Consider the following 56813-nt stretch of genomic DNA (forward strand, 5'->3'; position numbering starts at 1 on the left):
GAGATCCATGCACGTGTAGCAGTCCTTAACAGATTTACGGAATTAGGTCGCCCACTTACCCAAGTTACGCCTTAAATTTGGCTCAATTAGGGGCGCTTTGCATTTCAAATCTTTGTGCAACAAAGCCCACCCGCAGCGTAATTGCTGAGGCAGTTACATATAAACGCTCAGCGGCCAGCTCAAAACTTCCGGTTTCTGCTACTGCCAGAAAAGCTTCACATTGTTTACTGTTCAACATATTCATTGAGAAAAATTAAGCTATCCCTATTTTTCCTTAATTTTACTTATTTAAAAATAAAAAAATAGATAATGGCTGCATTTCAGGTGGAGTAAAAAAGATGTTGGCCTATGTACAGGGAATGGCGGTTGGTTTGGGATTGATAGCAGCGATTGGTGCACAAAATGCCTTTATCTTGAAACAGGGATTAAAAGGGCAGCATATCTTTTGGATTTGTGTGTGCTGTGCCGTATCTGATTCCATTTTAATTATGGCCGGCGTATTCGGTTTGGGGGATGTCGTGCAGCAACATCCTCAAGTGCTTACTGTGATTAAATATTTGGGCGTCGCATTTTTATTTTTATATGGACTTCAGCACGTTTATCAGGCTTGGTGTGGACAAAAGTCGATGCAGCTTGCAGATACTGCGCCACCGACATTAAAAGCCTTATTGTTGCTGTGCTTGGCATTGACCTGGCTCAATCCGCATGTCTATTTAGATACCGTGTTGCTGTTGGGTTCTATTTCAAGCCAATTCGGTGCCGGGCAACTCGATTTTATGTGGGGTGCAATTACGGCATCGTGGCTGTTCTTTTTTGCTTTGGGCTATGGCGCAAAGTGGTTATTGCCGCTGTTTCAAAACCCGAGCGCCTGGCAAATTTTAGATTGCATCATTGCCTTGATGATGTGGAGTATTGCCTGGTCTTTACTGACATTATCCTGATCACAAGCCCGAGCTTACCTCAGGCTTTTTTCCGATCCAGCAATTGTTTAACTGTTGGCTTGTAAGGTTTTTAAATCTTCCAGTACCTGCTCGGCATGTCCTGCAGCCTTGACTTTACGGTATTCCTTGACCAGCTGGCCGTTATGGAAAATAAAGGTAGAGCGCTCAATTCCCATGACTTTTTTGCCATACATATTTTTTTCTTTAATCACATCAAAATGCTGGCACAGCACTTCTTCCTTATCACTGATCAGATCAATCGTCAGGTTCTGTTTGGCAGTAAAGTTCTGATGTGCTTTCACCGAATCACGCGACACGCCAAGAATGGTCGCACCCAATGCCTCAAACTGATCTTTCAGGCCAGAAAAATCTACTGCCTGCGTGGTACAGCCTGGAGTGGAATCCTTTGGATAAAAATACACAATTAACCATTCCGCCTGTAGTTCAGCCAGATTGATTTCCGCCGTGGTGGTCGGAAAAGTCTGATTCGGTAAGTTCAAGTCGCTCATGATATCGTCCTTTTAGATTGTGTCAGTTTTTAAATTGCCTCTATCATACCGAATTTCCTGCGTTTTCTCACAAATTACCGGTAGAGAAAAATGAACGCAGCAAACTGGGTAAAAAAAAGCCTGCAATGGATGCAGGCCTCTGGAGGAACTATATGATTATTTCTTTTGCTGCGCTTGCGCGGCTTTCATGGCTTCTTCAGTTAAGGTTTTTAATTTACCGGTTAACTGAGGACCAAAACATGCCTGTAAGTCTTTGTTTTGTTTTTGGACAAAAGCAAGGGTACTTGGGCTTTTCTTCTGGTTAATGGTACTTTGGATTTCCCATTTTTGTGCATTGGTCAGCTTGCCATCGGCTTCAACTGCACAGGTACAGTATTTGCTGACTTCAGCAGCGCTTAACTTTTTACCTTTTGCAGTTTCTTCTTTACAAACATTAATCAGCGCCGATTTTACATTGGTGCTTTTATATGCCTGTTGCAATTTGTCTGTGTTGGCCTGAGCAGATGTTGCAAATACGGCTACAGTAGACACAATCGCAGAAAGGATAATGTTTGATTTTAAATTCTTCATAGATTCTACCTTGTCATTACGGTATATAACGTGTCGGATCAGCCACACCTGCGTCTAGGAAACCCTGTTTACGTAAACGACAGCTATCGCATTTTCCACAAGCACGTCCTTGGTCATCTGCCTGGTAGCAAGACACCGTTTGACTATAGTCTACGCCATGATCAAGACCTAAGCGAATGATATTTGCTTTGGATAAATGTAACAAAGGTGTTTCAAATTTGAGTGGTTTTCCTTCTACGCCCACTTTGGTGGCCAGACGCGCCATATTGGCAAAAGCCTCAATAAACTCAGGACGACAGTCCGGATAACCCGAATAATCCACCGCGTTAATACCAATAACAATGGCTTCTGCATCAAATACTTCCGCTGCTGCCAGTGCATAAGACAGGAAGATGGTGTTACGTGCTGGCACATAAGTCACCGGAATACCATCCTGTTCCTGCTCGGGTACCTCAATATTATGATCGGTCAGGGCAGAGCCACCTAAGTTACCTAAATCAATATTAATGACACGATGTTCTACACCTGCACGCTGGGTTAAGGCTTTGGCAGCGTCCAGTTCAGTGGTTGAACGCTGGCCATAACGAAAACTCAGGGCGATACATTCATAACGCGCTTGCGCCCACGCTAAACAGGTTGTTGAGTCTAAACCACCAGATAACAATACAATGGCACGAGGGCGCATCAGAATCTCCAAAATAATAAAAAGCAATTTGAGCTGTGTATAAAGCCTTGCGTTTCGCAGCTTAATTTTGCAAACAGAGCAATTATACAGCAGCCTGATTAACGACCAGTTTCGTCATTCCACAGCAGTTTGTGTAACTGTAGCTGAAAACGAACAGGGAGATGGTCTTCTAAAATCCATTGGGCCAAATCACGGGCCAGTTGTGGCATGCGTGCGGCACCATTTTCAACTTCAAAGGCAGGGGAAAACCAGACGGTACTGACTTTTTTATGCAGTTGATATAACTCTACTTGCTGCTTTGACCATTCATAATCTTCACGGTTACAAATCACAAACTTGATTTGATCGTGCGCAGTCAAATAGTCCAGATTCGAAAGCAAATTTCGTGCAACTTCCCCAGAGGTTGGGGTTTTTAAATCTAAAACTTTGGAAACACGCGGGTCTACCTTAGATACATCTAAAGCACCGCTGGTTTCCAGAGACACTTCACAGCCTAAATCTGCTAATCGCTGCATTAGAGGCAGGGCATTCGGCTGTGCCAGCGGTTCACCGCCCGTCACGCAGACATACGGTGTGTTAAAGTCCAGCGTGGTCTGAATAATTGCTTCAAGCGACTGACGCTCGCCACCTTCAAAAGAATAGGTAGTATCGCAATAAGTACAGCGCAGCGGACAACCGGTTAAACGGATAAATACAGTTGGCAGCCCTGAGGTATTGGCTTCGCCTTGTAATGAATAGAAGATCTCCGTAATGCGTAAACCCGCAGACGGATCAGAAACAGGAATAGCGGAAGATCGAAGCGTACTCATAACAAATTAACCACCGGGTAGAAAAACAAAAATCTCTACGATCATTGCTAACCGTAGAGATGAGGAGCGATAGCTCCGCTTAAACTAAAGAAAAATTAGTCTTCGCGTAATAAATCGTTCAGGCTGGTTTTCGCACGTGTTTGCGCGTCAACTTTTTTCACGATAATGGCAGCATATAAGTTGTATGTGCCACATTTAGATGGCAGGCTACCAGAAACAACTACAGAACCGGCAGGAACACGGCCGTAGTGGATTTCGCCAGTTTCACGGTCATAAATCTTGGTAGATTGACCAATGTAAACGCCCATTGAAATCACAGAACCTTCTTCAACAATCACGCCTTCCACGATTTCAGAACGTGCGCCGATGAAGCAGTTATCTTCAATAATGGTTGGATTGGCTTGTAGTGGCTCAAGTACACCACCAATACCGACACCACCAGACAAGTGTACATTTTTACCAATTTGTGCACATGAACCGACAGTGGCCCAAGTGTCTACCATAGTGCCTTCATCTACATATGCACCAATGTTGACATAAGATGGCATCAGCACCACATTTTTCGCCTGGAACGAACCTTTACGTGCAACTGCAGGGGGTACTACACGTACGCCAGCCGCTTTAAACTGTTCTTCAGTCCAGCCTTTGAATTTGGTATCGACTTTGTCATAGAAACGAAGATCACATGACTCAATTGGTTTATTGTCGTTTAGTTTAAAAGATAACAAAACGGCTTTTTTCAACCATTGGTGTACAACCCATTCACCGTCAATTTTTTCCGCTACACGCAGTGTACCGTTATCTAAGCCAGCAATAGCTTCCTCTACTGCCTGACGGATTTCAGCCGGGCAGTCTGCCGCGGTGAAATTAGCACGATCTTCAAACGCTTGTTCAATAATCGTTGAAAGCTGAGACATGATCTTCCTTCCAAAAAAATTTTCAAGATTTTACACTAAATTGAACACGGGTTAGATGAAAATTGGCGCTAAGATCGAAATTAATAATAAAGAAAAATGTTTTCGCTCAATAGAAGAAACATCTGCTTAAACTTTCACCTCAAAAAAGAGTTATCTTTCAAAAAGAAACATAGATTTGTATCAAAAAATAACAAAAAATGAGCAAAATGTGCATAAAAACTGTGCGGGAACTTCTTTATATTTAAGCTTATCAACAATAGTACGAAACATGAAAAATAAGTTTTTATTTTGAGGAGCATATTACGATGAAATCTTTACATAAAATTTTAGCCATTTCAGTGCTTGCTACAGCAGCAGGTTCAGCAATGGCAGATACAGCAGTAATACATGATAGTTATGCCTTTGATCGTAACCAACTCATTCCAACAGGTGTCCGTGCTGAAGTCGGTACAACAGGTTATGGCGGCGCTTTATTGTGGACAGCTAACCCATATGTGGGTTTAGCGCTGGGTTACAACGGTGGTGACATTTCTTGGTCGGATGACTTATCTATTAATGGTACTAAGTACGATATGGATATGGACAATAACTTGACCTATTTAAATGCTGAGATCCGTCCTTGGGGTGCAAGTCCAAGTAAGTGGGCACAAGGTGTTTATGTAGCTGCTGGTGTTGGTTATATTGACAATGAATACGGCTTAGATAAGCGAAATAAAAATGCTCAAGGAACTATTCATGTAAATGATGTTGCTTATATTGGTGAGGGTGGTGTAAAGGGCAAACTCGCTTATGAAAATGACATTGCGCCATATCTAGGTTTAGGTTTTGCTCCAAAGATTAACAATAATTGGGGCGTATTTGGTGAAGTTGGTGCTTACTACACTGGAAATCCGACAGTTGAGTTAGAGGAGTATGGTAACCTTGTTGGTGGAGAACCAATTGCAGAATCTGTACGTGCCGAAGCACAAAAAATCCGTAATGATGACAAATACGAATGGATGCCAGTTGCGAAACTAGGTGTAAGTTATCATTGGTAATATCTATTAGCTTGAGCTAAACCAAAAAACGAGCTTCGGCTCGTTTTTTTTATGCCTTTAGAAATGATGGCCAAATCTTAGTCCATATACCCAGGCATGATTGTCCCGATTGAGCGAGGCTAGACTGGAAATTTGAGTACCGGCAAAATCACTGGGTTGAATATGTGGTTGTTTAAACTTTAAATAATAGACCCCTGCAGCAATAAAACTGTCAGGTTGAAAATAAAAGAGCTGGCCTGCGCCGAGGCTATAGTGCCCATCTGCCGGATTTAGGGTCGAGGCCGGATTACCAATCCCGGAGTCCCAGCCCAGTTCTAACTGACTGATCCAGCGTGCATTCCAGCGATGTAACCCGCCCAGTTTGGCCGACCATTGATCTTTCTGATAATGAATTAATTTAAAGTCTTTAATTTCAGGAACGAATGTTGCGTAAGCATCAATCACGGCGCCAAATTGAGTCGGTTGTATATAAAAATCTTTCCAGTTAACCCAGCGTATACCTGCATAGAGCAGGTTATTGGCACTGATGCCGGTGTGTAAATCCAGATTCAGTGATTCGGGTGTGCGAACCGCGGTATTCTGGTCCGCCACAATCTGCAATTGGCCTTGTGGAGACTGTTCCTGTACCGCTAGCTGATGATGAATGGCCGAACGATAAGTGAACGCCGCACTCATGGCATATTCAGGAATCTGGTAGCGTACCCCGGCCAGCCAACCCCAGGCATCATCTTTAGGAAAATGGGCCTGATAGCCATGAAAAATATAATAATTTTGTCCCCAAAGCTCTAGATTCCCCTGAAAAGACTGATGACTGAGTCCTGCATAAAAAGTCCAGTGCGTATCCGGATGATACCCGACAAGCGCGCTAATATTTTCTGTTTTAAAGCGAATGTCGGCAGCTTCGACGTCTAATGGTTGACCATAAAAATCCGGGTTGTAGTTATAGTTGACCTTAACACCAAAGGGCTGATCATAAAGCAGGGCAAAGGAAAACTCTGGATTCAGCTGCAGTTTAAAACCACCGAGCACAAAATGCTGATCGGGTGCCAGGTTGCCGGTGGAATAGTCATAAATTCCTAACTCGGCCAGTGCAGCCTGATTTTCGACTTGTCCTGCAACATCGGCCTCTAAATGCACCAGGGAGATTTCGGCATAATGATCGGGCTGGAAAAAAATATGCATGGATTGTCCGGACTGCTCCAGCGCTGCTGCAGAAACAGCTTGAACCGGTAAAAGCAGGCTCATCGACACCCAGAAAAAATAGACCTTCATTGGCCGTCCTTTAATTTTTGGTTAAATTATAAATTTATAAAGTATTGATATTAAAAAATTATCTAGCTATTAAAACTGAATTTGATGAAAAAATAAACAATTTTAAGTGATCTTTATCCCATTTTTTAGGGGTGCTGTAATGTAGTGCAAAATGAGCGTTAGCATAAAATTTAAGAAGTGTGGATTGGACTAGTCTGATTAGTGGATCAACTTGAGAGATATAAAAAAAGAGGATGCTGATGCCATCCTCTCCATTTCCATTTTTTGTTGGGGTTAGTCTTCCGGATACGCGACTTTTTTCAGGGCTTTAATGTCGGCTTCAGGTGAGCACAGGGAAATAAACTCATAGCCATAACCACGTAGTAAATGTCCTTTACGCACCGCCAGCCAGGTGGTATTCAGGCCAAAAATATCGGTTTCTATCTGCTTTAAACGATAATCACGTTCCTGGTCATAGGCTACATTGTTGACTACACCGACGCCCATGCCTAATTCGACATAGGTTTTAATGACATCGGCATCTAGGGCAGACATCACGATATCAACATCAATACCGGCATCTTCAAAAGCTTTGTCAATTTTAGAACGGCCAGTAAAACCACCATGATAGGTAATAATCGGATATTCCGCCAAATCCTGAATGCTGATCTCGGCTTTATGGGCCAGCGGATGGTTTTGCGGGGTAATAATACTGTGCTGCCAAGTATAGTAAGGCACACTGGCCAGATTGCTTTCTGTGGTTAAGGATTCTGTTGCAATACCAATATCGGCTTCGCCTTGTAGCAGCATCTCGGTAATTTCAACCGGACTGGCCTGTTGCAGAATCAGATGCACCTTGGGAAATTCTTTTTTAAACTGGTTCACAATCGGCGGGAGTACATAACGTGCCTGAGTGTGGGTGGTGGCAATGGTTAGGGTGCCTTCATCCACTTTATTAAAATCATCGGCCAGACGTTTAATATTATCGGCATCCACCAACATGCGCTCAACAATACCGAGTAGGGCCTGACCAGGTTCAGTCAAACCGAGCAGGCGTTTGCCTTTACGGATAAACAGTTGCACACCCAGTTCATCTTCCAGGTCTTTAATATGCTTGCTCACCCCGGACTGGGAGGTGTACAGCGCCGCAGAGGCTTCGGTTAAATTGAAGTTCTGGCGCACAGTTTCTCGAATAATTCTGAGCTGTTGGAAGTTCATGTCCTTTTTTCCCTCAAAAAAGGATGGGGCTTGAAATGCCCCATCGGTGCGCGGTTAAGCGACTTGATTTTCAAATAAATGTAATTGACTTGCTGTCAGCCAGACGGTCTGGTTTGGACGGAACTGATGCAAGCGTGCTTCTTCTGGGGTGAGGGAAATTTCAATTAAGTTCCCTTGACGGTCGTTCAGTTCTGCCAGCACTTTACCGGCAATCCAGACTTCACGTAAGAAGGTGGCCTGAATGGCATTGTCCTGTGGCTGGGCATGAATGGTCAGCTCATCCGGGCGGGCAAAGGCAATGATCTCGCCCTGAGGCCCCTGTTGTGCGCTGGCCAGCTGAATACGGTCTTCACCCAGCTGAATCAGGCCATTGCTGTTCTGACCTTCAAAACGGTTGGCCTGACCCAGGAAGTCAAACACAAACGGCGTCGCCGGTTTTTCGTAGACTTCGCGTGGTGAACCAATCTGCTCGATGTTGCCTTTGTTCATCACCACGATCTGGTCCGCCACTTCTAAGGCTTCTTCCTGATCATGGGTAACAAAAATAGAGGTGATGTGCAATTCATCATGCAAGGTACGTAACCAGCGGCGCAGTTCTTTACGCACTTTGGCATCCAGCGCACCAAACGGTTCATCCAACAGCAAAACACGTGGTTCAACGGCTAAGGCACGCGCCAGGGCAATACGCTGACGCTGACCGCCAGACAATTGTGCCGGATAACGGTCGGCCAGAAAGCCGAGTTGCACCAGATCAAGCAAACGGGTCACGCGTTTTTTTATTTCAGCTTCCGATGGACGGGTGGCACGCGGACGCACACGTAAACCAAAGGCAATGTTGTCAAAAACAGTCATGTGACGGAACAGCGCATAATGCTGGAAGACGAAACCGACCTGACGTTCACGCACGTGAACATCGGTGGCATCCTGACCTTCCAGAATCACCTGACCGCCATCGGCAGATTCCAAACCGGCAATAATCCGCAGCAGGGTGGTTTTACCACAGCCCGATGGACCTAGGAGAGCCACCAGCTGGCCATCTGGAAAATCGAGGGAGATATTGTTCAGTGCATGGAATGCACCAAAGTGTTTTTCAATATTTTTAACTTGAATACTCATGAGGTCATTCCTTAAGAAACTGTTGAATCTTCATTACGTTTGTCCTGCTTTTCCTGACGGATTTCGACCCAGGTTTTCAGGATCAAGGTCACAATCGCCAGCAGGGCCAGCAGGGATGACACCGCAAACGCAGCACTGAAGGTATATTCGTTATAGAGAATCTCAACGTGTAAGGGCAAAGTATTGGTTTCACCGCGAATGTGTCCAGACACGACTGAGACCGCACCAAATTCACCCATCGCCCGGGCATTACACAGAATGACACCGTAAATCAGGCCCCATTTAATATTCGGCAAGGTGACTTTCCAGAAGGTCTGCCAGCCAGATGCACCCAGTACAATGGCCGCTTCTTCTTCTTCGGTGCCTTGCGCTTCCATGAGTGGAATCAGTTCACGTGCCACAAACGGTACGGTAATAAAGATGGTGGCAATGACAATCGCTGGCACGGCATACAAAATCTTGATGTCGTTGTCCATTAACCAGTTGCCCATCCAGCCCTGAGTACCAAAAATCAGTACCAGCATCATCCCGGCAATCACCGGAGAGACCGAGAACGGCAAATCAATGATGGTGGTCAGAATCGATTTACCCGGGAAGTTAAACTTGGCCACTGACCAGGCTGCGGCTACCCCAAACACCACATTGAGTGGAACGGCAATAGCCGCGGTGAGTAAGGTCAGTTTGACTGCAGATAAGGTATCTGGATGTACAAGCGCCTGGGTATACACGCCCACACCTTGTTTAAAGGCTTCAACGAACACCAGAATTAATGGCAGAATCAGGCAGCTCAGGAAGAAAATCAGGGCAATGGCCAGTAAGGTGTAGCGAACCCAGGTCGGTTCACGGGTGGCATCACGCGATTGCAGCTTGTCGGCCAAAGCATTGCTGTTGGTATTTAAACTCATCGGGCTGTTCTCCCTGTACGACGGCTGGCCCATGCTTGTAACAAGTTAATCAGGAACAGCATCACGAATGAAATCAGCAGCATCACCACCGCAATAGTGGTTGCACCGGCATAATCATATTCTTCTAAACGGGAGATAATCATCAGCGGGGCAATTTCAGTTTCAAAAGGCTGGTTCCCGGCAATGAAGATTACCGAACCATATTCACCCACGCCACGGGCAAAGGCCAGGGCAAAACCAGTAATTAATGCCGGCAGTAAAATCGGGAAAATCACTTTGGTAACAATCTGCAGACGATTTGCGCCCAGAGCAGATGCCGCTTCTTCCAGCTCGGTTTCCAAATCGCTGAGTACCGGTTGTACGGTACGCACCACAAATGGAATACCAATGAAGATCAGGGCCAAGGTAATCCCGATTGGGGTATAGGCCACCTGAATGCCTAAAGGTTCCAGATACTGACCAATCCAGCCGGTCGGTGCATATAAAGAGGTCAGGGCAATACCGGCCACGGCGGTTGGTAAGGCAAAAGGTAAATCGACCAGCGCATCAATCAGGCGTTTGCCCGGGAAGCGGTAACGCACCAGACACCAGGCCAGCAATAAACCAAAAACGACGTTCACCAGTGCTGCGATCAGCGCAGCACTAAAACTTAACTGCAAAGATTTTAAGATACGTTCAGAACTTAAAATTTCCCATAAACCTTCCCAGCCAATGTCTAGCGATTTTAAAAATACGGCAGACAAAGGAATCAGAACGATTAATGATAAATACGCTAGGGTAAAGCCTAGAGAAAGACCAAATCCTGGCAGCACTCGGGACCGCTGCGACATGATTACTCCTCAAAGAGAGAATGCGGGCTGAAATCAGCCAGCGAAAAATAAATAAATTTCGGCACAAGCATAATTTGCGAGGGTTAAATTGCAAATTTAAATAAATACTTGCTGTCATCAGTAATACTGATATGCTGCATAGCCTTTTCTGAAATCAGGTAGTTCCAGAGTTCAGGAAAAGGACCAAAACCAGAGGCGACATTAATATGCCCGACATGGCCCAAGCTCACTGGCTCTAATTGCCAGGACTGCGCCAGTTCCAGTGCATGTTCGGCATTTAACCAGGGATCATTTTCACTGATTAGCATGCTGGCCGGAACCTGCACTTGCAGCTGATGAAAATAATCCTGATAGTCATGCTGGCTGTCACGGGCAAAACCGGCTTCACCAAAACGGCCCGGGTTGGCCGGCGCCACCAGTACCAGATTCTTGACCTTGCGTTGCAGCGCCGGGTATTGCGCCAGAGCGGCTACGGTAGTCAGGCAGCCAAAGCTATGCGCCACAATTTGCAGCGGTGCATCAATAGCCGCCACGGTGCTTCGGAACTGTTCTACCCAAGTTTCGAGTACCGGGGCATTCCAGTCCTGCTGCTCGACGCGGGAGCAGGACATGAGTTGTCGTTGTAACCAGGATTGCCAGTGGCCATATTCACTGCCACCCACGCCCGGAACAATTACGGTATGAATCATGCCGATGCTCCTTTGCTTACCCTACAGTTGCTGATGCTATAGCTGAATTATTTCGCGCTATTGGCTTTTACGATCTGGTCGAAAATGCCGCCATTTTCAAAATGTGCAGACTGGACTTTGGCCCAACCCCCAAATTCCTGATCCACCGTGACCAGCTTTAATGGTTTAAACACCTGGCTGTATTTCTTTAATGCTGCTTCGCTACGAGGACGATAATAATGTTTGCCGGCTAAATCCTGTCCGAGTGGGGAATACAGGAAGTTTAAATAGCCTTGGGCCAAATATTTGTTGCCGTGTTTTTCGGCATTTTTCTCAACAATGGCCACCGGCGGTTCTGCCAGTACCGATAGGCTTGGGGTAATAATTTCAAATTTACCCGGCTGCTCACGAATGGCTAAGTGCGCTTCATTTTCCCAGGCCAGCAGTACATCACCAATGCCACGCTCGGCAAACGTGGTGGTTGAACCGCGGGCGCCTGAATCCAGAACTTTGGTGTTTTTATAAATTTTACGGACAAATTCCTGTGCAGTTTGATCATTGCCACCCGGCTGATGTTTAGCCCAAGCCCAGGCGGCCAGATAGTTCCAGCGTGCACCGCCTGAGGTTTTCGGGTTCGGGGTAATAATGCCCACACCCGGCTTGACCAGATCGCCCCAGTCCTGAATCCCTTTCGGATTACCTTTACGCACTAAAAATACAATGGTCGAGGTATAAGGCGTCGAGTTATGTGGTAATTTCTTTTGCCAGTCTGCCGGAAACAGTTTGGCTTTTTCCGCAATTACATCAATATCGGCAGCCAAAGCCAGCGTCACCACATCGGCAATCAGGCCATCAATTACGGCACGGGCCTGTTTGCCTGAACCGCCATGTGACTGTTTAAAATTAATTTTTTGTCCGGTCTGGCTTTCCCAGTATTTGCCAAACTGTTTATTCACATCATCATATAATTCACGGGTCGGGTCATACGACACGTTCAGAAAATCTTTTGCAGCAACACCAAAGGAGGATGCCGAAATTAATGCGGCCAGTACCCCAATTTTTAATTTTGTAAAACTCATGACTAACCTCAAATTTTTCGCTGTTTTGTAACATGAGGCAAGAATAGCGCTAGTCTTATTCCTAAAAAAATAATAAAAAATGAATTTTATATGAATAAAAAAGAAATATAAATAGATCTTCCATTCTTACACTAAAGCCAGCTCAAATGGATACTTGTTGTATGCAATGTTTTAAGAATGCTGAGGAAATATCGGCCGTTTCAGTGCTGGACCGTGCCTTTCATTATGGCGATGGCTGCTTTAGCACCGCGCGCATCCGCAATGGCCAGATTGAACTGGAGGCCTTACATCTGCTGCGGCTACAACGCGGCTGTGAGCGTTTGTATTTACATGCCAATCTGGCGTTTATCCAGCAGTCGATTCAACAGCTGCAGCAGCGCTATCCGCAGGTTAACGGCACCTTAAAAATCATCATTAGTCGGGGAGATGGACAGCGCGGTTATAGCCTGCCCGCACAAGAGGCTGATGTCTGGGTCTTTTTTTATCCTAAAGCAGTGGATGATTTCCACTATGAAAAAATCGCCAGTGGTGTGTTGAAACAAGCGATGGGACTGAGTATGCCGCAGCTGGTCGGTATTAAAAGCCTGAACCGTTTAGAACAGGTGATACTGAAAAAAGAAGCCGATGCGCAGGGCTGGCCAGAAGCTTTGGTGACTGATGTGCAAGGCTCGGTTGTTGAAGGGGTGAGCAGTAATTGTTTTATTCTTATAAACAATGAATGGATTACACCGGAACTTCGCTATAATGGCGTCCACGGCGTGATGCGGGCTGAAATTCTGGCCCGCATGCAGCAGCACGGCATTTCCTGTCGCCAGCGTTATGTCGATATGGAAGAAATCGCGCAGTTCCAGAGTCTGTTTTTCTGTAATGCGCTCAGTCCGATGAAAATCGTGACCCAGCTCGATGCGCGCCCTTTAGATGTTCAAGCCTGTATTGAACTGTTTAATCGTCTTCAATTGAATCAGATGCATTAATATGTCTTCATCCCGCTCTAAAACGAAAAAGAAAAACAAGCCTCGTTCCCCATTGCCGATTAAAGGCATTTTAACCCTGTTATTGAGCGCACTCCTCATTGTCGTGGTGATGCTCTGGTCCAGCCTGTTTAAAGACTATCCGGTAAAAGGCCAGAAAGAATTACTGGCCATTAGCGATGGCGATACCTATTCCGGTTTTATTGATCGTCTGGAAAGAAATGATCAGGTCAGTTTCCCGATTATTCTGAAGCTGTATCAGAAAATCATGATTCATGATTCGATGAAAGCCGGGGTTTATGAAATCCAGCAGGGCATGAGCATCCGTGAAGTCATGGAAATGATCTCCAATGCGGAAAATGCGCAGATGAACCGGATTCTGGTCATTGAAGGCACCACCTTTAAACAGTTGGTACAGCGTCTGCAAAAGGATGAACTGGTGACTAAAGAAGTCAGCCATCTTCCGACCGATCAATTATTAAAAGCGCTGAATATTCCGTTTGAGCATCCAGAAGGCCTGTTTGCGCCAGATACCTATTTCTTTGCCAAGGGCGAATCGGATCGTAAAATTCTGACCGATTTATATCAGCGTCAGATGAAAGCACTGGATGAAGCCTGGGCCAACCGTGCAGCAGATTTACCGTACAAGAATAAATATGAAGCGCTGGTGATGGCGTCGATTATTGAAAAAGAAACCCATGTCGATAGCGAACTGCGTCAGGTCTCTGGCGTATTTGTGCGCCGTTTAAAGATAGGCATGCGTTTACAAACTGACCCAACCGTCATTTATGGAATGGGCGACAAATATCAGGGCAATATTACCCGTAAGGATTTACGTACCCCAACCCCGTACAATACCTATACCATCTATGGTTTGCCGCCAACACCAATTGCACTGCCAAGCAAACGCGCGATTGAAGCAGCAATGCATCCGGATGATTCCGACAATCTTTATTTTGTCGCCACCGGTGATGGCGGACATAAATTCAGTACCAATCTGCAAGATCATAACCGCGCAGTTCAGGAATATCTGGCGGTCATTCGTGCGAAGAACAAGGAGTGAGCATGTTTATTAGCTTTGAAGGCACCGAAGGGGTAGGTAAAACCACGCTCATCCGTCGTATTTATGAACATTTGCAGGCTCAAGGCAGTGAAGTAGTGCTAACCCGTGAACCGGGTGGCACCCCGATGGCCGAGCAGATTCGCAGTCTGCTGCTTTCAGTCAATCATGACGAGCAGATGTGTAATGATACTGAATTACTGCTGATGTACGCAGCGCGCGCCCAGCATCTGGCGCAGGTGATTCTGCCTGCACTGGCAGCTGGCAAAACGGTACTCTGTGACCGCTTTACTGATGCCAGCTTTGCCTATCAGTGTGCTGGGCGTGGCCTAAGCCGGGAAAAGTTGCAATTGCTGAACCAGAATTTTGTTTCGCACATGCCGGCTCTGACTTTCTGGCTGGATGCACCGATTGAACTGGGCATGTCCCGTGCGCGTGAACGTGGTGCGCTGGACCGTTTTGAACAGGAAAAAGTCACCTTTTTTGAAAAGGTGCGTGCTGGTTATCAGGAGTTGTGGCAGGCAGAACCAGAACGGATTAAACGTTTAGATGCCACCCAAAGTCCGGATCTGGTCTTTGCCGAGGCGCTCAAATATTTACAGACAGTTGCTGCTTAAATTTGGGTCAAGACTAAAAATCTTCTATAGTAGCGTGATGATAGAGGATTTTTTGATCACAATGAAAAGTAACCGTGCTGAAATTATTGAATTTTTACAACAAGAATTTCCCCAGAGTCTGGAAAAATGCGAGATTGATGCGGTCACGCCAATGGGTGCCTGCTTGACCTATCGGGTTGGGGAAAGTGAATTACGTCCGGGCGGCACGATCTCTGGTCCGACCATGATGACGGCTGCAGATCTGGCTTTATATGTAGCCATTCTGGGCCAGATTGGGATTGTCGGGTTGGCGGTCACCACCAACCTGAATATCAATTTTTTACGCAAACCCGCTGGTGGAAAAAACCTGCGGGCGGAATGCCGGCTCATGAAACTGGGTAAAAGTCTGGCCGTGGGTGAAGTCTGGATTTATTCAGTCGGGCAGGAGGAACCGGTGGCGCATGTGACCGGAACCTATTCAATTCCACCCCAAGTGGCTTGATTCTCAGGTCACTTGTTCTTTTGATCTGGCTCGCTTGATTTTATCCTTTTCTTACTCGTCTTAATTTTGCTTGCTTCAGTTTCTTCGCCAATCTGATGCTTCCAGCTTTTTATTTTTTGAAGCCTATTTAATTCGCCGAAAAGCACCCTCCGAATTATTTAAAACTTATCCTTATATTTCAGCAAAATCGCTTTATTGATTTACATGATGTTACTTATTAATTACTCAAAGTTACATATCTTAAATCTTACTCCAATCAAGTGGTTAATTTTTAACCTTAAATATTTCATTCTTTGTCTAAGGTGTTGTTCCCTCAAAAATTGCTCTAGGCTCTAGGCCTGTTGAAAAATGATCAAATGAGGGGGGAAATGCTTAAATTTAAAAATAAAATGATCCAGGGCGCAATTTTCGATATGGATGGCACAATGTTTGATACTGAGCGTTTACGGTTTCAAACCTTGAAACAGGCATCTCGGGAATTGATTGGAGTCGAGTTCAGCGATGACTATTTAATGGGTTGTCTGGGCTTGAGTGCGCGGAGTGCCAAACAGCTGGCACAGGCTGAATATGGTGAAGATATTCCCTATACCGAAATTCGCCAGCGTGCCGATGAGCTGGAACTGGAAAGTGTGCGTCAGTTTGGCGTGCCGATTAAAACCGGTTTGCTACAGGTGCTGGAGCGCTTGCGTAAATCCGGGCTGCGCATGGCAGTGGCGACGTCCAGTCGCCGTGCCATTGCCGAAGAATATTTAATTAATGCCAATGTCTATAAATTTTTTGATGTACTGGTGTGCGGAGATGAAGTCCAACGTGGCAAACCGCATCCGGAAATTTTCCTGACCGCTGCGCAAAAGCTGAATCTCTCCGCCAGTGACTGTTTCATGTTTGAAGATTCAGACAATGGTGTGACCTCGGCCTATGCAGCGCAGGGCATTACCGTGCTGCTGCGGGACATTAAAGCACCAAATGAACAGATGCTGTCTAAGGCGCATTACTACTATGAAAGCATGGAAGATTATCTGGAAGATTTAAACCTGTATATTCCGGCCTTGGGGATGCCTAGTCTGCAGGAAGCTTTTCCACAAACCTTGAACCAGCTAACCGTCGGAATCCATGGCTTTGGTGCGATTGGCGGCGGTTATCTGGCACAGGTGTTATCGCATTGGGATGGTTATACCCGTCCGAAACGGATTTATGCCTCTACCCGTAACCAGCTGTATCGCTCTGCGGTGAATGCTTTTGGCACCTATTGCATTCGTTATGGACAAATGTCCTATGATGAGCGTATTGAAAACATGAGCATTATTGATGCAGATAACCTGCAGCACATGCAGGAGATGTATATCGAATCCAGCTTGATTGCCTTATGTCTGCCAGAAAAAGCGCTGAGCAGCGAAGCTGAGGTGATTGCGCAAGGCCTGTATGCACGTTATCTGGCCCATCAGGACCAGCCGGCTGCGCCTTTAACCGTGCTGATTATTTTAAATAAAGTCGGTGCCAAGCAGTTATTGCTGGAGCATATCCGTAAAGCCCTGGTGGCCTTAAGTGATGTGCAGACCGCACAAGCCATTTTAGCGCAGCATTATTTCTGCGATACCGTGGTCAACCGTATGGTATCCAAACTGACTGACCAGAACCTGTACCGCCAGCTACGGATTAAATACAACATCTTCAAGCAGTCGCAGACAGAAGATGAAGCCGAGCCGGTTGAAATTGAGGATAACACCCGTTTGCAGCCGGAGCAGGAACGTCAGGCCAGTCTGTATGTGGAAGATTTGCGCCGTAATTTCCAGCCGAGTCATATTCTACAGACCATGGATCTTATTCTGTTTAATGCAGAAATCGACATGCCGATTTATGTGGAAAATGCCAGTCCGTTACTGCAAAAAATGCGGCAGATGATTCTTGTCGAAGACATCAGTGAAATCCAGCTGATTAAAAACCGGCTCTGGAACGGGGTGCATGCCATGCTTGCCTGGTATGCCAGCCTGCGTGGTCATCAAACCATTGGTGTGGCTCTGGCCGACCCGCAGATTGAACAGTTCATGCAGCAGTTGTTACAGCAGGTTCAGCAGGGACTGGCGGTGGTGTTACCACACCGGCAACACGACCTGCATGCACTGGCACAAAGTTTTGCAAACTCCTGTGTCCATGCCTATAAAGACCCATGTGCACGGGTGGCGCGTGATCCGCTACGCAAGCTCAGTGCGTCCGAGCGGGTGTTAGGTTCAATTGCTAGCAATGCCCAGGCTGGGTTGCCGTATCAGTTTTTGGCACAAGGTGCTTTATTGGGCTATGTCTATGCGGTGCAAACCCATCAGCTGACCGAGGCGCAGGCTTTGGCACATTTACAGACACAATTGCAGCAGCCACATTTCTCGGCACAAGTGGCACTGACTTTACGTAATTATGTGCAGACCTATCTGCCGCAATTGCTGTCCGGAGTGCTAGAACCTGAGCAGTTGCCATTATTAAAGCCAACCTCGAGTGCAGCGCAATATGCTTCAACTTGAGGAACCATCCGGCTGAAACCATTTTTGGCTGATCCCAATAAAAAACCGAATCACATCCTGCGATTCGGTTTTTTATCTTTCAGAACTGAAGATGGCATAAGCGTTTTAAGCCGGCACATCCTCATTCACCAATGGCGTTTCTACCTGGAAGTTTGGCGGCGTGAGGACAGTTTTACGCAGCTCATCTGCCAGTTCTGGATAATCCAGGGTGTAATGCAGGCCACGCGATTCTTTACGCTGCATGGCACAGCGCACAATCATTTCTGAAACCAGCACCAGATTACGCAGTTCAATCAGGTTTTTACTGACTTTGTAGTCCTGATAATACTCGGTAATTTCACGTTTCAGCATTTCAATACGGTGCAGGGCACGTTGTAAACGCTTGGTGGTGCGGACAATCCCGACATAGTTCCACATGGTGGCGCGCAGTTCATCCCAGTTTTGTAGAATTACCACATCTTCATCGGGATGGGTCACTTGAGAATCATCCCAGGCCGGCACATTTGGTGATTGATAATCGGGCTTGAATTCAGCCTGAATGTGTTCAGCGGCACTCATGCCATATACAAAACATTCTAAAAGTGAGTTACTGGCCATACGATTCGCACCGTGCAGGCCGGTATAAGACGTTTCACCAATGGCATACAGGCCGGCAATATCGGTCTGGCTGTGTTCATCAACCACTACACCGCCACAGGTATAATGCGCCGCCGGGACCACCGGAATCATGTCTTTGGTGATGTCGATGCCCAGTTCCAGTAAACGCGCATACAGGGTCGGGAAGTGTTCTTTAACAAATTCGGCCGGTTTATGGGTGATGTCTAGCCAGACATGACGAATCCCCAGACGCTTGATTTCAAAGTCAATCGCACGTGCCACAATATCACGTGGCGCCAGTTCGGCACGCTCATCGAAACGTAGCATAAAGCGTTCCCCATCTGGCAGGCGTAAATAGGCGCCTTCGCCACGCATGGCTTCGGTAATCAAGAAGGAACGGGCTTGCGGATGGTATAAGCAGGTCGGATGGAACTGGTTAAATTCCATATTGGCGACGCGGCAACCGGCGCGGTAGGCCATGGCAATCCCGTCACCGGTGGCAATATCCGGGTTAGAGGTGTACAGATAGGCTTTCATGGCACCGCCGCAGGCTAGGGCGGTAAAGGGCGCCAGGAAGGTATCAATCTGGTCGGTGTTTTCATCCAGGGCATACAGGCCCAATGCACGATTGTCACCGGTTTGACCGAGTTTCTGTGTGGTAATCAGGTCAATGGCAACAAAGTTTTCAAAAATCTGGATATTCTGTTTTTCTCTGGCCCGCTGGACCAGTGTCGTTGAAATGGCACGTCCCGTGGCATCTGCCGCGTGAATGATCCGGCGCTGGGAGTGGCCGCCTTCACGGGTTAAATGCAGTTGTTCCTGTTCATCGAGGGTAAATTGAACGCCATGTTCAAGCAGGAAATCGACCGAAGGTTTACCGCCCTCTACAGTTTGCTGCACGGCATTCAGTTCACATAAATGCGCGCCTGCAATCATTGTATCATCTATATGCTGTTGAATAGAGTCGGTTTCATCCAGTACGGCTGCGACCCCACCTTGGGCATAAAAGGTGCTGGCATCAGTCAGGGCCGACTTGGCCAGCACGGCAATTTTAAAATGAGCTGGTAATGACAGTGCCAGACTTAAACCTGCGCCGCCACTACCCACAATGATCACATCAAAATGATGAGTTGCATGTAAATTAGACATGTCCATCAGCTAATTTGAAAAAAGTCTGGTAATGACAACGCTTTTTAAAACAAAAGGCAAGGGTCAAGATGCTTATTAATGATGAGAAAAAGCAATAAAACTCCATTTTATAAAAAATGGCATAAGCACTTGTATCCTGTTGAGGAATTGAACATATTATTACGAAATCTTAAAAAGCGTTATGTTAAAAACAGAACATCACATTTTTATAAACAAATTGAGTGAATGCTATATATGAATAATCGCTACTTACAGAAGGGTCTCTATGCAGCTGTGTTCACTATGGCATCTGTTCAAGCACAGGCCTCTACTTCAGTAGATTTTTCCAACCTGGTTGAACAGGTCAGCCCCGGTGTTGTCAGTGTCAATGTGGTCAAACGTTTAAGCCAGGAAGAGCTGTTACAACAACAGGTTCCGGAACTGTTACGCCGTTTCTTTGGCGATGGGGTGGTGATTCCGCAGCGTCAGGCACCACAAGAAAAAACCGGTTATGGCAGTGCCTTCTTTATTAGCAAAGATGGCTACCTGCTCACTAACCACCATGTGATTGAAAATGCCTCCAAAGTCACCATTGTCCTGAATGATCGCCGTGAAATTGATGCCACCGTGGTCGGCAGTGATGAACGGACTGATGTGGCCTTGCTGAAAGTATCTGGCAGCAATTTCCCTGAACTGCGTACCGGTAATGTTGATCGCCTGAAAGTTGGTGAGCCGGTGCTGGCGATTGGTTCACCATTCGGTTTTGACTATTCCGCCTCTGCCGGTATTGTCAGCGCCAAAATGCGTAACATGATGGGGGAAACCTCGGTACCGTTTATTCAGACTGACGTTGCCTTAAACCCGGGTAACTCGGGTGGACCGCTATTTAACCAGCGCGGTGAAGTGGTTGGGGTCAACTCGCGCATCTTTAGTGGAACGGGCGGCTATATGGGCCTGTCTTTCTCGATTCCGATTGATGTCGCCATGGAAGTGGCAGACCAGTTAAAACAGCATGGTAAAGTCACCCGTTCCTATTTAGGTGTGAGCCTGCAGGATATTGACCGGACGCTGGCAGAATCGTATCGACTGGATAAACCGGAAGGGTCCTTAATTACCCAGGTGGCACCGGATTCTCCAGCCTCCAAAGCCGGCTTGCGTGCCGGTGATGTGATCTTAAAATACAACGGTACCCCAATTTCGCGCACCAGCGAATTACTCAATTATCTGAACCGTACTGCACCTAAACAGACCATCCAGCTGGAAGTTTTACGCGATGACCGTCGCCGGAATATCTCGGCTACTTTAAGTACTGCACCGGATGACACCCCGGCCAAGAGCAATGTTACGCCAAGCCAGAATAAAGGCCCGGTACTTGGGGTCGCAATCCGGAACCTGTCAGCAGCAGAAATGCGTCAGCTGGAAATTAAAGGCGGCGTGCTGATTCAGGAAGTCCGTCCGGGCAGTATTGCAGCGCAGTCGCGAATTTTACCGGGTGATGTCATCGTACAGCTGAACAATAGCCCAGTCACCGACAGCAACAGCTTTGTTCAGGCGGTTTCGCAGCTGAAAAAGGGCAGCGTGGCGCGTGTGACCTTAATCCGTCAGGGACAACGTGCTATTGTCGGCATGCGAATTTCCTGATCTGAGCCAGTTAAAAACCACAGCCTGCTGTGGTTTTTTATTTTTCAATTTATCCGGGGCCAATTTACAGTAGACTAGGGGCCTAAATACCCGATGCACCAGTACAGTAACAGAGCATGAGCAGTACATTTTTTGATTTAAAACTTCAGGTTCAACCCGAGCATATTGACAGTCTGGGCCATGTCAACAACGTGGTTTATGTGCAGTGGATGCAGGATGTGGCCAGCGCCCATATTGAAACCTTAGGCCTGGGCATGGCGCAGTTTCTGGAAATGAAACATGCCATGGTGGCGGTAGAGCATCATGTGCAGTATCGCAAGGCAGCATTTGCCGGTGAAGAGCTGATTTTAAGAACCTGGCTCAGTGAAATTAATGCGCTGTACTTGTTTCGCCAGTATGTGTTTTATCGTCCGCAGGACCAGAGCGTGCTGTTTGTCGCGCAGACCAAATGGGCTTGTGTGGAAATAGACAGCGGCCGTCCAAAACGCATGTCGCCAAGTTTTTCCCAGGCGTATCAGCCTATTCCAGCCGATCTGAATCCGATGGATTTTAACCAGTATCCGCCACAGCCGGCATAAGCATCGTCACTGGCCGGTTTGTATCGGATGATCTAAAACCGGCCGGGCCGAAAAGCTTTGCATTATTTTGGATACTTTAAAAAATCCATCTGCTATAATCCTTCGCAATTTCTATTCGGCTTTTGCTGTGCACTGAATCTGGTTTGCATAGCGCGTTATTTTTTAAGGTAGCCCATGGCGCAAGCTAAAAAATCTGTTGATATTAAAAACATTCGTAACTTCTCGATCATTGCACATATCGATCATGGCAAGTCGACCCTTGCGGATCGTTTCATTCAGACCTGTGGCGGTTTGCAGGATCGCGAAATGCAGGCGCAAGTACTGGACTCAATGGAACTTGAGCGTGAACGTGGGATTACCATTAAAGCGACTTCGGTGACCTTGTACTATACCCATCCGAATGGTCAGGAATACCAGTTAAATTTCATTGACACCCCGGGACACGTTGACTTTTCTTATGAAGTTTCACGTTCACTGGCAGCGTGTGAAGGCGCACTACTGGTGGTTGATGCTGCCCAGGGCGTAGAAGCACAATCGGTTGCCAACTGCTATACCGCGATTGAGCAAGGGCTGGAAGTTTTACCAATTCTGAACAAGATTGACCTGCCGCAAGCAGAGCCTGAACGTGTGATTCAGGAAATTGAAGATATTATTGGTATTGAAGCAACCGATGCGCCGACCTGTTCAGCCAAAACTGGTCTGGGGATTGCGGGTGTGTTAGAGCGTCTGGTCGATGTCATTCCAGCACCAACCGGTGATCGTGATGCGCCATTGCAAGCTTTAATCGTCGACTCATGGTTTGATAACTATCTGGGCGTTGTGTCTCTGGTGCGTGTGAAGCAGGGACGTGTGCGTAAAGGCGACAAGATGTTGATGAAATCAACCGGTCAAACGCACATCATTACCTCGGTGGGTATTTTCAATCCGAAACATACTGAAACCGATATTCTGGAAGCGGGCGAAGTCGGCTTCGTGATTGCCGGCATTAAAGACATTTTTGGTGCACCAGTTGGTGATACCATTACTTTGGCAACCACGCCAGAAGTGGAAGTGTTACCGGGCTTCAAAAAAGTAAAACCGCAGGTCTATGCTGGTCTGTTCCCGATTGATGCCAGCGATTTTGAACCGTTCCGTGAAGCACTGCAAAAGCTGCAAATCAATGACTCAGCGCTATTCTTCGAACCGGAAAGTTCAGATGCGCTCGGTTTTGGTTTCCGCTGTGGCTTCCTTGGTATGCTGCACATGGAAATCGTTCAGGAACGTTTAGAACGTGAATACGATCTGGACCTGATTTCTTCTGCGCCTACGGTTATTTATGAAGCCGTAATGAAAAATGGCCAGACCGTATATATTGACAGTCCATCGAAAATGCCAGACGGTTCCACCGTTGAAGACTTACGTGAACCGATTGCCGAATGTCACATTCTGGTGCCGCAAGAATACTTGGGTAACGTCATGACCTTGTGTATCGAGCGTCGTGGTGTGCAAAAAGACATGAAATTCATGAGTAATCAGGTATCCATTACCTTTGAAATTCCAATGGCCGAAGTGGTGATGGATTTCTTTGATAAATTGAAATCCTGCTCACGTGGTTTTGCATCACTAGATTACAACTTCGTGCGTTTTGAAAGTTCATCGCTGGTGAAAGTCGATGTCTTGATTAACGGTGAAAAAGTCGATGCGCTGGCAATGATCTGTCACCGTCAGGATGCCCGTCATCGTGGTATTGCACTGGTTGAAAAAATGAAAGACCTGATTCCACGTCAGATGTTTGATGTCGCAATTCAGGCGGCCATTGGTGCGCAAATCATTGCCCGTTCAACGGTAAAAGCCATGCGTAAGAACGTATTGGCCAAATGTTATGGCGGTGACGTGTCGCGTAAGAAGAAACTGCTGGCCAAGCAGAAAGAAGGTAAGAAACGTATGAAGCAAGTGGGTAGCGTTGAAATCCCACAAGAAGCGTTCTTAGCTGTATTAAAAGTCGAACGCTAATAAGATTAGAAGGATAAACGCCCATGGATTTTGATTTTAATTTGATCCTCGTTCCTGCCACGCTGTTTTTTATTGCTGTGTGGTTGCTGGATAAATTTGTCTTCAAGCAAAGACAGACCAAAGGGCGGGGCAATGAAAATTTCATTATCACATGGGCGTATGACTTCTGGCCGGTACTGGCCGTTGTGCTGGTGCTGCGTTCGTTTTTATATGAGCCGTTTAATATCCCGTCAGATTCAATGGTGCCAACCCTGGAGACCGGGGATTTTATTCTGGTAAATAAATTTGACTATGGCGTGCGTTTGCCAATCGTCAACAGCAAAATTATTGATACCGGTTCGCCAGAACGCGGTGATGTGGCGGTGTTCCGTTATCCGCCACAACCAAGCATTAGCTACATTAAGCGGATTGTGGGTTTGCCGGGTGATCATATTGTTTATGATCATGGCCAATTTACCATTAACGGCGAAAAGGTGCAGAAAGTTGCACTGGAATTTAGCCGTGAAAAAGACAGCCTCGATACCCCCAACTCGATTTACCATCAGGAAACTTTAGGCAAGCATACTTTTACCATGCGTGAACTGGAAGGCGTAAACGTGGCGCGTCAGGCACCCTTTATTAATTATGTCGAAAATGGTAAATATGCTTCTACAAATGGTTTATATTGGGAAGTCAAAGTTCCAGAAGGTCATTACTTCGCGTTAGGGGATAACCGCGATCAGAGTGCTGACAGCCGTTTCTGGGGTTTTGTACCTGAAGAAAACCTGACCGGCCGTGCCGTCTATATCTGGATGCACAAAGAGCCTGGTTTTAAATTGCCGTCTTTTAGCCGAAACGGCAGCATAGATTAAAATCATCCATTAGGAAAATAACAAAATGCGTCATCAACAAGGGGCATCGTATATTGCAATTCTGGTTGCAATTATTGGTTTTGCTTTTATGGCAAAAATTGCAGTTGCGGTTTGGGGACCGTATTTCGATGATCGAATGCTGGATAACCAGATTAAAGAGCAGTTGATTCATGGACCCAAAAACCTGAGTCCGCAAAAATTCATTGGGGAAATGGATAAGCGTTTAAGTATGAACAACATTCGTGATATTAAATTTGCGGATGTTGCCCAGGTCACCAATGTAGATGGTCTACAGGTGAAGAAAGACTATGAGATAAGAAAACCGTTCTTATTGAATATTGATATTGTCATGAAATTCGAGAAAAGTTTTGATCAAAGCTCAGTCCAAGCTCAATGAAACGCGTTTGGCCAGCCGCATCGGATACCAGTTTAAACAGCCGGATCTGCTCAAGCTGGCGCTGACGCATCGTTCGGTCAGTCACAAACACAACTATGAACGCCTAGAATTTCTAGGCGATTCACTTTTAGGGATGATTATTGCCAATTATCTCTACACCGCCTATCCGCAGGAAAATGAAGGGCGGCTGACCCGTATGCGCGCAACACTGGTGCGTCAGGAAGCACTGGGTAAAATCGCCAATGATTTAAAACTCAGTCAAAATTTAATTCTCAGTACCGGTGAATTGAAATCAGGCGGTCATCATCGTGAGTCTATACTTGCAGATGCAGTCGAGGCGATTATTGGTGCGATTTATATCGACTGTGGGGATTTAAACCTGCTACAGACGATTGTGTTAAAATGGTACGTGCCTTATCTGGATCATATTGAGCCGACCGATCAGCTCAAAGATCCAAAATCACGCCTGCAAGAGTATTTACAAGCACGTAAAAAACCTCTCCCAGTTTACGAGGTTGTAGATATTCAGGGTGATGCCCCGAACCAGCATTTCAAGGTGGAATGCCGGGTCGATGCTTTGCCGGTAATGAAAGGTGAAGGTTCTAGCCGCCGCTTTGCCGAGCAGGCAGTTGCCGCGGAAATTTTAAAACTCTTGGAGCAAACGTCTCAATGACAATCCATTCCGATCACAACGATGCTGATCACGAGTCGCAAAGCGACAGCCACGATTTAATCAATCAATTCTTCAGTTCACAAGGTCAGGAAATTCCATCGGATTACCGTAGCGGATTTGTGGCCATTGTGGGCCGGCCAAACGTGGGTAAATCTACCCTGATGAACCACCTGTTGGGTCAAAAACTGTCTATTACCTCGCGTAAGCCACAAACCACCCGTCATAAAATTGTCGGGATTGATTCGCGTGAAAAATCTCAGGCAGTGTATGTTGATACTCCGGGGATGCACAAAAAAGAAGTGCGTGCCATCAACAAAATGATGAACCGTGCCGCGCACTCGGCGCTGCGAGATGTGAATCTGGTATTATTCGTCGTCGATGCACAAAAATGGACCCAGAACGATGAACTCGTACTGGAGAAATTGAAAAATGCAGACATGCCGGTCATTCTGGTGATCAATAAACTGGATACCTTCGAGAATAAAAATCAGGCGCTGCCGCTGATTCAGGAGCGTGCCAAGCTGATGAACTTTGCAGAAATTGTGCCAGTATCCGCGCTGCGTGGTGCCAATCTGGAACATCTGCGTGACACCATCGAGCAGTATCTGCCATTCCAGCCACCGTTATATTCATTTGATCAGGTCACCGACCGTTCCGAGCGCTTCCTGGCCTCTGAAATTATTCGTGAAAAAATCATGCGTCAGCTCGGTGAAGAGTTGCCATATGATTTAACCGTACAGATTGAATCATTTAAAACCGAAGAGCCGGCTTTAAATGAAAAAACCGGTCGTATGAAACCGGCCTGTACCTATATTGACGCCACCATCTTCGTAGACCGTCCGGGCCAAAAAGCCATTGTGATTGGTGAAAAAGGTGCTAAGCTGAAAAAAATCGGGATGGATGCCCGTGTCGATATGGAAAAAATGTTCGAACAGAAAATCATGCTCACGCTTTGGGTGAAAGTCAAAGGTGGCTGGTCAGATGATGAACGTGCATTAAAAAGCTTGGGATATAGCGATATCTAAGCCATGAAACGAGGAACTGTAATGACCAAAATTGCTGTGATTTTAGCCTGCATGTTCATGCTGCAGGGCTGTATTCATAAGGTGGTTACAGTTCCGGTTAAAGTGGCCTATAAAACCACCAAAGGCGTGGTCAAAGGCACGGCCGCTGTGGTCGGTGCAGTCATTCCCGATGGGGATGAAGAAGATGAAAGCAAAAAGAAAGATGATTAGGCTGATATCCTGCCCACATGCGTAATGAAGTCTTGCATGGCTACCTGATCCATCATCGTAAATACCGCGAGCGTAGTCATATTGTGCATCTGTTTACCCAGGAATATGGGCGGATTGATGGTATTTTAAGACAAACCCCGCCACCACAATATCAACCGATTAGCCTGCAGGCCTCGGGTAAATCTGAACTGAAAAATTTTACCAAACTGGAAATTATCAACCAGCCCGTATTTTTCTTTGGCGATGCCTTTTTCTCCGGTTTTTATCTGAATGAAATTTTGCTGCGTCTGTGTCCGCTCGAAGTCGAGATGCCCGAGACTTTTCTGCAATATGCCACGACTTTGCAGCAATTGCAGCAGCTGTCGAGCCATCCGCAGCCGAACAGCTTTTTAAGACAGATTCTGCGCCAGTTTGAGCATGTGTTGCTGCAAGAACTGGGTTATGCCATCGACTTTGAAGTGGATGCCAACCAGCAGCCGATTGGTGCAACGCAGCAGTACCAGTTTTTATTAAATGAAGGCTTTATGCCAACGGCGCAGGCTTCCCGTTCTGGTTTAAGTGGCACGCAGATTTTGAGTATGCGTGACCATGAAAAGGGTAGGGATTTTAATCCAAAACAGTTACAATTACTGTCTAAATTATATCGGCAGATGATCAGCTCCCTGCTGGGAGATCGGCCGTTAAAAAGTCGTCAATTGTGGATACAGAACTCCCAAACACAATCGTAATTAGGAAAAGAGTATGGCTGCATTACTTGGTGTAAATATTGACCATGTTGCAACATTGCGACAAGCACGTGGCACCACTTACCCAGATCCGGTCAATGCCGCACTGATTTGTGAACAGGCTGGTGCAGAGGGTATTACCTTGCATCTGCGTGAAGATCGTCGTCATATTCAGGATGATGATGTGCGTCGTATGCGTCCATTGCTGAAAACCCGCATGAATCTGGAAATGGCGGTGACTGATGAAATGGTCGAGTTCGCCAAAGAAATCAAACCGCATCATGTTTGCTTTGTCCCGGAAAAACGCCAAGAAGTCACCACTGAAGGTGGACTGGATGTGGTCGGTAATTTTGCGGCGGTAAAAGCGGCAACGCAGGCTCTCTCTGTTCTGGGTTGTGATGTATCCCTGTTTATTGATGCTGACTTTGCCCAGATTGATGCCGCAGTTGCTTGTGGTGCACCAACCATTGAAATTCATACCGGTGCCTACGCCGATGCTGAAACCGCAGAGACGCAGCAGGCTGAGCTGGAACGTATTGTGAAAGGTGCCGAATATGCCGCGGCCAAAGGTCTGGTGGTGAATGCCGGCCATGGCCTGAATTTAGATAACGTGACGCCGATTGCCGCAATTCCGCAAATTCACGAACTGAATATTGGTCACTCGCTCATTGCCGATGCGGTGTTTGTGGGTCTGGCCCAAGCTGTACAGCAAATGAAAGCAGCGATTAAAGCTGCACGATAATCCTGAAGTTTTTGTATGTCGACAATCAATTATGATGAACTCATGAAGCCGGTGATCGGCTTCCTGGGCTGTGAAACCCCGCAAGCCTGGCTGGATGAAGCGCTGAACAATCTGGAAATCCTGATGCAGGATCATGCCAACTGCGAGAAAAAAGCCGCCGGTACAGCCATGAACCTGATGTTCCGCTACAGCTTCTTTACTGATTTGCAGGTCAAACTGGCGCAACTGGTTCGTGAAGAAATGCTGCATTATGAACAGGTGCTGGAATTTATGAACAAACGCGGACAGGAGTGGAAAGGCTTGAGCGCAGGCCGTTATGCCGGCGGCTTACGCAAAGAAATCCGTACCTATGAGCCAGAAGCGTTAATTGATGTACTGGTGATTGGCGCCTTTGTAGAAGCGCGTTCCTGCGAGCGGTTTTATGCCTTGGCACCGCATGTTGATGAAGAGCTGGGGCGTTACTACCGCTATTTGCTGAAATCTGAATCGCGTCATTATGAAGATTATCTGGCACTGGCATTGGACGTTGCCAAAACTGCCAAGCTAAAAAATCCGGAAGAAGATATTCAGGGCCGGATTCAGCATATTCGTGAAGTGGAAAAAAATCTGATTTTAAGCCAGGATGATACTTTCCGTTTCCATAGCGGTGTGCCGGCGCAGGTAGCTTGAAACAGTCAATATTTTTTGAGAGAAAACGGGACTTCGGTTCCGTTTTTTTATGGCTGTGAGAAGGGGAATCAGGATTGATCTGCCTGTTTGAAGATAGAACTGATCTGCTGATGGACGTCTTGCTATTAGATCGCTCGGGAAGATGTCATCCTCTTTTGGCAGCCTTCAGATGTGAATCGCTGTGGGAATTAAAAAGATTGGAAGCTATAAATTTTGGCAATAAAAAAGCCCAAGTCTTAAATGCTTGGGCTTTTTTGAATTTGGCTCTCCCACCTGGGCTCGAACCAGGGACCTGCGGATTAACAGTCCGTCGCTCTACCGACTGAGCTATGGGAGAATCTGAATGCGATTATAGAGGGATTTTGGCAGGGGTCAAGCGAAAACTGTCATCTTTTTTACATTTAAAGTTTATATGCTTTTTATTTGTGCAAAATAAAATAAAACACGAAAAAATCTTGCAAAGCAAAAAATCTGTTGTTAGATTAAATCCAGAAAGTCGTTTGACCAAATGGTTAAACAGTGTGGATTTAAACCAACTTGCCAGCACAAAAATGGCTAAATCGGAGACAGCGAATGAATACGCTCAGCATCCCTGAAATTTTTGCAAACCTCAATTTTTACAAAGACAACTACCTTTCTCTTATCAGCAATCCAGAAGATTATTATACGCCTGTTGCTTCGGCCTATATCAACGTATGGCCAGTCGGGCATGTCGATCTGCATCTGGGCGATTTGCTGCAGCTGTGGTTTAGTGAAAAATGGCTGATCAATGGGCCATGTTTCCAGCTTTCAGAGCATCCGGATCATGCAACCCGCACGCCATTACAGCGCAGCCAGGATTTATACCTGTATCAGCTTGCCGGCAGTGCCTTGTCGGGTAGTAACCGCTGCCGGGTCTGGTCGGATTCTGAACAAAAAGAACTGCGGGTGAGTCTGGATAGTGCCTTTAAATATTACTGTATTTATAAAGGTACAGACCGTCCTGACATCTCACGAAGTCAGCTCATTCAGGCGCTGAAAAAGGCCATCTAACCGTTATCTATGGTCCGCTGAATTGAGCGTTTAGAGTTAAATCAGGCCATAAAAAACCGCGAACAGGTCGCGGTTTTTTTATTGCTCAGAAGAGATTATTGAGCAGCTTTTTCAGCTTCGATCGACGCAATCGCTTCATCAACGCCTTCGATTGAATCCGCCGCTTTCTTGATACGCGCTAACGCATCTACCAGCACTTCATCAGCCGTTGCATAAGAGATACGCATGAAACCGCCTAAACCGAATGCATCACCTGGAACCACGGCCACGCCAGTTTCTTCCAGTAACCATGCAGAGAATTCTGTGCAAGATTTTAAGCCTTTAGCACGAATCAGTGGTTTGATGTTGGCGTAAGCATAGAACGCACCATCTGCAGGTAAGCAAGAAATCCCTTTGATGTCGTTCAGGCCGTTTACCACCAGGTCATGACGGCGTTTGAACGCTTCAATCATTGGTTGTAGAACGTCTTGAGGACCGTTCAATGCAGCTTCTGCAGCCACTTGTGAAATAGACGTCGGGTTAGAGGTTGACTGAGACTGGATTTTTTTCATCGCACCGATCAGTTTAGCAGGGCCCGCTGCATAGCCGATACGCCAGCCAGTCATGGCATAGGCTTTAGACACACCATTTAACACGATAGTGCGGTCATACAGGTCTGGTGCAACAGTAGCGATGTTGTAGAACTCGTCATCCCAGCGGATTGGTTCGTACATGTCGTCAGATGCGATATACACTTCTGGGTATTTACGCAGTACTTCAGCCAGAGCTTCCAGTTCAGCTTTGGTGTAGATCATGCCTGTCGGGTTAGACGGGCTGTTCAGTACCACTAAACGGGTTTTGTCTGTGATGGCTGCTTCTAACTGAGCAGGGGTGATTTTGAAGCGTTGTTCTTCGCCACATTTCACAATCACTGGCACGCCTTCAGCGATGATCACCATATCTGGATAGCTTACCCAGAATGGTGCAGGGATGATCACTTCATCACCTTTGTTTAACAGTGCAAGTGCCAAGTTAAAGAATGATTGTTTACCACCGCAAGACACTAGAATCTGGTTGGCTTGGTAGTCAAGGTTATTGTCACGTTTTAGTTTCGCAATAATGGCTTTTTTCAGGCCTGGCGTACCGTCAACAGCGGTATATTTGGTAAAACCGTTGTTAATCGCTGCAATTGCTGCATCTTTGATGTGTTGTGGTGTATCGAAATCCGGTTCGCCTGCACCCAAGCCAATTACGTTATGACCAGCAGCTTTCAATTCGGCAGCTTTGTTTGTCACAGCAAGCGTTGGGGACGGTTTGATGGCATTTACACGATCAGAGAGACGTACGTCCACGGCAGTATTCCTTCTTATAGGGATTAAAAAATAAAAAGCACACTATCTTAGCTCAAAAATAGTCACTTCGTCGTTTAAAATCTCAACAAATTAATAAAAAATCACGAAATTTGTGCTTCTGCGCCTCAAAATAAGGCATTTTTGAGAATAAAAAGCCGGAGGCTCGCTTCTGACTGCAAAAAACCTTAAAATAGCGCTAATTTGATTTGAGTTATCGTCATGAGTAAGCAGCAGCCTACTTCAAAAAAACCTGTGGTAAAACTCCCATTCCCAATGCCATCTGCGGAAGAAAAAGCCCAGATCGATGCCTTGCATAATCAGGTTCGTCCTAAAGATGAAGGTTATGCCGACAAGCTGTTTCCACCACCACGTGGGACCCGTAAATCTATGGGTAAACGCTAAGAAAAATGCCACGTTCTGTGGCATTTTTTATGGGCGCTTGATGGGTTTAATCCTGGGTTTCACGCCGGTCAAACTGGACATAATAGGCGCGTTTTTGGGTGTACATGGCCTGATCGGCGCGTTTTTGGGTGTACATGGCCTGATCGGCGCGTTTTAGCATCTCTTCAATGCTTTCCTGCGGCAGTGTGGTCGCAGACCCAATCGACAGATTCAGCATCTGATTGCCATGAAACTGACTGTCAATTAACAGCAGTTCCTGCAAGCCCGCCAGACAGTTGTGCAGGGCAATCTCATCGGCACCTGGTAGCAAAACCACAAATTCATCACCGCCAATACGGCAGGCACTGTACTGGGTATTCTGGACAAGCTGATTCAGCAGTTCACCGGTGCGTCTGAGCAGATCATCACCGCTATCATGGCCAAAGGCATCATTCACGACTTTTAAGCCATTCATATCAATATAGATACTGGACACAGGCCGCAGACTGCTGCGCTCTAAACGATTCACTTCTTCAGTATAATGCGAGCGATTCAAAAGCTTGGTCAGCACATCATGCTTGCCCAGATATTCCAGATAGTTTTCGGCTTTTTTTACGTGCGGTAATATCGGTCAAGGCCACCTGAACTGTGCTCCAGTCCTCTTCATAGCCGGGAAATACGGTAAATTGCAGCAATACATGGCGGATGCTGCCATCCAGCGCATAATTGATGGCTTCACGCTGATGGTGAATATTGCCATTCCAGAGCTCGATCAGCTGTTCCCTGAACGTATGCTGCATTTCTCCGGCAAAAATTTTATGAATATTTTGCAGCAGGGTGTTTTTGTCCGGGGCGCCAAATAAATCCAGCGTGGCCTGATTGACATCAATAATCAGCACATCCCGGATACATTGCTGGATAAAATCCGGATGCACATCTAAAAAGGTATTGAAGTCATCTATGCCCAAATGGCGCAGCTGATCGAGCCGGCTTTTAATCCGGCTAAAATCTTCCACCCACAAGGAGGTGGGTGAATAGACAAAGCGCGATTCAGCCAGTAAACGCTGCTGATCTGCCTGCCGGCACGCCGCGGTATATGGGGTGATGTTTTCGGTACTGACCAGCACCAAAGACAGGTCATGCTCATGCGAGGGCACCACGGTGCCGCGTAACTGGATATCCAGCCGTTTCCCGTTCAGGCTGTAATTGACGGCCTGACTGGAAAATTCAGTTTGACCTTCCCACAAGCTGATCAGCTCATCAATATGGGTGCTGGCCATCTCACCTTTAAAAATCTGCTCCAGGTTGCTAATTAAATGCTGCAGATCTTGGGCTTCATACAGTTCCAGGGTTTTCTGGTTTACGCTCAGAATTTTAATTTTACGGGCACATTCAATGACACGGCTTAGATCTTCCAGTAAATAGCCACGTAAATCCTGAATGCCTTGTGCACGCCACAGCTCAAACTGCTTTTTAATTTCACTAAAGTCTTCCAGCCACAGGGCAATCGGCGCAAGGGTAAAAACAGGCGTGTCCAGTATTGTCATAGTCTGAAGCTCGATTATTCTAGTGAATGAAAAATAGAATTATAATCAAGTTTTTATTATGTGATAAAAATTGTGTTTATTTTTATAAATGTGATTTATGTCACCAAAATACAGAACGGCCGGCTCAATGGCCGGCTGCTCTGGTATTAAAAAGAGGGATTATTTTTTGGCCCGATGCGCCGGACGCGGTGGGGTAATTTCACGTTGACCATGCCAGACTTCGGCAAAATCCTGTTCATTAATACTATACAGTTCCAGTAAGGCTAGAATCACCCCGCCAAACAGCATGGAACCTTCAGAGTTGCTTTGCCATTCAAAGACCTTATCTTTCAGGCCATATAAAATATCTTCAATTTCAAAAATCCGGTCACGGCCATTGCTGTCGGTCGGGTACATCTGGGTATTCAGCAAAATTTTAGCCAGACTTTTTTCATTGTCATTTAAAGCCAGCACTTCAATCAGCTCATCCGGATTGCTGGCAAAAATTACCGGATCACGAAAAATGGTATGCAGAAAATGCTGATTCAGTTTCGGTAAAGATTTCTCGACAAAAGGCCGGAAGGAGGCCGGGAAAATCACATTGTGGGAAATGCCTTTAAACATCGGGGCAATTTCCTCGACTTTATAACCGGCAATACCACAGCCAATTGAAGTCAGAAAATACTTCATTTTCGGATGATTTTTGGTATAGGTTTTAAAGTCATCTATATAGTGCTGAATTTGCGATAGCGGCATTTGCTGCAAATGCTCGTTCATGGTTGGAATGGCAAAGCTTTGTCCGGCCCAGCCACGACCTACGCCGCGCACGGCGCCAAAGTGTTGCAGGGCAGTGCGCGCTGCACCGCCGGCATGATCACCTGCCAGATTACTGCCAAAGACAAAAATCGTATCTTCAGGCAAGCTTTTAATAATACTTTCATCATGATATCGGTAAGTCATTGTCATTAAATCTATGTGATCCCTTGTGTTCATGTTGCCCGTGAAGCGGGGCAGAATCAAGTGAAAAAGCACAAGACGAGGGTGTTTTTCTGTTTCACATGAAGATTTTGCTTTGATCTGGGTATGTCTGGTGAGAGTGTGCCAAACAGCAGCGGGTGAAGATTTTTATTTCAGTTGCACTGCGGACTAAAAACAGAACCTTGCCGATGCTGCCGGTGACAAGAAAGTGTACAAAAATTACAATCTGAAGCCAGATAATAGGCTGAATCTGTTAGACTATTTTTTTTCGATCTGTATGAGTACGCTATCCGTGAGTGATCATCAACCTTTTGAATTGGTTACCCATTATCAACCTGCTGGAGATCAGCCGCAGGCCATTGAAAAGCTGGTGCGGGGAATTCAAAAGGGCATGCATGATCAGTTGCTGCTGGGGGTAACCGGTTCCGGCAAGACCTATACCATGGCCAACGTGATTGCCCAGTTACAGCGGCCAACTATTGTGATGGCGCATAACAAGACTCTGGCGGCCCAGCTCTACGGCGAATTTAAAGCCTTTTTCCCGCATAACTCGGTTGAATATTTTGTCAGTTATTATGACTACTATCAGCCGGAAGCCTATGTGCCATCTTCCGATACCTTTATTGAAAAAGATGCCGCCATTAATGATCACATTGACCAGATGCGACTGTCGGCGACGCGGGCATTACTGGAACGTCGTGACTCGATTATTGTGGCATCGGTATCGGCTATTTACGGTCTGGGTGATCCGAATGCCTATATGAGCATGTTGTTGCATGTGGTGCAGGGCGACCGGATTCAACGTGAAGATATCATCCGCCGGCTGGTAGAAATGCAATATAGCCGCAATGAACTGGATTTTTTGCGCGGGACCTACCGGATTCGCGGTGAAATTATTGATATTTTCCCGGCAGAATCAGAGCAGAATGCCATCCGGATTGAATTGTTTGATGATGAAGTCGATTCGATCCGCTGGTTTGATCCGCTGACCGGCAAAATGATCCGCAAAGTGCCACGCGTCACCATCTACCCGAAAAGCCACTATGTGACGCCCAAAGACCATTTGCAGCGCGCCATTGAAACTATTCGTGAAGAACTGAAAGAACGTTTAGGCTTTTTCCGTGCACATGACAAGCTGCTGGAAGCACAGCGCATCGAGCAGCGTACCCGTTATGATCTGGAAATGATGCAGCAGCTCGGCTATACCAACGGCATTGAAAACTATTCCCGTCATTTATCCGGTCGTCCGGCCGGTGAAGCGCCACCAACCCTGTTTGATTATGTGCCGGATGATGCCTTGCTGATTATTGATGAGTCGCATGTTACCGTGCCGCAAATTGGTGCCATGTATAAAGGGGACCGTTCGCGTAAGGAAAACCTGGTCAATTATGGTTTCCGTTTACCAAGCGCGCTGGATAACCGGCCAATGAAATTTGAAGAATGGGAACGGATTATTCCAAGCACCATTTATGTCAGTGCCACACCGGCGCAGTATGAACTGGAAAAAGCCGAGCAGATTGTCGAGCAGGTGGTGCGTCCAACCGGTCTGATTGATCCGGAAATTGAAATCCGTCCGGTGCTGACCCAGGTCGATGATGTCCTGTCGGAAATTAACCTGCGTAAAGATAAAAACGAACGGGTTCTGGTCACGACCTTAACCAAGCGCATGGCCGAAGATTTAAGTTCCTATTTAAAAGAATACGGCATTAAAGTGGCCTATCTGCACTCCGATATTGATACGGTCGAGCGGGTCAAGATTATTCATGAGCTGCGCACCGGGATTTATGATGTGCTGGTGGGGATTAACCTGCTGCGTGAAGGTCTGGACATGCCTGAAGTCTCGCTGGTGGCGATTCTGGATGCCGACAAGGAAGGCTTCCTGCGTTCCGAACGTTCGCTGATTCAGACTATTGGTCGTGCTGCGCGGAATATTGCCGGTAAGGCGATTTTATATGCTGACCGGATAACCGATTCCATGCAAAAAGCCATTGATGAAACTGAACGTCGCCGAGCCAAGCAAATTGAATTTAACCAGTTGCATGGGATTACTCCGCGCAGTGCTGTGCGTCAGGTTATTAAAGAAATTGATACCGGCGAGGTGCTGGAAGAAGACGTAATTGATGAGCAGATGGCAGCACAAACCTTGGCATTAACCGCGGATGAACGGCATATCGTGTCGGACCCGAAACTGTTTGCCAAGCATGTGGCCAAGCTGGAAAAAGAGATGCTCAAAGCCTCAAAAGAATTGCAGTTTGAACAGGCCGCACGTCTGCGTGATGAAATTATTCGTTTGAAGGCACAAATGCTGCAGTAAAGAAAAGTGTGGGAACTGTTAAAAAACTCCTTACATAACACAACAGTAAATACCTGAATTTACCGTTAATTTAGCCAAGTATGCTGAGAACTCCAGAACAATATTGAAGCTATAAGGTGACCTGATGAAAACGAATAATCTCCCTAAAGCGAGTTATAAATTAGCAAAAATTGCCGTAGGCGGGGCAGTGCTGGTCGGTTTAGGGCTGGCCACCATGGCTTATGCCCAGAAAGAGCCACTACCCACCGTTGAAAAAGTGGAATTGGATCGTTACCTAGGGGTCTGGTATGAGGTGGCACGTAAACCGATGTCCTTCCAGAATAAATGTGATAGGGATGTCACGGCGACCTATACCTTAAATGAAAATGGCAATATCAAGGTCGATAATCGCTGTATTACCAAAAATGGCGAACAAACCGTCTCTATTGGTGAAGCCTTTGTACAAAATGCGCCGTTTAATACCAAACTGAAAGTCAGTTTCCTGCCAGAATTTATCCGCTGGATGCCAATTGGTCGCGGTGATTACTGGGTGCTAAAACTGGATGAAGATTATCAGACCGTGCTGGTCGGTGAGCCACATCGCAAATATATGTGGGTGTTGTCGCGTACCCCGCAGGCCAATCCCGAAGTGATCAATGAATATCTCGAATATGCCAAATCTTTAGGCTATAACCTGGATGATATTATTCACACCAAACAGACAGCCCGTTAAAGCAATCTCCTACTAAAAATACACCATGCTTCGGCATGGTTTTTTATTTTTCGGTCAATAATTCATGCACGAACAGAGTTTTCCGGAGATGAACTGAGTATAATCAGCGCTCGGCAAAGATCAGGAGTGAAAGATGTATAAAGGCGTTGCTTTGTCTGTATTGGCATCCATCACTTTTGGTGTGCTGTATTTCTATACCCAGTTTCTGCAACCTTTAGACAGTGAAGAAACTTTTGCCTGGCGCATGCTGTCCACCTTGCCTTTTATCACCCTGTTTATGTGGTGGAGTGGTGATTTAAAGCATGTGGCCGAGATTTTCAGGCGGGTGCTACAACAGCCGCTTTTATTGCTGTGGCTGCTGATCAGTTCGTTCTTATGTACCACGCAACTGTGGCTGTTTTTATGGGGGCCAATTAACGGCCGTGGTCTGGAAGTGTCGCTCGGTTATTTCCTGTTGCCACTGGTGATGGTGCTGGTTGGCTGTGTGCTGTATAAGGAAAAACTGTCCAGCTGGCAAATGCTGGCGGTGGCGCTAGCCGTACTGGGCGTCGGACATGAAATCTGGCGCATTGGCAGTGTGGCCTGGGAAACTGTGTACGTGGCGCTGGCTTATCCTTTGTATTTCTTTTTACGCCGTCAGTTTAAAACCGACAATTTAGGCGGTTTCTGGTGGGATCTGTTCCTGATTTTACCGGTCGCGTTTTATCTGGGCTTTGTTTATAGCGACAGCATGGCATTGCTGTTGAATTACTCGCATCTGATCTGGGCCGTGCTGGGACTAGGTTTTTTAAGTGCCTTAGGTTTGGGCAGTTATATTCTGGCCAGCCGTTATTTGCCTTTTGTAATTTTTGGTCTGCTTAGCTATCTGGAACCGGTGTTGCTGGCTTTCGCTTCAATGATGCTGGGCGAGCGTGTTGAAGCCGATGAATGGCTGACCTACATTCCAATCTGGCTGGCGGTATTGCTGCTGGTGATTGAAGGTGTACTGCATGTACTGAAACAGAAACGGCAGGAGCGGGCCTTGCAAAAAAATGTCCAGAACTATCAGGACCGGCTGGAATAGCAAAAAATATTGTTATCAGTCGGTAAAATTTGTCTGATAAAGCAACAAACAGATAACTTGCTCTTTTTTATATGAAAAATAGCGTTTTTTAAAGATTTAGGTGCGAAATCATAAAAATAATTACAACTATTTTGCAAATTTATACTGAATATATAGCAAAATAGAGCGGTCTTAGACAGCTTTTGATTCAATCTTGCCGCCAATTCCATTACAATTGTCGGGTTTTGAATTTTATGCCTAGATATACAATTAATTAGAGGACGTATCTGTGAGCAAAGAGACTATCATCGCCCTACACGCAGAGCACCAAGGTCGCTGGAAAAACCGTGAAGAAATCGCGGAACAAATGATCGCTTTGATCGGTAAGCTGTACCGTGAGAAAAATATTGTTGTTTCAGTATTTGGACGTTCTTTAGTTAACCGTTCAGTGATTCAGATTTTAAAAGCACACCGTTTCACGCGTATGATGGACGTTGAGCTTTCAGTTGTACACACTTTCCCGATTCTTGAAGCATTAGCAAAAGTTGAAAACATTGGTACTGCTGAAATCGACCTGGGTAAACTTGCGGTTGCCTTTAAAGAGCAAGGCGGCGATGCAGATGCATTTGTAGCAGCGGCAGTCAAAGCGGTTGAAGGTCGTCCAACTTCTGTAGAAGGCCGTGATGTTGTACTTTACGGTTTCGGTCGTATCGGTCGTATCCTGGCACGTTTAATGATTGGTCAGTCTGGTCTGGGCCGTGGCTTGAACTTAAAAGCCATCGTAGTGCGTAAATCTGCAGATGGTGATCTGGAAAAACGCGCGTCTTTATTACGTCGTGACTCGATCCATGGTCCATTCTCTGGCACCATTTCTGTTGATGAAGAAAACGAAGCAATCATTGCGAATGGTCAGTTCATTAAAGTGATCTATGCTTCTAACCCGTCTGAAGTAGATTACACTGCATATGGTATTAACAATGCACTGGTAATCGACAACACCGGTAAATGGCGTGATGCTGACGGTCTGGCTCAGCACCTGCAATGCCCAGGCGCAGCACGTGTCATTCTGACTGCACCTGGTAAAGGTGACATGAAGAACGTTGTTTATGGTGTAAACCAGGGCGACATTCTTGATGAAGATGCCATCATCTCTGCAGCAAGCTGTACTACAAACGCAATCACGCCAACCTTGAAAGTGTTAGACGACAAATACAAGGTGCTTAACGGTCACGTTGAAACAGTTCACTCGTTCACTAACGACCAGAACCTGATCGACAACTACCACAAAGCTGACCGTCGTGGCCGTGCTGCGACATTGAACATGGTAATTACTGAAACTGGCGCAGCGAAAGCAGTTGCGAAAGCACTTCCAGCGCTGAAAGGCAAGTTAACCGGTAACTCTGTACGTGTTCCAACACCAAACGTATCACTGGCGATTCTGAACCTGACGCTTGAGAAAGAAGTTGAGCGTGACGAAGTGAACGAATACATCCGTCAAATCTCAATCAGCTCGAACCTGCAAGGTCAGATCGGTTATACCAACTCGACTGAAGTGGTATCTTCTGACTTCATCGGTTCGCGTACTGCAGGTGTATTTGACGCGCAAGCAACCATCACTTCAGGTAACCGTTTAACGGCTTATGTATGGTACGACAACGAAGTGGGCTATAGCTGCCAGGTACTGCGTATCGCTGAACAGATGGGCGGCGTAAGCTATCCAAAAGTTCCTGCTGAAACAAATGCTTAATTTGTAATGCAGACCAGAAAGAGCCTCATTTGAGGCTCTTTTTTATCTTTCATTAAAATAATAAGCAAAGACGCTATACAAAAAATTGCAAACCGTATCACGGTTTTTGGGCACAATTTCTGTCGAGAAAAACAAAAATGACAGATAGGATAAACCGTTGCCAAACAGATTGATGCTCCGCGGCATAATCTTGATGGTGCTGGCAGCCATGGTAGGTGTAGCAATTGCCTTATGGATTTTTCGGCATTTTCAGATTTATATTCCGCTCGAAAACCAGCAGGTCAATATTGATTTGCAGGAAGCACTCCAAGTCGAAGTTAAAATTCATGATGCACTGGATGTCGATGTCAGTGGCCGGGTCAATGCGGTTATTCCCATTCAGGAAAATCTGGATATTCCGCTGACCCAAACCTTAAATCCACGGGTGTATTTTGATACGCATGTGCCAATCCGTACCACCATTCCGGTGCGGGAAACCTTAAAAATTAACCAGCCTTTGGCGGTTGATACCCAGGTCAAAGTCAGGTTGATGGGTAAAGACATCAGTTTGCCGCTCAAAGGCACCATTCCCATTGTGCTGGATGTCCCCATTCATATGGATGTGCCACTCGCGCAAAAAGTCCATTTGAAATTTAATGCGCCGGTAAAAACGGTATTAAAAGAAAACCTGAATATTCCATTAAAAACCACACTGAATACCCAGATTCCGGTACAAGGTCATTTAAATGTGCCAATTCAAACCGCGCTGAAGGCCTCGGTGGATGTAAAAAATACCTTGCCAATTAAGATTGAGCAGGGTGAGCTGAATATTCCTTTAAACAGTATTCGTCTGGCGACGGCCGAAACGGCGCAGCCACAGACTACTGTACAAATGGTCGAGTAGAGGAGCGTGCAAGATGTTTTCTTCACTTCGCCATCAGCTTGTGTTGGGCTTGATTGTGGCTGCGCTGGTCGCACTTCTGTTCTGGCTGTATTTAAATATTCAGGCCTCGATGTATGTGAATGCCCAAAAAGCACGGCTGTTGTTACCGGAAGATTTACCCACTCATATTGAGGTCGGCAATTATTTACAGGCGCATACCCAAGGCCATTTAGATACTGAAATTCAGCTGGATCAGCAGGTGCAATTGCCGTTAGAAGGCAAATATCCGGCCAATCTGCAATTTGTGGTCACCACACCGATTGATGTAAAAGTGGACTATAAAACCCATATTCAAATTGATCAGCTGATGCCATTACAGACCAGCACCGATTTAATCTATCAGAATCCGTTATTGCCCAAACTGCCGTTACAGCTGGATATTCCAATTAAAATGAGTGTGCCGTTTCATTTGCAGCGCACCTATCGGCTGCCGGTCAAGATTTTATTTAATGGCCCGGTCGGTCTGGAATTTCATGAGCTGTTAAAGGTCCGCTTACTGCATCAATTTGCGCCGCAATTAAATCTGAATGATCCAATGACCTTGCAGAAAGTTTCCGGTTTTAATGCCACGATGCGTAATGTTGAACGACGCACACAAGCCAATTTAGACATGACAATGGATCTGAAACTGAGCCAAATCCATCCATAAACTGAAGCTGACTTTAGATCAGTTTCTGCAAAATGCTTGTAATACTTGCCGTTGGACGTCCCAGTAACGTTTGCAAATCCTGACTTTGGCTATACATGACGCCATTTTGGGTTTGAGCATCGACATCCGCCAAGAAACTGGCAAAACCCTCATCTAAGCCCACCTGTAGCAACAGTTGCTCAAAGACTTCAGGGCTTAAGTTATTGTACTGCACTGGTTGTTGGCTCACTTCGGAGATGGCTTTAGCAAGATCAGCCTTGGTAAAGCTTTGGCTTGATGCTAACTCATAGGTTTTATTCAGATGGGTATCTGTGAGTAATACACGTGCAATTGCTTCAGCATATTCGTCACGAGACGCGGCACTAATTTGACCATCCCCACTTGCACCGTATATTGCGCCATGTTGGATCTCTTGGGTTAAGCCACCCAAATAGTTCTCGATATACCAGTTGTTGCGAAGCAGGGTATAGCTCAATCCACTTTCTTGAATCAATTTTTCAGTTTCACGATGTTCCTGTGCCAAGCCTAAACTGGAGTGATCTGCATTTAACAAACTGGTATAGGCAATATAAGGAACTTGACTTGCCTGGGCGGCTTCAATCACAGCCTGGTGTTGTGCCGTACGACGACCAATTTCATTGGCTGAAATTAAAAGTAACTTATCTACGCCCAATAATGTGGTACTTAAACTTTCAGGCTTGTCGTAGTCGAAATGGCGGATTTCGATGCCTTGCGGTAATTGTGCCTGGGCTTTTTCAATATTACGGACCAACGCAATAAGGTGATGTTCTGAACTTAAATTGAAAAGATGGTGGATCACCAATTGACCCAACTGACCGGTTGCACCTGTAATTGCAATATTCATATCTCACTCCAACATTGTTTGAAAAATAATCTTGATGGTTAAATACTAATCTGCTAACTTACTAAATGTAAGTACGTACCAAAAAGTAAGCCTATTACTCACAGGAAAGATTTTTATGTCAGCTTATGAAACCAGTAAATTGCTTGGTCAGGTTTTATCCACGGATTGTCCATCGCGTGAAATTTTGGAACACTTAACCAATAAATGGTCGGTATTGGTTCTGCGCTGTTTAAGTGATGGTGTACATCGTTTTAGCGAGTTAAAACAGCGCATTGAAGGGGTGAGCGAGAAAATGTTAGCGCAGACTTTAAAAATGCTGGAACAAGATGGTTTTATATTAAGAACGGTTTATCCCGTTGTGCCACCAAAAGTAGAATATCAGCTGACGATTTTGGGTTCGCAAGCGTCTGAAAAGTTAAATTACTTGATTGGATGGGTAGAGCGTAGTTTGCCTGAGATTTTAGAGAATAAAGCGCGCGTTTCAAAATAGATATTAAGTTGCGGGTGGGGAAGCAATAATGAAACCCTCTGAACCTCTGGTCGCGACGCTTTTGGCGGTCTATGCCATTATTTTGACTTTTATTTCATAGCCGAATTCCATAACTTAAGCACAAACATGTTGGGCTCATTTTCAATTTCTGGAAGACACGACTGGAGATCAAAGCTTAAAGGATAGGATTAAATAATTTAATCATAAAAGAATAGGATTATATTCAAGCTATTCGCGGAGGTTAACGTCGAAAAATATCGAGTTTATTGATTATCGAGTATCTAGGCTTGGAAAAGAAATGGGTCATACTTTTATCGCGTTAGGTCAGAAGTTAATGCGCTATGCAATTGATCAACAATAATGAAAAGAAATATTTTTATAAGCTAGTTTAAACTTCTCATTCAGCATAACAGCCCCTCATCCTAGCCTTCTCCCAAAGGGAGAAGGAACTTGCAGGATTTATCTTATGAATGAGTCATGAGCAGTGATGAATCAAAATATTTTAAGCCTGTTTCATCTTTTTAAAATCAAAACGGTCAATCACTAAAATGCCAAGCGCAAAGACTAGTCCAAGTGCCACACAGCCAATCCATTCAAAATGTTCCCAGGCATACACCGCACCGAGTGAACCAATGGCTGCCCCTGAAAAGTAAATGGTCATATATACCGCATTAATTCTTGAACGCGCTTTAATATCAATCCGATAGACCAGGTTCTGGTTTAATACGTGAAATGCGGTCAGGCCAAAATAGCTCATCAGTACCCCAATCGCGTAGACCACAATATTCTGCTGGGTAAAAAACAGCGGAATACAGGACAACAGCATCAGGGAAATACATAGCGTTGCAACCAGATTTTCCTTGCCTTGTCCCACGGTTTTCCCCGACCAGCTGGCCGAATAAATCCCGATCACGCCAAGTAAGCCAAACAGGCCAATTTCAAAATCACTAAAATGATAAGGCGCGCTGCCCAAGACAAAGGTCATTGAGGTAAAGACCATCGACAAAATACCGAAGCCCAAGGCACCGGCACAGGCGCGGCGAATTAAATGCGGATGATGCTGCGCCAGTTTAAATAAGGAACGGTAAATTCCCATCACCGTTAAACCGGATTGTGGCTCGGTATTCGGCAGTTTGTGCCACATCAGCAGGGCAAAGCCCAAGGTCAGTATTCCGCTAGATAAATACACACCTTCCCATGACCAGTAAGTCGATACAAAACCGGCAAAGGTGCGCGACAGAATAATCCCCATTACCAGACCACTCATCAGTTTACCGACAATGGCAGCACTCGATTCCGGCGGACTAATGGTCGAGGCAAACGGAATTAACACCTGCGCGGAAATCGCACCAAAAGTGGCACATAAGGTAAAGAAATACAGTCCAGACAGGCTGCTGCTCAAAGACAGCAGGATTTGTGAAATTGCCGCGAAGACCATCAGACTAACAATTAGCTTGCGTTTATTGAGTAAATCACCCAGTGGCACCAATAGCATAAGTCCTAAACCATAACCAATTTGCGCGACTACTACAGCAAAGCCGGCTTGACTGGTGCTAATGCCCAGACTTTTTTCAATTGAATAAATGAGTGGCTGGTTAAAATAGGCAGAACCGGCACAGAGGCCACAGGCCAGCGCCATCAGTAATACAAATTGAGGGGACAGCACTGGCGTGGCGGTTGGGGAGGACATAACAATTTCTCAAGTCAGCGAGTAGCACACTATAGGTGTTGTGGACTGAAAATAGAAATAAGAAAAAACAATCATTTGATTGCTGAATATCATGCTTGGAAAAAAATAAGCGCTGTCCGGTTTTAGCTAGATTGCGCTTTTTAGATGGCGACACACAAATTGTAAAAAGAATTGTGAGCACAATAGATTTGCTGCATAAATTATTCGAGAAATCCTTTAAAATATGGCAGAATAGGCGGTTTTAAAGTTTTTAGAGGATTGGCAAGATGCGCTTTGTTGATGAAGCAGTCATTACCGTAGAGGCTGGCGACGGTGGCAATGGCGTAGCCAGTTTTCGCCGTGAAAAATTCGTACCATTTGGTGGTCCAGATGGTGGTGATGGTGGTCGTGGCGGTAGCATTTATATTCAGGCCGATGACGACACCAGTACACTCGTAGATTATCGTTATACCCGTAAATTCCGTGCTGAGCGCGGTAAAAATGGTGCAGGCGCAAACTGTGCTGGCCGTGGTGGTGAATCTGTGGTGCTGAAAGTACCGGTAGGCACCACGATTGTAGATACAGATTCTGGTGACATTATTGCTGACTTGGTCGAAGACGGTCAGAAAGTACTGGTTGCCCAGGGCGGTGATGGTGGTTTGGGGAATACTCACTTCAAATCATCGACTAACCGTACCCCGCGTAAATTTACCACAGGTGTGAAAGGTGAATTCCGCGAAATCCGTTTAGAGCTGAAAGTGCTGGCAGATGTTGGCTTACTGGGTATGCCAAACGCCGGTAAATCAACCTTTATTCGTGCAGTATCGGCAGCAAAACCAAAAGTTGCAGACTATCCGTTTACCACCATGGTGCCAAACCTGGGTGTGGTCGATGCCGATCGTCATCGTTCTTTTGTGATGGCCGATATTCCAGGTCTGATTGAAGGTGCGGCAGAAGGGGCCGGTTTAGGGATTCGCTTCCTGAAACACCTGGCGCGTACCCGTATTCTGCTTCACATTGTCGATGTACAGCCAATTGATGGTTCAGATCCGGCACACAATGCCCGTGCCATTTTGAACGAGCTGGAAAAATTCTCGCCAACGCTGGCCAAATTGCCAGTAGTCTTGGTGCTGAACAAGCTCGACCAATTACCGGAAGATTCACGCGAAGAATGGTGTAAACATATTCTGGAAGAACTGCAATGGGATGGTCCGGTATTCCAGACCTCGGGCCTAATGTCTGAAGGTACCAAAGAAGTGGTGTACTACCTGATGGATCAGATTGAACAGCAACGCGAACGCGAAGTTGAAGATCCAGACTATGCAGCAGAAATGAAAGCCTTCCGTGACCAGCTTGAAGCTGAAACACGCGAGCAAACCATCGCCGCTAAAGAAGCTTATCGTGAAATGCGTCGTCAGCAACGTCTGGCGGGTCAGGGCGATGACTTCGATGATGACGATGAAGATGATGGCGAAATGGAAGTATATTACGTACGTTAAGCTCTTGATGAAGAGTAACTGAGGACAAGATGATAGAAGTGGTAGATGGGCAACGTCAGCTCCAGGGTTGTAAACGAATCGTTGTTAAAATCGGATCATCTTTACTCACAGCAAACGGGAAAGGCTTAGATCTGGATGCAATTTCGCATTGGGCGAATCAGATTGCAGATCTGCATAATGCAGGACACGAGATTATTCTGGTGTCCTCCGGTGCTGTGGCTGAAGGCATGGTTCGAATGAAACTAGAGAATCGACCCACTGATCTACCCAGTCTTCAGGCTTGTGCGGCCATTGGTCAAATGGGCCTGGTACAAACCTGGTCCAGCGTGCTGGAAAAACACGACATTAAAACTGCGCAAGTGTTATTAACTCATGATGACCTGGCAGATCGTCGCCGTTATCTCAATTCATGTGATGCCTTGCAGCACCTGATTGACTGGCGCGTGATTCCGGTGATTAATGAAAATGACACGGTTTCCACTGACGAAATCCGTTTTGGTGATAACGATACCCTGGCAGCTATGGTGGCCGGACAGGTACATGCGGATCTGTTGATTATCCTGACCGATCAGCAAGGCATGTTTGATTCTGATCCGCGCTCTAATCCGGATGCCAAACTGTTCCATACCGTACGTGCTTTAGATGAAAGCCTGTTCGATATGGCCGGTGGCGGTGGCAAGTTTGGTCGTGGCGGTATGTTAACTAAAGTCCGTGCTGCGCGTTTAGCGGCCAAATCGGGCTGTCCAACCTTAATTGCCAGCGGTGAAAGTGACAATGTACTGGCCCGTCTGATGGATGGCGAAATGCTCGGTACGCTATTTATTACCGACAATGATCGTATCACCGCACATCAGCAATGGCTAGCGGCGCATCTGCAAACCGCAGGCCGTCTGGTATTGGATGAAGGTGCGGTAAAAGCCATCAAGGAAAATCATCGCAGTCTGTTACCGGTGGGTGTACGCGCCGTGGAAGGGCATTTCGAACGTGGTGATGTGGTGGAATGTGTAGATCGCCAAGGCCATCGGGTGGCTGTGGGACGGGTGAACTTCAGTTCGCGTTCAGCAGATATTATTAAAGGTCTGGCCTCGGACAAAGTGCATCAGGTATTGGGTGAAGCGCGTTCGCTGGAAATGATCCATCGTAATCATATGGCTATTTACTAGCAAAAACATGCACTTACTTGCAGTGTTTAAAACGCTATGAAAGTGATTGAAAATCAATATTTTTATCTCACTTTGTACTGTTAAGCAATAACAAGTAATTTCATTGAAACACCGTACACATGGAGGTTAAACTGGAGGTTAAATCAGTCTAACCTCTTTTTTTATGTGGTTCTAACCTCCACAGGTGTGCAATGCTTACTAAACAACAGATTGAAGCTATAAAACCAAAAGAAAAGCTGTTTAAAATCAGTGATGGCGACATGCTTTATATATTCACCTCTCCAACTGGAAAGAAAGTCTGGAAGGTGCTTTATACGCTTGATGGAAAAAAAGGGACTGTCACAATAGGCGAGTATCCGCTTATCTCTATTAAAGAAGCACGATTGAAACGTGATGAAATAAAAATCATGCTGGCCAGTGGTATAAGTCCAGGTCAGAAAAAGAAAGAAGAAAAGCAAAAGCAGCTTGAAGGCATGAGCTTTAGAGAGTTGATTGAATCTTATAGGGATGTTGTATCCCCCACTCATAAAGGACATAGGCAGGAAGTTGCTTCTCTCAACTTATTTATCCGGTTATTTCCTAAACTTATGCAGAAGCCAGTTAGCCAGGTGGATCAGCTCGATATGATTGAGTTTAGAAATGAACGCCTGAAGATGGTTAAGGCTGCAACAGTTAAGAGAGATTTAGGCTTGCTGGGTAGTGTGTTCAAGTATGCACGACAGGAGCTTCGTATCATCACAGGTTCACCATTGGCTGATATTTCAAAGCCAAGCGAATCAGACCATAGGGACAGGCGCATATCTCAAGACGAAATAGATCAGATTCTAAAAGCATTCAGTTATCACCCAACATTCCAGCCAGTGAATAAAAAACAGCAGACCGCCTGGGCATTCTTATTTGCTATCGAAACAGCGATGAGAGCCAGCGAAATCGTTGGTATGAAATGGGCGAATATCACGGATGATTATGTGCTTTTGCCTGATACAAAAAACGGTACTTCGCGGAAGGTTCCACTCTCCATGAAAGCAAAAGAATTGCTGGAGTTGATGAAGGGAATCCATGAAGAAACAGTTTGCACTCTCACAAGCGCGAATACACTTTCACAGTATTTCTGGCAGGTCGTTACTGAAAAACTAAAAATTGAAGATTTAAATTTCCATGACACCAGGCATGAGGCCACCACAAGACTATCCCAAAAACTACCAGTTCAAGACTTGGCAAAAGTCACAGGACATAAAGATTTAAAAACGCTGATGAAGTATTACAACCCGACTGCGACAGAGCTGGCGAATAAAATTAATGGGGTGGGGTGATGGCTAGAAAAAGAGAAAAACAATGTGATGGCGGTTTTTTGAATACCTCTATATCTGAGCAGAGCTTATATTTATTTGATGGCCTGAATATTGATAGGCAATCTTTTTTAGATGATGCTGGCTTGATTCTGGGTAGGGCGAAACTAGATATTCAGGTCAGGGAAACAAGAAATTCAGCGCAGGAGGATGTTATCCACCTTGAGAAAATGGAGAGATTAATTAAAAATTTAGTTGATGAAATTAATCTAACATCATTAAATCAAAATGCTTATATGCTTGAAGCCTGGTACAAGATGGGGCTAAGTAGCTTACTTGATGAAGAATTAAAATCCTCATTAATTAAATATCAATGCTCAATTATTTATTCAAAAGAAGAAATCAAAAAATATTCTAATTTAAAGGGAAGAAATACAAATCATATTGAGGCTAATCTTATCTGCACAATAAATTTTCTTTTTGAAAAGTGTAAGACTGGCAAGGTTAAGGCCGAAGATAAATACAGTTTTATTAGTGATTTTTTGCGATTAAATCAAATACCAACAGTTCCAAAAGATATTGATAAGATTAGAAAAATTATAAGTAAAAATAAAAACAGGTAGTTATTCAACTTAAAGAGGGTGATTTTCTACCCTGATACACAAATCTTAGAAAAACGAAACTGCACCTATGCAATAACGCATAACGTAATAGAAAGGTGCAGTATGCAAACGCGCGAACAATTCTACCGAGCTAAACAAATCGCTTCAGCTCCAGCCACTCCAGAAAAAATCCACGTTTATAAAACTGGCGCAAATGCCGGAAAAACCCGAAAACTAAACGCCAAGCCAGCACGACAAGGTATTTTGCCAATCTCAGAAAAAACTCTATGGGCCTGGACACGTGAAGGTAAATTTCCGCAGCCGATCCGCATGGGTGGCAATGTCACTGTCTGGAGAGCTTCAGACGTTCAGAAGTGGATTGAGGAGCAGTCAGCATGAATAACACCCAATTAAAACAAGTCCTAGCACACCTCAAGCAAGGCAAGACCATTTCACAGGCCGAGGCTATCGACCTCTTTAACTGCTACCGATTGAGCGCAATCATTCAGCGTTTACGGTGTGCAGGTTACGACATTGTGACCCACTACGAGCGCAATAATTCAGGCATTGGCCGACATGCGCGGTATGAGCTTATTAAAGAGGTGGCAGCATGAATAACAATCATAAGCACTATCTGAAATCGCTTGTTGAATACATGAAGCCATTGGCAGCAGAAAGCCACTATTTTAAAAACTTCAAATTATCCCAGCAGCACCAGGGTATTAAAGGTGGGAAAAAATGAAACTATTTGAAAAATTCACATTGCAAAGACCTGATCATATTGGTTATAGTTCCCTTGCTTTGGGCAAAATCTCAAAGTTAGCTTTGGTCGGCTATGAATACTCAGCGCATACAGTCCGCTTAATGGACTTTTTTTGTATGTGTATTTTCTCTATGCGTTCGCATGTTATGGCGGAGCTGGAGGGGGAAGCGTTCGCGCTTGCCAGTCACCTGAGTTACTGGTCGACCAACCCCTTTCAGCTTTGCCACCTAAATTACTTGGTCGTAATTGGCAAGGCTCCTACAAACTCAGGAGCGCATTCTCATGCCTAATCAAATCAATAAAACAGCAGCAAATCATTTAGAAGATGCTCAAGTCTATCTTGAATCACTAGAGAGCGTATTGCTTCGCTTGTACACTAGCTACGACCAGTGCGACCTTTCAGATGGTGACGCAAAGGCCATGCTCAGTGTGTGTGAAGTGCTGGCGAATGGTGCTTTAGAAGATATTGAAAGTGCCAGTGTAAAAACTAAATTATATATTTCCGCTTATATCGACTTAGCGAATGGCATTGTAGTCACTATTGATGAGTTATCAGATTTCAATCTAGCTAAAGGCCACACAGCAGCAGCTATACACGGCCTGTTCTTAGTGGCTGGACAATTAAAAGAATCATTAGAAACTGCGGTTTATGCTGTTATGAAAGGGGGTGCAGCATGAATGCTAAAATCCCTTGCGATAAAACTATCGACTTGTTTGGTGGTTCCGCTCCCTTAGCAGTCAGCACTGATCCGGTGACAGGCAACATAACCGAATATCATTCGATTGAAGATTTTGTAAAAGGCTGCATTGATGAGCAGAATTTTAAAGTTAAGCCTGAGAGCTATATTTATTCTGAATTGCCGGAATATAACTGCGAAGAATGTGAAGCGCTCCCTCTAGTTAATCCTAATGAATTAACTGAAGTTATAGGGTATGGAATCAGAGGCACGGCTAAAAAGTACGATACTAGCCAGACACCATGTAAAGAAATTGATTCTAAAAAAATATCATTTTCTATTGGCAGAGCTGGAATATTCGCAAGCAACACAAATAATAAATATATGCCGTATGTTCTAGGTACAGACAATATAGATTTATTTGTGAAACTTGCTAAGGCTGGGGAGGCCGTTGTACTTCATAAAGATATTGATGCAGCGTATCAGATTATAAACAATGGTATGCCTGAAACAATATTTAAAATGTTAGTTGGTGAAAAACCTCCAGCCAATAATGCTGATTTATTTATCCAGGCAGATGAGGATTTAAAAAATTTAAGTCCTAATCTGATTAAAAAGTTTTTCTTTGATAAAAAACAGCAGATCATAAAATCAATCGAATCTGGCCTAATCGCACAGCCTCAAGTTGAGGATATGCCAGCGGATCGGAAAGCTGAAAAGCTGGATAGCTGGCAAGCTCCAATAAGCCTGAGAAATGACACCCTGATTCAATCAAAACCTTATCCTATTGATGAGCTACCGGAAGTTGTGAGGAATGCAATTCTTGCCACCGCTGAATATGTACAAGCTCCGGTTGCAATGGCTGCTCAATGTGTTTTAGCCAGTATTTCATTTTTAGCACAAGGCAAGGTTAATGCACCCAAAGAAACCAACAGGGAGGGTATGCCATCATCTTTGTTCTTTTTAACTGAAGGTGGTAGCGGTGGGCGCAAGTCATCTTGTCAAAAGCTGGTTGAATTACCCATTCGAGAGCATGAGCGCCAGCAGTATGATGAGTATAAAAAATCACTGGAAGATTGGAATGCACGGTCGAAAACAATTGAATCGAAAGAGTTCGCGCAGTGGGCTTTAGATAATCCCAGACCAACCGATCCGACCAGTATCTTTTCTGATATTACTATCGAAACCCTGACCAAGTTTTATATTAAAGGGATTGTAAAAAATGCCTCACTCAGTAGTGATGAGGCCGGACAGTTCTTTGATGGTCACACAATGAAGGGTGACACGGCCAAAAGTGCGTTAGGTGCATTCACTAAGTTGTTTGATGATGGGTATTGTCAGAGAAACCGCGCGTCATCTGATGATAATGGAACGGCTTATGATGTTCGCCTAACCTTCAACCTACTCGGGCAACGTGCTGTACTGGCTGGAGCTTTAAACGATCCAACACTAAGAGGACAGGGATTTTTACCTCGATTCATTTTAACCGCTCCAGAGAGTATTGCTGGGCAGCGAACACATACAATTGAATTTAGACAAAAGCTAAAAAATTCACACAATGACCCTCGATTAACTAAATTTTGGAATCGCTGTAGAGATATTTTAAAAGACGAGCTACCAGTTCTTTTGAATGAATCAGGAGAGGTTCCGTATTTTCCAGTCATGCAGTTATCAGGTGAAGCTGAGTTACTAGAGCTTGAGTTCTACAATGAGTGTGAAATTTTGCAGGGTAGCGGAAAACAGTTTGAATTTATGCAGCCTTTCGCTAGTCGTGCAAATGAGCTTGCCAGACGTTTAGGTGCTGTCCTGGCTTACTTTGAAAACAAGTCTGAAATTGATTCTGAAATCATGCAGGCAGCTTGCGCTGTTATTAGACATTCTTTGTCTGAGTGGTTCCGATATTCAGATATTGAAGTAGCCGATGAAAGTGATTCTGAGAAGCTGATTAAGTACCTTTTAACCAAATGCAAAAAGGAAAAAACCAACCGATTGCAAAGAACGGTAGCAATGAAAGGCGCACCACTTCAAATAAGAAAAGCGAAGGAATTTGATCCTTGTTTGAATGAGCTGATCGAGTTTAATTATGTGCGACTGGTGACAATTAACCGCTCCACTTACATTGAATTAAATCCGGCATTGCTGAAATAGTTGCGATTTTGCGATTTATGGCTGAAACCCTTATGGCATAAGGTTATCCATGTCGCAAAGGGTGTGCGATTCCAATGCGGAGTATGCGAAATGATCCGATATACTCCGCACATGTCGCATACGAATCGCAAGAGCAATGCGAAGCGGAAAGATAGACAGGGCAAGGCTTACAAGGAAAAATCGCAAAATCGCAGAATTTATAGAGTTGGCAGAAAATCACAGACATTAAAAAGCCACCAATGGGCTAGAAAGGTGGCTTAGAAGGGTAAGAAGATATAACCCTATAAGCCAATTATGTACTGGATTTAAGAAAAATTCAATTGATACAGGATTGATTAATTATGATGATTCAACCCGAAATTATAGAAACAGTTTTACAGGAAAATGGTATTAATAGAGCGCAGGCAAAAACAATTGTTGAGCAAGTGAAATTGGTTGTATCTGAGAGGTCGGCAAATATTCAAAGCTATATTGATGCACTTTATATTAAGGCTATCGAGATGAATATCAAGCCAAGTCAAAACGGTACGATTTCAGAGCAGCAGGCAGTTAAGTTGCTGGGTAAATCAAAAGCATTTTTTAGGGTGGCCAGACTGCAAAAAAGATTAACTCCAGATTGTGTACTGGTGGGCAATGAGTACAGATACACGATTTATAACATTGCCGAATACTTGGCTAAACGAGATAGTTATAAGGCGTTATAAAGCCAAAACATAGAATAGAAATTACAGTTTATATTTTGCTCATATTCCCCCTGATATGAGCTTTTTTTATGAAAACCAATGTTACTACCCTAGTTAAAAGTATTTTTGTTCAGCACAGAGCGGAAAAAGAATCCACTAGACCTGAAGAACTTGCAATCAAACATTTCGGTAAATCCTCAGCTGTTGCACAGATGATGGCATCAAAAGGATTCACAGACCCAACACAGGCAGACTATGCAGCAATCGCAGCCAGTCAGCAGTTTGTTAGCCTGGTCAAAGAAAGAAGCTTGATTGGTCAGATCGAGGCACTTGGCAAAAACCTTTATATGCCACTAAACACCCCATTAAGTAGTTTTGACTTGTCACCTTGCGAAGTTGTACCGCAGGCCATGCCTACATCAATTTTGACCGAAACCTCAGAAATTGGATTCAACCTAGATTTTAAAAAAATTGGTGGATATGCCATTTTTCCAGAGCGTTACTTCAAAAGCGATTACTACAGCCTGGTAGAGCCATTGATTAACACAGCTTTAATTAATAGCTATGTTGCTGGCGAGAATGCAGACTTTATAGAAACCATTACAGCAGACGCGACTACAGTCACCGCCACAGGCTCCACAATGCCGACACTACTGGCAGACATTACCAACGCCTTAGCTTCGATTGATGACCCACAGGACGCAATCCTACTGCTTAATCCGTTTACTGCTTTAAATATTGCGAATGAATTGGAGTTGGATAGCCTGGGCGTGAATGGCGGATCAATTCGAGGTATTCCAGTCATCACAAACAAATCAGTAAATGAAAATCAAAAGATTGTATTTGATCTAACTAAGCTCACTTTGGCTACCGATCCAATTGTAGAGCTGAAGTTAACCAATGAGGCGACAGTTACAACGGCAACAAGTGAGCCAGTTTATTTATTCCAGGAGAATAAGGTGGCAATCAAAGTAATGGGTATTAATGGCTACAAGTTCCTGGATGGATATAAAGCAACCGTGATCGAAGATGCTGAAGTGGTAGAGGGCTGATGATATGGAAAAAGCCTATTCAACATTGACAATAAAGTCAGTAGATAACGAAAAGCGAATCATTAAGGGGATAGCCTCCACTATTTCACCGGATCGGGCAAACGATATTGTTGAAGTTAATGGAATGGTATTTGATCTACCTTTCCCTTTTCTTTGGCAGCATGACCACTCGAAGCCTATTGGCAATGTAGTTGCTGCAAAGCGTTCCAGCAAAGGTTTAGAAATTGAGGTACAGATTGCAAAAATCAAAGAGGCTGGAAGTTTAAAGGATCAGGTAGACCATGCCTGGAATGCAATCAAGGAAGGTTTGGTTCGTGGTTTAAGTATTGGCTTTAGACCACTGGATTATGAAATTCGTTCAGGTGGTGGCATTCATTACACTGCAATCGAAGTATATGAGACAAGTGCGGTAACAATTCCGTGCAATATCCAAGCCACAATTACCGAGATTAAGCGAGCATCTAATGCAGGGGTGCGGTTATCGGGATCAGGGCATAGGACTGTTAAATTAAATAGAGGCGGTGTGAAGTTATCACCAATCAGTGCGGATATTGTAGCGGATGGATTAAGCCACCATGAGAAACTCTTAGCTGCTCAACTGGCCTATGCCGATCCAGTGAAACGCAAGAGCTTGCTGGAGCCATTCATTAATGAGTTTGGTGAAGATAAAGCCAATAAGGTTCGATTGATGGCGGATAGTTTAAGGGGTGACTTATGAAACCAACATTTAAAACTAGAATGATGGCAATGCTACCGAAGAATGATTATAAGTTCCGCGGGTATTCTGTGGAGGTGCTTCAGCATAATGGCCGACAAATGAAGCCAGCAGAAACGGACTTTATATCCAGTGTACAAAGGCTTCCACCTGAAGGAATTGCAGAGGTGCTGTGCTTATGGGAGAACCAGGAGAATAAGCTGGAATTGGTTAAGATTGCCATGTTGTTTCATATTTATCGAAATGACTTTGATGCTTATCTGAAGAACAATAGAAGCAATCCGAAAGTTAAAAGAGCTTTTGAAATATGGGGAAGGATTAAAAGCAATCAGACCCGATCCTTTAAAGCATAGTTATTCAATACAGGTGGTGGGCTAGTCCCATCACTTTTTTATTTAGGGTGGAGTAATGGCAAGATTACCAACATTAAAACCACGGCTTCAGGTAGCAAAGACCAAGCCACGGATCGACCAGGTGCAGAGAGGGACAGCTCGATTATATGGCAACACTTGGCAGCGGATCAGACAGCAGGTATTACTTAAAGGTGAATACACTTGCGCTGAGTGTGGCAGGGTCAGCATGTTTGATATGGAAGTAGACCACATAAAACCGTTGTGGATGGGTGGATCGAATAACCTGGATAACCTACAGCTATTATGCAAATCACCTTGTCATGAGTTAAAGACAGCAGAAGAAGCGACCCTGAGAGGTAGGGGGGCGCTTTGATTGATAAAAAAAGGAATTGGTTAGCGTTAATCGCGCACCCTCACATTTGCAAAAAAAACTGCTTTTTTAGGAATGTTTACCGATGGAGCTAACCAAGAAAAAACAGAAATTTATTGAAGGTATCAGGCAAGGCATGAATCAAAAGGAGGCAGCTATTTATGCTGGATGTCCTGAAAAATCAGCAAAACAGCAAGGTTATAGGTTGATGCAGGATAAACAGGTGAAGTTTTACCTGGAGAGAGATATACAACCTAAAAATATTAACATTCCAGAGATTATTAACAATTCAACCGATCCGCTTGAGCTGCTTAGTCAGCTTATGAATGATGAGCTGGTGGATATGCACACCAGACTGGAGGTAGCTATATTTTTACTGCCTTATTTCCACTCAAAACACGCCTGAATTGACTATTTATTAAACTTGATGTATTCG

Annotated in this window: 60 protein-coding genes, 1 tRNA gene and 2 pseudogenes; 43 read left to right on the forward strand and 20 right to left on the reverse strand. The window is 45.2% G+C overall.

What is annotated here, in order from left to right; translation table 11 throughout:
* Nucleotides 1-127: 127 nt before the first annotated feature.
* Nucleotides 128-238: pseudogene (locus FTU55_RS07780) on the reverse strand (LysR family transcriptional regulator); the annotation flags it as partial.
* 100 nt (nucleotides 239-338) lie between these two features.
* Between FTU55_RS07780 and FTU55_RS07785 the strand changes: the two are divergent.
* Complete coding sequence (locus tag FTU55_RS07785; protein WP_168391089.1) at nucleotides 339-941, forward strand: LysE/ArgO family amino acid transporter; 603 nt, start codon at nucleotides 339-341, stop codon at nucleotides 939-941.
* A gap of 47 nt (nucleotides 942-988) precedes the next feature.
* Here the strand turns inward: FTU55_RS07785 and FTU55_RS07790 are convergent, their stop codons facing one another.
* The 5 genes from FTU55_RS07790 to dapD all read right to left on the reverse strand — a co-directional run bounded on the left by FTU55_RS07790 (nucleotide 989) and on the right by dapD (nucleotide 4431).
* Nucleotides 989-1450 (reverse strand): peroxiredoxin, encoded by a 462-nt coding sequence (locus FTU55_RS07790; RefSeq protein WP_005176635.1) that lies wholly within the window; start codon nucleotides 1448-1450, stop codon nucleotides 989-991.
* Nucleotides 1451-1606: 156 nt separating this feature from the next.
* The gene (locus tag FTU55_RS07795) at nucleotides 1607-2020 is read right to left on the reverse strand and encodes a hypothetical protein (protein ID WP_005176638.1); all 414 of its coding nucleotides are present in this window, start codon (nucleotides 2018-2020) and stop codon (nucleotides 1607-1609) included.
* A gap of 16 nt (nucleotides 2021-2036) precedes the next feature.
* Nucleotides 2037-2705 (reverse strand): 7-cyano-7-deazaguanine synthase QueC, encoded by a 669-nt coding sequence (gene queC, locus FTU55_RS07800; RefSeq protein ID WP_005176642.1) that lies wholly within the window; start codon nucleotides 2703-2705, stop codon nucleotides 2037-2039.
* Between the two features lie 98 nt (nucleotides 2706-2803).
* Complete coding sequence (queE, locus tag FTU55_RS07805) at nucleotides 2804-3514, reverse strand: 7-carboxy-7-deazaguanine synthase QueE (RefSeq protein ID WP_075167785.1); 711 nt, start codon at nucleotides 3512-3514, stop codon at nucleotides 2804-2806.
* A gap of 95 nt (nucleotides 3515-3609) precedes the next feature.
* The gene (gene dapD / locus FTU55_RS07810) at nucleotides 3610-4431 is read right to left on the reverse strand and encodes a 2,3,4,5-tetrahydropyridine-2,6-dicarboxylate N-succinyltransferase (RefSeq protein WP_180046697.1); all 822 of its coding nucleotides are present in this window, start codon (nucleotides 4429-4431) and stop codon (nucleotides 3610-3612) included.
* A gap of 305 nt (nucleotides 4432-4736) precedes the next feature.
* Here dapD and carO point away from each other — a divergent pair, with 305 nt between their 5' ends.
* The gene (gene carO / locus FTU55_RS07815) at nucleotides 4737-5468 is read left to right on the forward strand and encodes an ornithine uptake porin CarO (RefSeq protein ID WP_180036439.1); all 732 of its coding nucleotides are present in this window, start codon (nucleotides 4737-4739) and stop codon (nucleotides 5466-5468) included.
* Between the two features lie 57 nt (nucleotides 5469-5525).
* Here the strand turns inward: carO and FTU55_RS07820 are convergent, their stop codons facing one another.
* From FTU55_RS07820 to FTU55_RS07850, 7 genes are all read right to left on the reverse strand, one after another.
* Entirely contained in the window at nucleotides 5526-6740 is a 1215-nt protein-coding gene (locus FTU55_RS07820; RefSeq protein WP_180046699.1) for an OmpP1/FadL family transporter, read from the reverse strand.
* A 273-nt stretch (nucleotides 6741-7013) separates the two neighbouring features.
* Nucleotides 7014-7937, reverse strand: coding sequence for a CysB family HTH-type transcriptional regulator (locus FTU55_RS07825; protein ID WP_075167787.1), 924 nt, complete (start codon nucleotides 7935-7937; stop codon nucleotides 7014-7016).
* A 54-nt stretch (nucleotides 7938-7991) separates the two neighbouring features.
* Complete coding sequence (locus FTU55_RS07830) at nucleotides 7992-9053, reverse strand: sulfate/molybdate ABC transporter ATP-binding protein (RefSeq protein WP_005176652.1); 1062 nt, start codon at nucleotides 9051-9053, stop codon at nucleotides 7992-7994.
* A gap of 11 nt (nucleotides 9054-9064) precedes the next feature.
* The gene (gene cysW, locus FTU55_RS07835; protein ID WP_075167788.1) at nucleotides 9065-9958 is read right to left on the reverse strand and encodes a sulfate ABC transporter permease subunit CysW; all 894 of its coding nucleotides are present in this window, start codon (nucleotides 9956-9958) and stop codon (nucleotides 9065-9067) included.
* Nucleotides 9955-10788 (reverse strand): sulfate ABC transporter permease subunit CysT, encoded by an 834-nt coding sequence (gene cysT, locus FTU55_RS07840; protein ID WP_005176654.1) that lies wholly within the window; start codon nucleotides 10786-10788, stop codon nucleotides 9955-9957. The genes cysW and cysT overlap by 4 nt, the downstream gene beginning before the upstream one ends.
* Nucleotides 10789-10871: 83 nt before the next feature.
* Nucleotides 10872-11477, reverse strand: coding sequence for an alpha/beta hydrolase (locus FTU55_RS07845; RefSeq protein WP_163145967.1), 606 nt, complete (start codon nucleotides 11475-11477; stop codon nucleotides 10872-10874).
* A gap of 47 nt (nucleotides 11478-11524) precedes the next feature.
* Nucleotides 11525-12535 (reverse strand): sulfate ABC transporter substrate-binding protein, encoded by a 1011-nt coding sequence (locus FTU55_RS07850; protein WP_180046701.1) that lies wholly within the window; start codon nucleotides 12533-12535, stop codon nucleotides 11525-11527.
* Nucleotides 12536-12696: 161 nt separating this feature from the next.
* Between FTU55_RS07850 and pabC the strand changes: the two genes are divergently transcribed.
* The 5 genes from pabC (at nucleotide 12697) to mtlD (ending at nucleotide 18177) form a co-directional block, all read left to right on the forward strand.
* The gene (gene pabC, locus FTU55_RS07855) at nucleotides 12697-13509 is read left to right on the forward strand and encodes an aminodeoxychorismate lyase (RefSeq protein WP_180046702.1); all 813 of its coding nucleotides are present in this window, start codon (nucleotides 12697-12699) and stop codon (nucleotides 13507-13509) included.
* 1 nt (nucleotide 13510) lies between these two features.
* A complete protein-coding gene (gene mltG, locus FTU55_RS07860; RefSeq protein WP_180046703.1) occupies nucleotides 13511-14569 on the forward strand; it encodes an endolytic transglycosylase MltG in 1059 nt (352 codons plus the stop codon).
* Between the two features lie 2 nt (nucleotides 14570-14571).
* Nucleotides 14572-15183 (forward strand): dTMP kinase, encoded by a 612-nt coding sequence (tmk, locus tag FTU55_RS07865; RefSeq protein ID WP_005176660.1) that lies wholly within the window; start codon nucleotides 14572-14574, stop codon nucleotides 15181-15183.
* A gap of 61 nt (nucleotides 15184-15244) precedes the next feature.
* On the forward strand, nucleotides 15245-15664 hold the full coding sequence (locus FTU55_RS07870; protein WP_005176662.1) for a PaaI family thioesterase: 420 nt from the start codon (nucleotides 15245-15247) through the stop codon (nucleotides 15662-15664).
* 368 nt (nucleotides 15665-16032) lie between these two features.
* Entirely contained in the window at nucleotides 16033-18177 is a 2145-nt protein-coding gene (mtlD, locus tag FTU55_RS07875) for a bifunctional mannitol-1-phosphate dehydrogenase/phosphatase (protein WP_180046705.1), read from the forward strand.
* 105 nt (nucleotides 18178-18282) lie between these two features.
* On the opposite strand, the gene nadB is transcribed toward mtlD, so the two are convergent.
* Complete coding sequence (nadB, locus tag FTU55_RS07880; protein ID WP_005176669.1) at nucleotides 18283-19929, reverse strand: L-aspartate oxidase; 1647 nt, start codon at nucleotides 19927-19929, stop codon at nucleotides 18283-18285.
* Between the two features lie 228 nt (nucleotides 19930-20157).
* Here nadB and FTU55_RS07885 point away from each other — a divergent pair, with 228 nt between their 5' ends.
* The 11 genes from FTU55_RS07885 to FTU55_RS07935 all read left to right on the forward strand — a co-directional run bounded on the left by FTU55_RS07885 (nucleotide 20158) and on the right by FTU55_RS07935 (nucleotide 29405).
* Nucleotides 20158-21543 carry a Do family serine endopeptidase gene (locus FTU55_RS07885; RefSeq protein WP_104469870.1) on the forward strand — a complete coding sequence of 462 codons (1386 nt, stop codon included), beginning with the start codon at nucleotides 20158-20160 and terminating at the stop codon, nucleotides 21541-21543.
* Nucleotides 21544-21659: 116 nt separating this feature from the next.
* A complete protein-coding gene (locus tag FTU55_RS07890) occupies nucleotides 21660-22121 on the forward strand; it encodes a thioesterase family protein (protein ID WP_005176672.1) in 462 nt (153 codons plus the stop codon).
* Nucleotides 22122-22295: 174 nt separating this feature from the next.
* Entirely contained in the window at nucleotides 22296-24113 is a 1818-nt protein-coding gene (gene lepA / locus FTU55_RS07895) for a translation elongation factor 4 (protein WP_005176673.1), read from the forward strand.
* 23 nt (nucleotides 24114-24136) lie between these two features.
* Nucleotides 24137-24964 (forward strand): signal peptidase I, encoded by an 828-nt coding sequence (gene lepB, locus FTU55_RS07900; protein ID WP_005176674.1) that lies wholly within the window; start codon nucleotides 24137-24139, stop codon nucleotides 24962-24964.
* 25 nt (nucleotides 24965-24989) lie between these two features.
* Complete coding sequence (locus FTU55_RS07905) at nucleotides 24990-25361, forward strand: DUF4845 domain-containing protein (protein WP_005176678.1); 372 nt, start codon at nucleotides 24990-24992, stop codon at nucleotides 25359-25361.
* Entirely contained in the window at nucleotides 25333-26034 is a 702-nt protein-coding gene (rnc, locus tag FTU55_RS07910; RefSeq protein ID WP_005176685.1) for a ribonuclease III, read from the forward strand. Before FTU55_RS07905 ends, rnc begins: the two co-directional genes overlap by 29 nt.
* Nucleotides 26031-27059, forward strand: coding sequence for a GTPase Era (era, locus tag FTU55_RS07915; RefSeq protein ID WP_016660033.1), 1029 nt, complete (start codon nucleotides 26031-26033; stop codon nucleotides 27057-27059). The genes rnc and era overlap by 4 nt, the downstream gene beginning before the upstream one ends.
* A 21-nt stretch (nucleotides 27060-27080) precedes the next feature.
* A complete protein-coding gene (locus FTU55_RS07920) occupies nucleotides 27081-27269 on the forward strand; it encodes an NF038104 family lipoprotein (protein ID WP_005176688.1) in 189 nt (62 codons plus the stop codon).
* Nucleotides 27270-27286: 17 nt separating this feature from the next.
* Nucleotides 27287-27997 (forward strand): DNA repair protein RecO, encoded by a 711-nt coding sequence (locus tag FTU55_RS07925; RefSeq protein WP_180046707.1) that lies wholly within the window; start codon nucleotides 27287-27289, stop codon nucleotides 27995-27997.
* Between the two features lie 13 nt (nucleotides 27998-28010).
* Nucleotides 28011-28736 (forward strand): pyridoxine 5'-phosphate synthase, encoded by a 726-nt coding sequence (gene pdxJ, locus FTU55_RS07930; RefSeq protein WP_180046709.1) that lies wholly within the window; start codon nucleotides 28011-28013, stop codon nucleotides 28734-28736.
* A gap of 15 nt (nucleotides 28737-28751) precedes the next feature.
* Nucleotides 28752-29405, forward strand: coding sequence for a tRNA-(ms[2]io[6]A)-hydroxylase (locus FTU55_RS07935; protein ID WP_180046711.1), 654 nt, complete (start codon nucleotides 28752-28754; stop codon nucleotides 29403-29405).
* Between the two features lie 261 nt (nucleotides 29406-29666).
* On the opposite strand, the gene FTU55_RS07940 is transcribed toward FTU55_RS07935, so the two are convergent.
* Nucleotides 29667-29742, reverse strand: a tRNA-Asn gene (locus tag FTU55_RS07940).
* Nucleotides 29743-29978: 236 nt separating this feature from the next.
* Between FTU55_RS07940 and FTU55_RS07950 the strand changes: the two genes are divergently transcribed.
* Nucleotides 29979-30437, forward strand: coding sequence for a hypothetical protein (locus FTU55_RS07950; protein ID WP_180046713.1), 459 nt, complete (start codon nucleotides 29979-29981; stop codon nucleotides 30435-30437).
* A 95-nt stretch (nucleotides 30438-30532) separates the two neighbouring features.
* On the opposite strand, the gene FTU55_RS07955 is transcribed toward FTU55_RS07950, so the two are convergent.
* Nucleotides 30533-31768 carry a pyridoxal phosphate-dependent aminotransferase gene (locus FTU55_RS07955; RefSeq protein ID WP_005176698.1) on the reverse strand — a complete coding sequence of 412 codons (1236 nt, stop codon included), beginning with the start codon at nucleotides 31766-31768 and terminating at the stop codon, nucleotides 30533-30535.
* Between the two features lie 219 nt (nucleotides 31769-31987).
* Between FTU55_RS07955 and FTU55_RS07960 the strand changes: the two genes are divergently transcribed.
* Nucleotides 31988-32170, forward strand: coding sequence for a hypothetical protein (locus FTU55_RS07960; RefSeq protein WP_180046715.1), 183 nt, complete (start codon nucleotides 31988-31990; stop codon nucleotides 32168-32170).
* 46 nt (nucleotides 32171-32216) lie between these two features.
* Here the strand turns inward: FTU55_RS07960 and FTU55_RS07965 are convergent.
* Both FTU55_RS07965 and FTU55_RS07970 read right to left on the reverse strand, forming a co-directional pair.
* Nucleotides 32217-33696: pseudogene (locus FTU55_RS07965) on the reverse strand (diguanylate cyclase domain-containing protein).
* Between the two features lie 159 nt (nucleotides 33697-33855).
* Nucleotides 33856-34635: a hypothetical protein gene (locus tag FTU55_RS07970; RefSeq protein ID WP_045795109.1), complete on the reverse strand. Its 780-nt coding sequence runs from the start codon at nucleotides 34633-34635 to the stop codon at nucleotides 33856-33858.
* Nucleotides 34636-34945: 310 nt separating this feature from the next.
* Here FTU55_RS07970 and uvrB point away from each other — a divergent pair, with 310 nt between their 5' ends.
* The 6 genes from uvrB (at nucleotide 34946) to FTU55_RS08000 (ending at nucleotide 42039) form a co-directional block, all read left to right on the forward strand.
* Nucleotides 34946-36967, forward strand: a complete 2022-nt coding sequence (uvrB, locus tag FTU55_RS07975; protein ID WP_180046717.1) for an excinuclease ABC subunit UvrB — start codon at nucleotides 34946-34948, stop codon at nucleotides 36965-36967.
* A 124-nt stretch (nucleotides 36968-37091) separates the two neighbouring features.
* Nucleotides 37092-37679, forward strand: coding sequence for a lipocalin family protein (locus tag FTU55_RS07980; RefSeq protein ID WP_005176705.1), 588 nt, complete (start codon nucleotides 37092-37094; stop codon nucleotides 37677-37679).
* 133 nt (nucleotides 37680-37812) lie between these two features.
* Nucleotides 37813-38742: an EamA family transporter RarD gene (gene rarD / locus FTU55_RS07985; protein WP_005176706.1), complete on the forward strand. Its 930-nt coding sequence runs from the start codon at nucleotides 37813-37815 to the stop codon at nucleotides 38740-38742.
* A gap of 268 nt (nucleotides 38743-39010) precedes the next feature.
* A complete protein-coding gene (locus tag FTU55_RS07990) occupies nucleotides 39011-40468 on the forward strand; it encodes a glyceraldehyde-3-phosphate dehydrogenase (RefSeq protein ID WP_075167798.1) in 1458 nt (485 codons plus the stop codon).
* 172 nt (nucleotides 40469-40640) lie between these two features.
* Nucleotides 40641-41351: an MFS transporter gene (locus tag FTU55_RS07995; protein ID WP_373685469.1), complete on the forward strand. Its 711-nt coding sequence runs from the start codon at nucleotides 40641-40643 to the stop codon at nucleotides 41349-41351.
* Nucleotides 41352-41364: 13 nt separating this feature from the next.
* Nucleotides 41365-42039: a hypothetical protein gene (locus FTU55_RS08000; protein ID WP_180046718.1), complete on the forward strand. Its 675-nt coding sequence runs from the start codon at nucleotides 41365-41367 to the stop codon at nucleotides 42037-42039.
* Nucleotides 42040-42052: 13 nt separating this feature from the next.
* On the opposite strand, the gene FTU55_RS08005 is transcribed toward FTU55_RS08000, so the two are convergent.
* The gene (locus tag FTU55_RS08005; RefSeq protein WP_180046720.1) at nucleotides 42053-42904 is read right to left on the reverse strand and encodes an SDR family oxidoreductase; all 852 of its coding nucleotides are present in this window, start codon (nucleotides 42902-42904) and stop codon (nucleotides 42053-42055) included.
* A gap of 115 nt (nucleotides 42905-43019) precedes the next feature.
* Between FTU55_RS08005 and FTU55_RS08010 the strand changes: the two genes are divergently transcribed.
* On the forward strand, nucleotides 43020-43394 hold the full coding sequence (locus FTU55_RS08010; protein ID WP_016660049.1) for a helix-turn-helix domain-containing protein: 375 nt from the start codon (nucleotides 43020-43022) through the stop codon (nucleotides 43392-43394).
* Nucleotides 43395-43896: 502 nt separating this feature from the next.
* On the opposite strand, the gene FTU55_RS08015 is transcribed toward FTU55_RS08010, so the two are convergent.
* Nucleotides 43897-45084, reverse strand: a complete 1188-nt coding sequence (locus FTU55_RS08015) for an MFS transporter (protein WP_180046721.1) — start codon at nucleotides 45082-45084, stop codon at nucleotides 43897-43899.
* Between the two features lie 266 nt (nucleotides 45085-45350).
* On the opposite strand from FTU55_RS08015, the gene cgtA reads away from it, so the two are divergent.
* The 16 genes from cgtA to FTU55_RS08090 all read left to right on the forward strand — a co-directional run bounded on the left by cgtA (nucleotide 45351) and on the right by FTU55_RS08090 (nucleotide 56783).
* Nucleotides 45351-46562, forward strand: a complete 1212-nt coding sequence (cgtA, locus tag FTU55_RS08020) for an Obg family GTPase CgtA (RefSeq protein WP_005176732.1) — start codon at nucleotides 45351-45353, stop codon at nucleotides 46560-46562.
* Between the two features lie 29 nt (nucleotides 46563-46591).
* On the forward strand, nucleotides 46592-47725 hold the full coding sequence (gene proB / locus FTU55_RS08025; protein WP_005176735.1) for a glutamate 5-kinase: 1134 nt from the start codon (nucleotides 46592-46594) through the stop codon (nucleotides 47723-47725).
* Nucleotides 47726-47916: 191 nt separating this feature from the next.
* Complete coding sequence (locus FTU55_RS08030; protein WP_180046723.1) at nucleotides 47917-49038, forward strand: site-specific integrase; 1122 nt, start codon at nucleotides 47917-47919, stop codon at nucleotides 49036-49038.
* Nucleotides 49038-49637: a hypothetical protein gene (locus FTU55_RS08035; RefSeq protein ID WP_151833926.1), complete on the forward strand. Its 600-nt coding sequence runs from the start codon at nucleotides 49038-49040 to the stop codon at nucleotides 49635-49637. Before FTU55_RS08030 ends, FTU55_RS08035 begins: the two co-directional genes overlap by 1 nt.
* 102 nt (nucleotides 49638-49739) lie before the next feature.
* The gene (locus FTU55_RS08040) at nucleotides 49740-50015 is read left to right on the forward strand and encodes an AlpA family transcriptional regulator (RefSeq protein WP_126562358.1); all 276 of its coding nucleotides are present in this window, start codon (nucleotides 49740-49742) and stop codon (nucleotides 50013-50015) included.
* Nucleotides 50012-50230: a helix-turn-helix domain-containing protein gene (locus FTU55_RS08045; protein WP_168405096.1), complete on the forward strand. Its 219-nt coding sequence runs from the start codon at nucleotides 50012-50014 to the stop codon at nucleotides 50228-50230. The genes FTU55_RS08040 and FTU55_RS08045 overlap by 4 nt, the downstream gene beginning before the upstream one ends.
* Nucleotides 50227-50358 carry a hypothetical protein gene (locus FTU55_RS15135; protein WP_257223329.1) on the forward strand — a complete coding sequence of 44 codons (132 nt, stop codon included), beginning with the start codon at nucleotides 50227-50229 and terminating at the stop codon, nucleotides 50356-50358. The genes FTU55_RS08045 and FTU55_RS15135 overlap by 4 nt, the downstream gene beginning before the upstream one ends.
* Nucleotides 50355-50669 (forward strand): hypothetical protein, encoded by a 315-nt coding sequence (locus FTU55_RS08050; RefSeq protein ID WP_180046725.1) that lies wholly within the window; start codon nucleotides 50355-50357, stop codon nucleotides 50667-50669. Before FTU55_RS15135 ends, FTU55_RS08050 begins: the two co-directional genes overlap by 4 nt.
* The gene (locus tag FTU55_RS08055; RefSeq protein ID WP_180046727.1) at nucleotides 50662-51057 is read left to right on the forward strand and encodes a hypothetical protein; all 396 of its coding nucleotides are present in this window, start codon (nucleotides 50662-50664) and stop codon (nucleotides 51055-51057) included. Before FTU55_RS08050 ends, FTU55_RS08055 begins: the two co-directional genes overlap by 8 nt.
* Nucleotides 51054-53204, forward strand: a complete 2151-nt coding sequence (locus FTU55_RS08060; RefSeq protein ID WP_180046729.1) for a DUF3987 domain-containing protein — start codon at nucleotides 51054-51056, stop codon at nucleotides 53202-53204. Before FTU55_RS08055 ends, FTU55_RS08060 begins: the two co-directional genes overlap by 4 nt.
* 341 nt (nucleotides 53205-53545) lie before the next feature.
* A complete protein-coding gene (locus FTU55_RS08065) occupies nucleotides 53546-53908 on the forward strand; it encodes a hypothetical protein (RefSeq protein WP_104488758.1) in 363 nt (120 codons plus the stop codon).
* A gap of 68 nt (nucleotides 53909-53976) precedes the next feature.
* The gene (locus tag FTU55_RS08070; protein ID WP_180046731.1) at nucleotides 53977-54939 is read left to right on the forward strand and encodes a hypothetical protein; all 963 of its coding nucleotides are present in this window, start codon (nucleotides 53977-53979) and stop codon (nucleotides 54937-54939) included.
* A 4-nt stretch (nucleotides 54940-54943) separates the two neighbouring features.
* Nucleotides 54944-55657 (forward strand): HK97 family phage prohead protease, encoded by a 714-nt coding sequence (locus FTU55_RS08075; RefSeq protein ID WP_180046733.1) that lies wholly within the window; start codon nucleotides 54944-54946, stop codon nucleotides 55655-55657.
* The gene (locus tag FTU55_RS08080; protein ID WP_180046734.1) at nucleotides 55654-56007 is read left to right on the forward strand and encodes a hypothetical protein; all 354 of its coding nucleotides are present in this window, start codon (nucleotides 55654-55656) and stop codon (nucleotides 56005-56007) included. Before FTU55_RS08075 ends, FTU55_RS08080 begins: the two co-directional genes overlap by 4 nt.
* A gap of 55 nt (nucleotides 56008-56062) precedes the next feature.
* On the forward strand, nucleotides 56063-56380 hold the full coding sequence (locus FTU55_RS15305; RefSeq protein ID WP_180046736.1) for an HNH endonuclease signature motif containing protein: 318 nt from the start codon (nucleotides 56063-56065) through the stop codon (nucleotides 56378-56380).
* 82 nt (nucleotides 56381-56462) lie between these two features.
* A complete protein-coding gene (locus tag FTU55_RS08090; RefSeq protein ID WP_180046738.1) occupies nucleotides 56463-56783 on the forward strand; it encodes a terminase small subunit in 321 nt (106 codons plus the stop codon).
* Nucleotides 56784-56813 lie beyond the last annotated feature (30 nt).

The organism is Acinetobacter sp. YH12117, assembly GCF_013418865.1.
GTDB classification, from domain to species: Bacteria; Pseudomonadota; Gammaproteobacteria; order Pseudomonadales; family Moraxellaceae; genus Acinetobacter; species Acinetobacter indicus.

Bases quoted from the DNA above. Each gene is read 5' to 3' on its own strand.
- FTU55_RS07785 (WP_168391089.1), top strand. From the start codon at position 339: ATGTTGGCCTATGTACAGGGAATGGCGGTTGGTTTGGGATTGATAGCA.
- FTU55_RS07790 (WP_005176635.1), bottom strand. From the start codon at position 1,450: ATGAGCGACTTGAACTTACCGAATCAGACTTTTCCGACCACCACGGCG.
- FTU55_RS07795 (WP_005176638.1), bottom strand. From the start codon at position 2,020: ATGAAGAATTTAAAATCAAACATTATCCTTTCTGCGATTGTGTCTACT.
- queC (WP_005176642.1), bottom strand. From the start codon at position 2,705: ATGCGCCCTCGTGCCATTGTATTGTTATCTGGTGGTTTAGACTCAACA.
- queE (WP_075167785.1), bottom strand. From the start codon at position 3,514: ATGAGTACGCTTCGATCTTCCGCTATTCCTGTTTCTGATCCGTCTGCG.
- dapD (WP_180046697.1), bottom strand. From the start codon at position 4,431: ATGTCTCAGCTTTCAACGATTATTGAACAAGCGTTTGAAGATCGTGCT.
- carO (WP_180036439.1), top strand. From the start codon at position 4,737: ATGAAATCTTTACATAAAATTTTAGCCATTTCAGTGCTTGCTACAGCA.
- FTU55_RS07820 (WP_180046699.1), bottom strand. From the start codon at position 6,740: ATGAAGGTCTATTTTTTCTGGGTGTCGATGAGCCTGCTTTTACCGGTT.
- FTU55_RS07825 (WP_075167787.1), bottom strand. From the start codon at position 7,937: ATGAACTTCCAACAGCTCAGAATTATTCGAGAAACTGTGCGCCAGAAC.
- FTU55_RS07830 (WP_005176652.1), bottom strand. From the start codon at position 9,053: ATGAGTATTCAAGTTAAAAATATTGAAAAACACTTTGGTGCATTCCAT.
- cysW (WP_075167788.1), bottom strand. From the start codon at position 9,958: ATGAGTTTAAATACCAACAGCAATGCTTTGGCCGACAAGCTGCAATCG.
- cysT (WP_005176654.1), bottom strand. From the start codon at position 10,788: ATGTCGCAGCGGTCCCGAGTGCTGCCAGGATTTGGTCTTTCTCTAGGC.
- FTU55_RS07845 (WP_163145967.1), bottom strand. From the start codon at position 11,477: ATGATTCATACCGTAATTGTTCCGGGCGTGGGTGGCAGTGAATATGGC.
- FTU55_RS07850 (WP_180046701.1), bottom strand. From the start codon at position 12,535: ATGAGTTTTACAAAATTAAAAATTGGGGTACTGGCCGCATTAATTTCG.
- pabC (WP_180046702.1), top strand. From the start codon at position 12,697: ATGCAATGTTTTAAGAATGCTGAGGAAATATCGGCCGTTTCAGTGCTG.
- mltG (WP_180046703.1), top strand. From the start codon at position 13,511: ATGTCTTCATCCCGCTCTAAAACGAAAAAGAAAAACAAGCCTCGTTCC.
- tmk (WP_005176660.1), top strand. From the start codon at position 14,572: ATGTTTATTAGCTTTGAAGGCACCGAAGGGGTAGGTAAAACCACGCTC.
- FTU55_RS07870 (WP_005176662.1), top strand. From the start codon at position 15,245: ATGAAAAGTAACCGTGCTGAAATTATTGAATTTTTACAACAAGAATTT.
- mtlD (WP_180046705.1), top strand. From the start codon at position 16,033: ATGCTTAAATTTAAAAATAAAATGATCCAGGGCGCAATTTTCGATATG.
- nadB (WP_005176669.1), bottom strand. From the start codon at position 19,929: ATGGACATGTCTAATTTACATGCAACTCATCATTTTGATGTGATCATT.
- FTU55_RS07885 (WP_104469870.1), top strand. From the start codon at position 20,158: ATGAATAATCGCTACTTACAGAAGGGTCTCTATGCAGCTGTGTTCACT.
- FTU55_RS07890 (WP_005176672.1), top strand. From the start codon at position 21,660: ATGAGCAGTACATTTTTTGATTTAAAACTTCAGGTTCAACCCGAGCAT.
- lepA (WP_005176673.1), top strand. From the start codon at position 22,296: ATGGCGCAAGCTAAAAAATCTGTTGATATTAAAAACATTCGTAACTTC.
- lepB (WP_005176674.1), top strand. From the start codon at position 24,137: ATGGATTTTGATTTTAATTTGATCCTCGTTCCTGCCACGCTGTTTTTT.
- FTU55_RS07905 (WP_005176678.1), top strand. From the start codon at position 24,990: ATGCGTCATCAACAAGGGGCATCGTATATTGCAATTCTGGTTGCAATT.
- era (WP_016660033.1), top strand. From the start codon at position 26,031: ATGACAATCCATTCCGATCACAACGATGCTGATCACGAGTCGCAAAGC.
- FTU55_RS07920 (WP_005176688.1), top strand. From the start codon at position 27,081: ATGACCAAAATTGCTGTGATTTTAGCCTGCATGTTCATGCTGCAGGGC.
- FTU55_RS07925 (WP_180046707.1), top strand. From the start codon at position 27,287: ATGCGTAATGAAGTCTTGCATGGCTACCTGATCCATCATCGTAAATAC.
- pdxJ (WP_180046709.1), top strand. From the start codon at position 28,011: ATGGCTGCATTACTTGGTGTAAATATTGACCATGTTGCAACATTGCGA.
- FTU55_RS07935 (WP_180046711.1), top strand. From the start codon at position 28,752: ATGTCGACAATCAATTATGATGAACTCATGAAGCCGGTGATCGGCTTC.
- FTU55_RS07950 (WP_180046713.1), top strand. From the start codon at position 29,979: ATGAATACGCTCAGCATCCCTGAAATTTTTGCAAACCTCAATTTTTAC.
- FTU55_RS07960 (WP_180046715.1), top strand. From the start codon at position 31,988: ATGAGTAAGCAGCAGCCTACTTCAAAAAAACCTGTGGTAAAACTCCCA.
- FTU55_RS07970 (WP_045795109.1), bottom strand. From the start codon at position 34,635: ATGACTTACCGATATCATGATGAAAGTATTATTAAAAGCTTGCCTGAA.
- FTU55_RS07980 (WP_005176705.1), top strand. From the start codon at position 37,092: ATGAAAACGAATAATCTCCCTAAAGCGAGTTATAAATTAGCAAAAATT.
- rarD (WP_005176706.1), top strand. From the start codon at position 37,813: ATGTATAAAGGCGTTGCTTTGTCTGTATTGGCATCCATCACTTTTGGT.
- FTU55_RS07995 (WP_373685469.1), top strand. From the start codon at position 40,641: ATGCTCCGCGGCATAATCTTGATGGTGCTGGCAGCCATGGTAGGTGTA.
- FTU55_RS08000 (WP_180046718.1), top strand. From the start codon at position 41,365: ATGTTTTCTTCACTTCGCCATCAGCTTGTGTTGGGCTTGATTGTGGCT.
- FTU55_RS08005 (WP_180046720.1), bottom strand. From the start codon at position 42,904: ATGAATATTGCAATTACAGGTGCAACCGGTCAGTTGGGTCAATTGGTG.
- FTU55_RS08010 (WP_016660049.1), top strand. From the start codon at position 43,020: ATGTCAGCTTATGAAACCAGTAAATTGCTTGGTCAGGTTTTATCCACG.
- FTU55_RS08015 (WP_180046721.1), bottom strand. From the start codon at position 45,084: ATGTCCTCCCCAACCGCCACGCCAGTGCTGTCCCCTCAATTTGTATTA.
- cgtA (WP_005176732.1), top strand. From the start codon at position 45,351: ATGCGCTTTGTTGATGAAGCAGTCATTACCGTAGAGGCTGGCGACGGT.
- proB (WP_005176735.1), top strand. From the start codon at position 46,592: ATGATAGAAGTGGTAGATGGGCAACGTCAGCTCCAGGGTTGTAAACGA.
- FTU55_RS08030 (WP_180046723.1), top strand. From the start codon at position 47,917: ATGCTTACTAAACAACAGATTGAAGCTATAAAACCAAAAGAAAAGCTG.
- FTU55_RS08035 (WP_151833926.1), top strand. From the start codon at position 49,038: ATGGCTAGAAAAAGAGAAAAACAATGTGATGGCGGTTTTTTGAATACC.
- FTU55_RS08040 (WP_126562358.1), top strand. From the start codon at position 49,740: ATGCAAACGCGCGAACAATTCTACCGAGCTAAACAAATCGCTTCAGCT.
- FTU55_RS08045 (WP_168405096.1), top strand. From the start codon at position 50,012: ATGAATAACACCCAATTAAAACAAGTCCTAGCACACCTCAAGCAAGGC.
- FTU55_RS15135 (WP_257223329.1), top strand. From the start codon at position 50,227: ATGAATAACAATCATAAGCACTATCTGAAATCGCTTGTTGAATACATG.
- FTU55_RS08050 (WP_180046725.1), top strand. From the start codon at position 50,355: ATGAAACTATTTGAAAAATTCACATTGCAAAGACCTGATCATATTGGT.
- FTU55_RS08055 (WP_180046727.1), top strand. From the start codon at position 50,662: ATGCCTAATCAAATCAATAAAACAGCAGCAAATCATTTAGAAGATGCT.
- FTU55_RS08060 (WP_180046729.1), top strand. From the start codon at position 51,054: ATGAATGCTAAAATCCCTTGCGATAAAACTATCGACTTGTTTGGTGGT.
- FTU55_RS08065 (WP_104488758.1), top strand. From the start codon at position 53,546: ATGATGATTCAACCCGAAATTATAGAAACAGTTTTACAGGAAAATGGT.
- FTU55_RS08070 (WP_180046731.1), top strand. From the start codon at position 53,977: ATGAAAACCAATGTTACTACCCTAGTTAAAAGTATTTTTGTTCAGCAC.
- FTU55_RS08075 (WP_180046733.1), top strand. From the start codon at position 54,944: ATGGAAAAAGCCTATTCAACATTGACAATAAAGTCAGTAGATAACGAA.
- FTU55_RS08080 (WP_180046734.1), top strand. From the start codon at position 55,654: ATGAAACCAACATTTAAAACTAGAATGATGGCAATGCTACCGAAGAAT.
- FTU55_RS15305 (WP_180046736.1), top strand. From the start codon at position 56,063: ATGGCAAGATTACCAACATTAAAACCACGGCTTCAGGTAGCAAAGACC.
- FTU55_RS08090 (WP_180046738.1), top strand. From the start codon at position 56,463: ATGGAGCTAACCAAGAAAAAACAGAAATTTATTGAAGGTATCAGGCAA.